Annotated in this window: 34 protein-coding genes and 1 pseudogene; 20 read left to right on the top strand and 15 right to left on the bottom strand. The window is 76.2% G+C overall.

Annotation, left to right across the window (positions count from 1 at the left end; translation table 11 throughout):
* Positions 1-113 precede the first annotated feature (113 nt).
* Positions 114-1,409 (bottom strand): serine--tRNA ligase, encoded by a 1,296-nt coding sequence (gene serS / locus BMY88_RS22350; protein WP_091949310.1) that lies wholly within the window; start codon positions 1,407-1,409, stop codon positions 114-116.
* 104 nt (positions 1,410-1,513) lie between these two features.
* Between serS and BMY88_RS22345 the strand changes: the two genes are divergently transcribed.
* From BMY88_RS22345 to BMY88_RS22335, 3 genes are all read left to right on the top strand, one after another.
* Positions 1,514-2,947 (top strand): GuaB1 family IMP dehydrogenase-related protein, encoded by a 1,434-nt coding sequence (locus BMY88_RS22345; protein WP_091949307.1) that lies wholly within the window; start codon positions 1,514-1,516, stop codon positions 2,945-2,947.
* Between the two features lie 7 nt (positions 2,948-2,954).
* Positions 2,955-3,302 (top strand): metallopeptidase family protein, encoded by a 348-nt coding sequence (locus BMY88_RS22340; RefSeq protein WP_091949304.1) that lies wholly within the window; start codon positions 2,955-2,957, stop codon positions 3,300-3,302.
* 127 nt (positions 3,303-3,429) lie between these two features.
* The gene (locus BMY88_RS22335) at positions 3,430-3,759 is read left to right on the top strand and encodes a GroES family chaperonin (RefSeq protein ID WP_244524868.1); all 330 of its coding nucleotides are present in this window, start codon (positions 3,430-3,432) and stop codon (positions 3,757-3,759) included.
* Between the two features lie 15 nt (positions 3,760-3,774).
* Here the strand turns inward: BMY88_RS22335 and BMY88_RS22330 are convergent, their stop codons facing one another.
* Complete coding sequence (locus BMY88_RS22330) at positions 3,775-4,263, bottom strand: MarR family winged helix-turn-helix transcriptional regulator (protein WP_091949301.1); 489 nt, start codon at positions 4,261-4,263, stop codon at positions 3,775-3,777.
* 81 nt (positions 4,264-4,344) lie between these two features.
* On the opposite strand from BMY88_RS22330, the gene BMY88_RS22325 reads away from it, so the two are divergent.
* Positions 4,345-6,474, top strand: a complete 2,130-nt coding sequence (locus BMY88_RS22325; protein WP_091949298.1) for an MMPL family transporter — start codon at positions 4,345-4,347, stop codon at positions 6,472-6,474.
* Between the two features lie 9 nt (positions 6,475-6,483).
* Here the strand turns inward: BMY88_RS22325 and pheA are convergent, their stop codons facing one another.
* Positions 6,484-7,458 carry a prephenate dehydratase gene (pheA, locus tag BMY88_RS22320; RefSeq protein ID WP_091949295.1) on the bottom strand — a complete coding sequence of 325 codons (975 nt, stop codon included), beginning with the start codon at positions 7,456-7,458 and terminating at the stop codon, positions 6,484-6,486.
* Between the two features lie 101 nt (positions 7,459-7,559).
* Between pheA and BMY88_RS22315 the strand changes: the two genes are divergently transcribed.
* Together BMY88_RS22315 and BMY88_RS22310 are read left to right on the top strand one after the other, a co-directional pair.
* On the top strand, positions 7,560-9,239 hold the full coding sequence (locus tag BMY88_RS22315; protein WP_091949292.1) for a GGDEF domain-containing protein: 1,680 nt from the start codon (positions 7,560-7,562) through the stop codon (positions 9,237-9,239).
* Between the two features lie 98 nt (positions 9,240-9,337).
* Positions 9,338-12,061, top strand: coding sequence for a diguanylate cyclase domain-containing protein (locus tag BMY88_RS22310; protein ID WP_244524867.1), 2,724 nt, complete (start codon positions 9,338-9,340; stop codon positions 12,059-12,061).
* On the opposite strand, the gene BMY88_RS22305 is transcribed toward BMY88_RS22310, so the two are convergent.
* The gene (locus tag BMY88_RS22305; RefSeq protein ID WP_342009684.1) at positions 12,050-13,141 is read right to left on the bottom strand and encodes an MFS transporter; all 1,092 of its coding nucleotides are present in this window, start codon (positions 13,139-13,141) and stop codon (positions 12,050-12,052) included. The two genes, BMY88_RS22310 and BMY88_RS22305, sit on opposite strands and share 12 nt — an antisense overlap.
* Positions 13,142-13,515: 374 nt before the next feature.
* On the opposite strand from BMY88_RS22305, the gene BMY88_RS22300 reads away from it, so the two are divergent.
* Together BMY88_RS22300 and BMY88_RS22295 are read left to right on the top strand one after the other, a co-directional pair.
* Positions 13,516-14,118 (top strand): TMEM165/GDT1 family protein, encoded by a 603-nt coding sequence (locus BMY88_RS22300; protein WP_244524866.1) that lies wholly within the window; start codon positions 13,516-13,518, stop codon positions 14,116-14,118.
* 115 nt (positions 14,119-14,233) lie between these two features.
* The gene (locus BMY88_RS22295; protein WP_091949283.1) at positions 14,234-14,980 is read left to right on the top strand and encodes a MerR family transcriptional regulator; all 747 of its coding nucleotides are present in this window, start codon (positions 14,234-14,236) and stop codon (positions 14,978-14,980) included.
* On the opposite strand, the gene BMY88_RS22290 is transcribed toward BMY88_RS22295, so the two are convergent.
* Complete coding sequence (locus tag BMY88_RS22290) at positions 14,967-15,761, bottom strand: methyltransferase domain-containing protein (protein WP_091949279.1); 795 nt, start codon at positions 15,759-15,761, stop codon at positions 14,967-14,969. The two genes, BMY88_RS22295 and BMY88_RS22290, sit on opposite strands and share 14 nt — an antisense overlap.
* Positions 15,762-15,925: 164 nt before the next feature.
* Positions 15,926-17,446, bottom strand: a complete 1,521-nt coding sequence (locus tag BMY88_RS22285) for a glycerol-3-phosphate dehydrogenase/oxidase (RefSeq protein WP_091949276.1) — start codon at positions 17,444-17,446, stop codon at positions 15,926-15,928.
* A 15-nt stretch (positions 17,447-17,461) separates the two neighbouring features.
* On the opposite strand from BMY88_RS22285, the gene BMY88_RS22280 reads away from it, so the two are divergent.
* Positions 17,462-19,168, top strand: coding sequence for an FAD-binding oxidoreductase (locus BMY88_RS22280; RefSeq protein ID WP_091949273.1), 1,707 nt, complete (start codon positions 17,462-17,464; stop codon positions 19,166-19,168).
* A 3-nt stretch (positions 19,169-19,171) separates the two neighbouring features.
* Here BMY88_RS22280 and BMY88_RS22275 read toward each other — a convergent pair whose 3' ends face one another.
* Positions 19,172-20,629, bottom strand: a complete 1,458-nt coding sequence (locus BMY88_RS22275; protein WP_091949270.1) for an FAD-binding oxidoreductase — start codon at positions 20,627-20,629, stop codon at positions 19,172-19,174.
* A gap of 182 nt (positions 20,630-20,811) precedes the next feature.
* On the opposite strand from BMY88_RS22275, the gene BMY88_RS22270 reads away from it, so the two are divergent.
* Complete coding sequence (locus BMY88_RS22270) at positions 20,812-24,213, top strand: ATP-binding protein (RefSeq protein WP_170861245.1); 3,402 nt, start codon at positions 20,812-20,814, stop codon at positions 24,211-24,213.
* On the opposite strand, the gene BMY88_RS22265 is transcribed toward BMY88_RS22270, so the two are convergent.
* Positions 24,210-24,476, bottom strand: coding sequence for a helix-turn-helix domain-containing protein (locus BMY88_RS22265; RefSeq protein ID WP_091949263.1), 267 nt, complete (start codon positions 24,474-24,476; stop codon positions 24,210-24,212). The genes BMY88_RS22270 and BMY88_RS22265 overlap by 4 nt on opposite strands.
* Positions 24,477-24,543: 67 nt before the next feature.
* Here BMY88_RS22265 and map point away from each other — a divergent pair, with 67 nt between their 5' ends.
* A complete protein-coding gene (gene map, locus BMY88_RS22260; RefSeq protein ID WP_091949260.1) occupies positions 24,544-25,329 on the top strand; it encodes a type I methionyl aminopeptidase in 786 nt (261 codons plus the stop codon).
* On the opposite strand, the gene BMY88_RS22255 is transcribed toward map, so the two are convergent.
* A complete protein-coding gene (locus tag BMY88_RS22255; RefSeq protein ID WP_091949257.1) occupies positions 25,326-26,093 on the bottom strand; it encodes an SDR family oxidoreductase in 768 nt (255 codons plus the stop codon). The two genes, map and BMY88_RS22255, sit on opposite strands and share 4 nt — an antisense overlap.
* 160 nt (positions 26,094-26,253) lie before the next feature.
* Between BMY88_RS22255 and BMY88_RS22250 the strand changes: the two genes are divergently transcribed.
* Both BMY88_RS22250 and BMY88_RS22245 read left to right on the top strand, forming a co-directional pair.
* A complete protein-coding gene (locus BMY88_RS22250; protein WP_091949253.1) occupies positions 26,254-27,456 on the top strand; it encodes an arginine deiminase in 1,203 nt (400 codons plus the stop codon).
* A 118-nt stretch (positions 27,457-27,574) separates the two neighbouring features.
* Positions 27,575-28,492: a hypothetical protein gene (locus BMY88_RS22245; RefSeq protein WP_091949250.1), complete on the top strand. Its 918-nt coding sequence runs from the start codon at positions 27,575-27,577 to the stop codon at positions 28,490-28,492.
* A 19-nt stretch (positions 28,493-28,511) separates the two neighbouring features.
* On the opposite strand, the gene BMY88_RS22240 is transcribed toward BMY88_RS22245, so the two are convergent.
* Together BMY88_RS22240 and BMY88_RS22235 are read right to left on the bottom strand one after the other, a co-directional pair.
* Positions 28,512-29,165 (bottom strand): hypothetical protein, encoded by a 654-nt coding sequence (locus BMY88_RS22240; protein ID WP_091949247.1) that lies wholly within the window; start codon positions 29,163-29,165, stop codon positions 28,512-28,514.
* Between the two features lie 124 nt (positions 29,166-29,289).
* Positions 29,290-30,231 (bottom strand): DUF5926 family protein, encoded by a 942-nt coding sequence (locus BMY88_RS22235; protein ID WP_091949244.1) that lies wholly within the window; start codon positions 30,229-30,231, stop codon positions 29,290-29,292.
* A 71-nt stretch (positions 30,232-30,302) separates the two neighbouring features.
* Between BMY88_RS22235 and BMY88_RS22230 the strand changes: the two genes are divergently transcribed.
* Both BMY88_RS22230 and BMY88_RS22225 read left to right on the top strand, forming a co-directional pair.
* On the top strand, positions 30,303-31,529 hold the full coding sequence (locus tag BMY88_RS22230; RefSeq protein WP_091949241.1) for a cytochrome P450: 1,227 nt from the start codon (positions 30,303-30,305) through the stop codon (positions 31,527-31,529).
* A gap of 290 nt (positions 31,530-31,819) precedes the next feature.
* Positions 31,820-33,436 carry a long-chain fatty acid--CoA ligase gene (locus BMY88_RS22225; RefSeq protein WP_091949238.1) on the top strand — a complete coding sequence of 539 codons (1,617 nt, stop codon included), beginning with the start codon at positions 31,820-31,822 and terminating at the stop codon, positions 33,434-33,436.
* Positions 33,437-33,479: 43 nt separating this feature from the next.
* On the opposite strand, the gene BMY88_RS22220 is transcribed toward BMY88_RS22225, so the two are convergent.
* Positions 33,480-33,788 carry a rhodanese-like domain-containing protein gene (locus tag BMY88_RS22220; RefSeq protein WP_244524865.1) on the bottom strand — a complete coding sequence of 103 codons (309 nt, stop codon included), beginning with the start codon at positions 33,786-33,788 and terminating at the stop codon, positions 33,480-33,482.
* Positions 33,789-33,867: 79 nt separating this feature from the next.
* Between BMY88_RS22220 and BMY88_RS22215 the strand changes: the two genes are divergently transcribed.
* Together BMY88_RS22215 and BMY88_RS22210 are read left to right on the top strand one after the other, a co-directional pair.
* Positions 33,868-34,380, top strand: a complete 513-nt coding sequence (locus BMY88_RS22215; RefSeq protein ID WP_091949231.1) for a PH domain-containing protein — start codon at positions 33,868-33,870, stop codon at positions 34,378-34,380.
* 2 nt (positions 34,381-34,382) lie between these two features.
* A complete protein-coding gene (locus BMY88_RS22210) occupies positions 34,383-35,897 on the top strand; it encodes a PH domain-containing protein (RefSeq protein ID WP_091949226.1) in 1,515 nt (504 codons plus the stop codon).
* Here BMY88_RS22210 and BMY88_RS22205 read toward each other — a convergent pair.
* Positions 35,860-37,479, bottom strand: coding sequence for a solute symporter family protein (locus BMY88_RS22205; protein ID WP_211435780.1), 1,620 nt, complete (start codon positions 37,477-37,479; stop codon positions 35,860-35,862). The genes BMY88_RS22210 and BMY88_RS22205 overlap by 38 nt on opposite strands.
* The gene (locus BMY88_RS22200) at positions 37,472-37,864 is read right to left on the bottom strand and encodes a DUF485 domain-containing protein (RefSeq protein WP_244524864.1); all 393 of its coding nucleotides are present in this window, start codon (positions 37,862-37,864) and stop codon (positions 37,472-37,474) included. The genes BMY88_RS22205 and BMY88_RS22200 overlap by 8 nt, the downstream gene beginning before the upstream one ends.
* A 185-nt stretch (positions 37,865-38,049) precedes the next feature.
* Here BMY88_RS22200 and BMY88_RS22195 point away from each other — a divergent pair, with 185 nt between their 5' ends.
* A complete protein-coding gene (locus BMY88_RS22195; protein WP_244524863.1) occupies positions 38,050-39,291 on the top strand; it encodes a Rieske 2Fe-2S domain-containing protein in 1,242 nt (413 codons plus the stop codon).
* Positions 39,292-39,303: 12 nt separating this feature from the next.
* On the opposite strand, the gene BMY88_RS24015 is transcribed toward BMY88_RS22195, so the two are convergent.
* Positions 39,304-39,444, bottom strand: a complete 141-nt coding sequence (locus tag BMY88_RS24015; RefSeq protein ID WP_170861244.1) for a hypothetical protein — start codon at positions 39,442-39,444, stop codon at positions 39,304-39,306.
* Positions 39,445-39,509: 65 nt separating this feature from the next.
* Between BMY88_RS24015 and BMY88_RS22190 the strand changes: the two genes are divergently transcribed.
* On the top strand, positions 39,510-40,715 hold the full coding sequence (locus BMY88_RS22190) for an MBL fold metallo-hydrolase (RefSeq protein ID WP_091949313.1): 1,206 nt from the start codon (positions 39,510-39,512) through the stop codon (positions 40,713-40,715).
* 129 nt (positions 40,716-40,844) lie between these two features.
* Positions 40,845-41,063 (top strand): annotated as a pseudogene (locus tag BMY88_RS22185) (leucine zipper domain-containing protein); the annotation flags it as partial.

Genomic DNA, 41,063 nt, shown 5'->3' with positions numbered 1-41,063 from the left:
GCCCTCGGTCCCGCGCACCTCGCGAGCTCGGTCACGGCTCTGCCCTCGGTCCCGCGCACCTCGCGAGCTCGGTCACGGCTCTGCCCTCGGTCCCGTGCACCTCGCGAGCTCGGTCACGGGACTGGCACCGGCGCGGCCAGCGCCATCCCCGGGGTGAGCACCTCGTGCCCGCCCAGCCAGGGGCGCAGGGCGGCGGGCACGTGCACCGAGCCGTCGGCGCGCTGGTGCACCTCGAGCAGGCAGGCGATGGTGCGGGCGATCGCGCAGAGGGTGCCGTTCAGGGTCGCCGCGGTCTGCGGCTTCCCGTCGGCGTCGCGGTAGCGGATGGACAGCCGGCGGGCCTGGAACGTGGTGCAGTCCGAGGTGCTCGTCAGCTCGCGGTAGGTGCCCTGGCTGGGGAACCAGGCCTCGATGTCGAACTTGCGGGCGGCGCTGGTGCCCAGGTCGCCGGCGGCGATGTCGACCACCCGGTAGGGCAGCTCCAGCGCCTGCAGGAACTCCTCCTCCCAGGCCAGGAGCCGGCGGTGCTCCGCGGCGGCCTCCTCGGGCCGGCAGAAGCTGAACATCTCGACCTTGTCGAACCAGTGCACGCGGATGATCCCGCGGGTGTCCTTGCCGTAGGAGCCGGCCTCGCGGCGGAAGCACGACGACCAGCCGGCGTACCGGCGGGGGCCGGCGGAGAGGTCCAGCACCTCGTTGCCGTGCATGCCGGCGAGCGCCACCTCCGAGGTGCCCACGAGGTAGAGGTCGTCGCGCTCGATCCGGTACACCTCCTCGTCGTGCTCGCCGAGGAAGCCGGTGCCCTCCATCGCCTCGGGCCGGACCAGCGCCGGGGCGACGACGGGGATGAACCCGGCCGCGACCGCCCGCGAGATGGCCAGCTGGGCGAGCGCGAACTCCAGCAGCGCGCCCGGACCGGTGAGGAAGTAGAAGCGGGCGCCGGAGACCTTGGCGCCGCGCTCCATGTCGATGGCGCCGAGGGCCTCGCCGATCTCCAGGTGGTCGCGCACCGCGAAGTCGTAGGTGGGCACCTCACCGACGGTCCGCAGCTCCACGGCGTCGTCCTCCCCGCCGGGCGGGACGTCGTCGTGCACCACGTTGGCGATCTTCAGGTGCGCCTCGCGCAGCGCGGCGTCGGCCGCCCGCTGCGCCTCCTCGGCCTCCTTGACCTGCGCGGCGAGGGCCTGGGCGCGCTCGAGCACCGCGGGGCGCTCCTCGGGGGTGGCCTTCCGGACCGCCTGCGACGCCGTCTTCTGGGCGGCGCGGAGGTCGTCGGCCCGCCGGACCGCCTCCCGGCGCGCGGCGTCGGCGGTGAGCAGGTCGTCGACGCGGGACTCGTCGGCTCCCCGGGCGCGCTGGCTGGCACGGACGACGTCGGGGTGTTCGCGCACGAGTCGCAGGTCGATCACCAGCCGAGCGTAACGAGGGGCTCCCCCGGAAGGCGCCGGTGACGGGAGACGCCTGCGAGGACCCGTCCTGGCCGCGGGGTCGGCCGGAGGCCGACAATGGACCCATGCGGTTCTTGAGCGGCGAGCGTCCGGCCACCGACCTCACCTACGCCGACGTCTTCATGGTGCCGAACTCGAGCACCGTGGGCTCCCGGCTCGAGGTGGACCTCACGACCCCGGACCGGGTGGGGACGACGATCCCGGTCGTCGTCGCCAACATGACGGCGATCTCCGGCCGGCGCATGGCCGAGACCACGGCCCGGCGCGGCGGGCTGGCCGTGATCCCGCAGGACATCCCGGTCGACGTCGTCGCCGAGGTCATCTCCTGGGTGAAGGCGCGCCACCCCGTCTACGACACCCCGATCACGCTGTCGCCCACCTCCACCGTCGGCGAGGCGCTGTCGCTGCTGACCAAGCGCGCGCACGGGATCGTCGTGGTGATCGAGGACGGCAGCCCCGTGGGCGTGGTCACCGACGGCGCGTGCCAGGGCGTGGACCGGTTCACCCAGCTGTCGGAGGTCATGGCGCGCGACCCGCTGACCATCCAGTCCGGTACCGACCTGCCGAAGATCTTCGACGTCCTCTCCGACGAGCGGGTCAGCGCCGCCCCCGTGGTCGAGGGCGACCGGCTGGTCGGCGTGATCACCCGCAAGGGCGCGCTGCGCTCGGCCCTGTACCAGCCGGCGGTCGGCCCCGGCGGGCACCTGCTCACCTCGGCCGCGGTCGGGATCAACGGTGACGTCGCCGGCAAGGCGGGCGCGCTGCTGGCCGCCGGCGTGGACGTGCTCGTCGTCGACACCGCGCACGGCCACCAGGAGAAGGCGGTCGAGGCGGTGCGCGCGGTCCGGTCGGTGGCCGGCGCGGTGCCGGTTGTCGCCGGGAACGTGGTCACCGCCGAGGGCACGCGGGACCTGGTCGAGGCCGGCGCCGACGTGGTCAAGGTCGGCGTCGGGCCCGGGGCCATGTGCACGACGCGGATGATGACCGGCGTCGGCCGGCCGCAGTTCTCCGCCGTCGAGGAGTGCGCCGCGGCCGCCCGCGCCCTGGGCAAGCACGTCTGGGCCGACGGCGGCGTCCGCCACCCCCGCGACGTCGCGCTGGCGCTGGCCGCCGGCGCCGCCAACGTCATGGTCGGCTCCTGGTTCGCCGGCACCTACGAGAGCGCCGGCGACATCCATGACGACGGCAGCGGCCGGCTCTACAAGGAGTCCTTCGGCATGGCCTCCGCGCGGGCGGTCAAGGCCCGGACGTCGACGCAGAGCGGCTTCGAGCGCGCCCGCGCCGGACTGTTCGAGGAGGGCATCAGCTCCTCGCGGATGTACCTGGACCCCGCGCGCCCCGGTGTGGAGGACCTGATCGACCAGATCGTCGCCGGCGTCCGCTCCTCCTGCACGTACGCGGGCGCCCGGACCGTGGACGAGCTGCACGACCGCGCGGTGCTGGGGGTGCAGAGCGCGGCCGGCTACGAGGAGGGGCGGCCCCTGCCCACCTCGTGGTGACGGCGGCGTGAAGGCGCTGCCGCTCGAGCAGTTCGAGGAGCTCGTCGCCGACGCCCTGGACGAGGTACCGGCCGGGCTCATGGCGCTGATGGACAACGTCGTCGTCCTCGTGGAGGACCGCAATCCCGAGGAGCCGGAGCTTCTCGGGCTCTACGAGGGCTTCGCGCTGACCGAGCGCGGCTGGCACTACGGCGGCGAACTGCCGGACCGGATCATGATCTACCGCGAGGCCATCTGCGACATCTGCGAGACCGAGGACGACGTGGTCGAGGAGGTCATGATCACCGTCGTCCACGAGATCGCGCACCACTTCGGCATCGAGGAGGAGCGCCTCCACGAGCTCGGCTGGGGCTAGTCCCCCCGCGCAATTCCGCACTTCTGCCCCGGGGCAATTCCGCACTTCTGCCCCGTGCAACTCCGCACTTCTGCACCGGGGCAACTCCGCGGAGGTGCCCCGGGAGGCCGCGCGTACCGTGACCGGCGTGGCGGAGATCAAGGGCAACGGGCTGCCGATCAAGATGCTGCACGACCGGGTGCTCGTGTCGCTGCGCCGGGAGGACGGCGAGCGCCGCTCCACCGGCGGCATCCTCATCCCCGCCACCGCCCAGGTCGCCAAGCGCCTGGTGTGGGGCGAGGCCCGCGGGGTCGGCGGCAGCGTCCGCCAGGTGAAGGTCGGCGACCAGGTGCTCTTCTCCCCCGAGGACCAGCACGAGGTCGAGGTGCACGGCGAGGAGCTGGTGATCCTGCGCGAGCGCGACGTGCACGCCGTCGCCGCCGAGCGGATCGAGGAGTCCACCGGCCTCTATCTCTGAGCCGGGTCCTGCTCCCTACCCCTGAGCCGGGTCCTGCTCCTCAGCCTCGACCCGCGCGTGCCGGGCCACCACCTCGGTCATCTCCCCCAGGAAGCGCGCGACGACGGCGATCTCCGCGTCCGTGTAGCCGGCCAGCGCGGCGATCATGTCCCGCGCCAGCCCGCCGAAGTGGTCCGCGCCGGCCGCCATGGCCTGCTGCGACATCTCCAGCGTCACCCGCCGGCGGTCCTCCGGATCGCGGACCCGGCGCACGTGGCCCACCCGCTCCAGCCGGTCCACCAGCGCCGTCACCGACGCCGACCGCAGCTCGACCGCCGAACCGAGCGCCCCGGCGGACAGGGCCTCCCCGCGGCGGGCGGCGTCCATGATCGCCACCAGCGCCCGGACATCGGTGCGGTTCAACCCGTGGGTGAGCGCGAACCGCTGGCTGACGGCGTCCAGCTCCACGTTCAGCCGGCGCAGCATCAGCGCGACCTCGCGGCGCGCCTCAGTCGGGTCGTCCATCCCGCCTCCCGCTTTGCCGCTGCATCCGAACCGACCTAATCTCTCGAAGGTCGAGAATATCGTCGTTCGAGGGAAATCGTCATGCCGCGCAGGACCTCCGTCGCCCGCTGGCTGCTGCCGGCCCTCGTGGTCCTCGCCTGGCTCGCGCTCTCCGCGCCGCTGGGCTCGTTCAGCGGGAAGCTCGGCGACGTCCAGACCAACGACTCCGCGGCCTTCCTGCCCGACAGCGCGGAGTCCACCCGGGTCTCCGAGCTCCTCCGCGAGTTCGACACCGAGCGTTCGCTGCCGGTGATCCTGCTGTGGGAGAGCGAGGAGGGGCCGCTCGACGCGGCCGCCCTCGCCGAGATCGAGGGCCGGGTCGCCGACGCCGTCGCGATCGCGGACGGCGCGGGCGCCCTGAACGGCGAGGCCTCGCCGGTCATCCCGTCCGACGACGGCGAGGCGGCCCAGGCCGTGCTGCCGTTCAGCCCGGATCTCGGTGACGCCCTCGCCGACGTCATCGACGACCTGCGCGCGCTGCCCGCGATCGACGGGACGACGGAGTACGTCACCGGCCCCGGGGCACTGTTCAACGACTTCGCCGCGGGCTTCTCCGGCATCGACGGCCTGCTGCTGCTCGCCGCGTTCGGCGTCGTCCTGGTGATCCTGCTCGTCGTCTACCGCAGCCCGCTCCTGCCGCTGCTGGTCATCCTCACCGCCGGGCTGGCGCTGGTGGCCGCGCTCGCGGTCGCCTACCTGCTGGCGAACCAGGGGTGGATCGAGGTGAACGGGCAGAGCCAGGGCATAGCCTCGATCCTGGTCGTCGGCGCGGCCACCGACTACGGCCTGCTGCTGGTGGCCCGCTACCGCGAGGAACTGCGCCGGGAGCAGTCGCCGGCGGCCGCGATGAAGGTGGCGCTGGGGCAGTCGTGGGAGCCGATCGCCGCCTCGGCCGCGACCGTCGTGCTCGGCGTCCTCTGCCTGCTCTTCTCCGACCTGGGCAGCAACCGGGGCCTCGGGCCGATCTCGGCGGTCGGCATCACCCTGGCCATGGTCGCCGCGCTGACCTTCCTGCCGGCGGTGCTGGTGCTGCTGGGCCGGGCGGCGTTCTGGCCGTTCCGGCCGGCGTACGGCAGCGAGCACCCGCACGGCCGCGGCTGGGAGCGGATCGCCGGCCTCGTCGGCCGCCGCCCGGGACGGGCCCTGCTGGGCAGCCTCGGCCTGCTCGTCGTCCTCGCCGCGTTCGTGCCCACCTTCGACGCCGAGGGCATCCCGCTGTCGGAGGCGGTGCGCGGCGGGTCGCCGTCCGGCGAGGGCCAGGTCGCGCTGGCCCGGCACTACGACGCGGGCTCGGCCACCCCGGCGACCATCGTCACCCCGGCCGACGGCTGGGAGGCCGTCGCCGAGGCCGCGGCCGGGGTGGACGGCGTCGCGGGCGTCGAGCCGTTCACCGGCTCCGGGGGCCCGCCGGATCCGCAGGCCGCGCCGGTGGAGGTCGACGGCCTGGTCCGGCTCGACGCCACCCTGGACGACGCCCCGGACAGCACCCGCGCGCAGGAGACCGTGGCCGACCTCCGGACCGCCGTCAGCGGGGTGGACGGCGAGGCGCTGGTCGGCGGCCCGACCGCGCAGGACCTCGACACCCAGGACACCGCCTCGCGGGACCTGGCGGTGATCGTGCCGCTGGTGCTGCTGGTCATCACCGTCGTGCTGGCGCTGCTGCTGCGCGCGCTCGTCGCGCCGGTGCTGCTCGTCGCGACGGTGGCCCTGAGCGTGCTGGCCACGGTCGGCGTCGCGGCGCTGGTCTTCGATCCGCTGTTCGGCTTCCCCAGCAGCGATCCGCAGGTGCTGCTCATCGGGTTCGTGTTCCTGGTGGCACTGGGGATCGACTACAACATCTTCCTCATGACCCGGGCCCGGGAGGAGTCGCTCCGGCACGGGACGAGGGAGGGCGTGCTGCGGGCCCTGGCCGTCACCGGCGGGGTGATCACGAGCGCGGGGCTGGTGTTGGCCGCCACCTTCGGCGCGCTCACCGTGCTGCCGCTGGTGATCCTCATCCAGCTCGGCTTCCTGGTCGGCTTCGGCGTCCTGCTGGACACGTTCGTCGTCCGCACCCTGCTGGTGCCCGCCGCGGTCCGGCTGATCGGCGACCGGATCTGGTGGCCCGGCCGGCTGGCCCGCGGCCCGGTCGAGCCCGTCACCGAGCCCGAACGCGAGATCGAACGCGTCTGAGCCGCGCCGCTACAGCCGCCCGGCGCGGACCCGCGACAGCCACTCGTCGGCGTCGGTGAACGCGGCGTCGGTGGCCTCCCCGGCCACCGGCCGGTTCTCCCGGTCGTCGGCGCGCGGATAGGAACCGAGGAAGCGGACGTCGTCGCAGACCCGGTGCAGCGCGGCCAGCGCCTCCCCGACCCGGGCGTCGGCGACGTGCCCCTCGCAGTCGAGGGAGAAGGAGTAGACCCAGCGCCGCTCGCGGGTGGGGCGGGACTCGATCCGGGTCAGGCTGATCCCGCGCGCCGCGAACTCGCGGAGGACCTCCAGCAGCGCGCCGGTGCGGTCCGCCACGACCGCCACCAGCGAGGTCTTGTCGTTGCCCGTCGGCTCCGGCAGCGGGCCGGGCGGCGCGACCAGCACGAACCGGGTGACCGCGCCGCGGTGGTCGGCGATGTCCTCGGCGAGCGCGGTGAGCCCGTAGCGCTGCGCGGCGATGGGGGCGCAGACGGCGGCGTCGTAGCGGCCCGCCGCGACCGCCTCCGCCGCGCCGGCCGTGGAGGTCTCCGTCTGCGGCGCGAGGGTGGGCAGGGTGGCCGCCAGCCAGCGGGCGGTCTGGGCCAGCGCGTGCGGGTGGCTGGCCACGGACCGGACGCCGGCCAGCGTCGTCCCGGGCCGGGCGGCCAGCACGAAGCTGGGCTCCAGGAAGACCTCGCGGGCGATCAGCAACGGATCGCCGTCGGCCAGCCCGTCCATCGTGGCGGGCACCGATCCCTCGATGCTGTTCTCGAAGGGCACCAGCGCCGCGTCGACCTCGCCGGCCCGGACGGCGGCGAGCGCGGCGGCCACGGTCGGCCGCGGGGAGCGCGGGGCGGCATCCCCGACTGCCCTGCTCAGTGCCGCCTCGGCGAAGGTACCCTCGGGGCCCAGGTAGGCGAACGTCGTCGGAGACGTGCTGGTGGGCTGCGTACCAGGAGGTACGGAGTCGAGCGGCGACGCGGGCATCCGACGAGGGTAGTGCGGGCGGGGTGCACGGAGCGTGCACCCCGGGGGAACCGCCTCGCCGCCGGCAGCAGCCGGCCCGCCGAAGCCGAGTGGAGGGTTGCGTGACCCCCGGCACCATCCGCGTCACGGAGCGTGATCTGGATGCTGCTCTCTGGCGTCTTCTCGCGGCCAGCGACCGCGTCGACCCCCCGGCGTTCGCCCGCGAGCACGACGACACCGCGGAGCTCTTCGCCGCCCCGACCGACCCCGCGTGGGTCGCCTGGCGGCACGCGTTCGACGCCCGCCGCGCGCTGATCGACGCCGACATCGACTCCGCCACGGCCGCCGTCGGGGCCGCGCGGACGGCACTCGGCGGCTGTCCGCCCACGGCGCTGACCGCCCTCACGCTCGCCTACCTCGCCCACGTGGAGGCGACCGCCGACCACGTGGACGCCGCGATGCTGCTGGCCGTCGACGCCAGCCTGCTGGCCGAGGCGTCGGGGGGTGCCTCCGGGGGCACCGGCGGCCCCGGGCCGGGCCGGGCCCACCACCAGGCGCACCTGTGGCTGTCGCTGACCCTCGGCGCCCTCGACCTCGAGGAACTGGCGGTGGCGCAGGCCCTGCAGGGGTCACGCATCGCCGCCGACCTGCCGGACCTCGCCGACCGGTGGCAGCTGCTGCTGCTGTGCGCGCAGCAGCACGTGGAGCTCGCCCAGACCCAGCGCCGGCGGGGACAGGACCGGCGCGCCGGCGAGCTTGCCGCCGTCGCGCTCGCCTGCGCCACCGAGGCCCGCTCGCTCGACCGGGAGCCGGAGCCCGCCGACGGCGACCTGCTCGACGTCGTCCAGGCGTGGGCGATGGCCTGCGCCGGGGACCGGGACGGGGCGCTGGGCCCCCTCCGCCGGGCGCACCGCCGGGTGCACCGGGACGGCGGCATCTGGCTGCGGGGCTACACCGACCTCGTGCTGGCGAGGCTGCTCGCCCGCCTCTCCGCCGACCGGGCCGGCGGCGGGCACGCCGAGGAGGCCACCGACCTGCTGGTCGACGCGGCCGGGGCCTTCGCCGCCGCGGGCGACCGGCGCCGCTACCGCCAGTGCCTGCTCGAGCTCGGCCAGGCCACCGCCGCCCAGGGCCGGCCCGCCGAGGCCCTGCACTGGCTCGAGGCCTACCGCGGCGAGGCCGGCCGGGCGCACGCGCGCAGCCGCGAGCTGTGGGCGGAGATGTTCGTGCGCCGCAGCCGACTGCGCGAGGCCGAGCGGCAGGCCGCCGTGCTGCGCACCTACGCCCTCGAGGACCCGCTCACCGGCCTCGGCAACCGGCGCAGCGCCGAACGCCGGCTGGGCAGCATGCCGCTGGGCGACGCGCCGCTGTCGCTCGCGGTCGTCGACGTCGACCGGTTCAAGGCCGTCAACGACGACACCTCCCACTCGCGCGGCGACGAGGTGCTCCGCCGGGTGGCGGACCTCCTGCGGGAGCACTGCCGCACCGGCGACGAGGTGTACCGCTGGGCCGGCGACGAGTTCCTCGTGGTGCTGCCCGAGGCCACCGCGAGCCAGGCGCTGCTGGCGATGGAGCGGTTGCGGGCCGCCGTGGCCGCCGCCGACTGGGGCGAGCTCCAGCTGCCCGAGCCGGTCACCGTCAGCATCGGCGTGGCCACCGCGCCGCCCCGCGACGCCGAGCAGACCGTGCCGGCGGGGTGGCGGTCGCTGTTCGACACCGCCGACCTCCACCTGTTCAGCGCCAAGCGGGGCGGGCGCAACCGGGTGCGCGCGCCGGGCACCACCGGCGGGGACAGCGAGTGACCGTCTCGCCACGTTGGGACTCCTGTGACGAAACGGACGACGGTCCGTCCCCGACCCGGCGCGCCTCCGGAGCGGTGCGTGACAGCGAGGACGGCGGCGTGCACAGTGCGCTCGTGCCTCCGGGAGCCCTGCACCACCGGGTGACCGCTGCCCTCTCCGACTGGCGCCTCGACGACGCCGAGGAGTTGCTGGCCGACATCGGGTGCGACGCCTCCCCCTACGCGGCCTGCGCGACCCCGCCCGACGGCGCCGACCCCACCGCGCTGGCGACCCTCGGCCGCGCCTGGGCCGACACGCTGCGGGCCGAGCTGCTCGTCCGCCGGCTGCGGATGGCCGGCTTCACCCTCGTCGGCGATCCCGTCGAGCCCCAGGCCGGGGAGGCCGCTCCCCCGCTGGACCTGCACGCCGGCCTGGCCGGCCTCGTCGACGGGGCCGGGCACGCGGGCGACGCACAGGCCGAGCCGGCCTCGCACGCCGCGCTGGCGATCGCGCTGGTCCGCTCGGCGAAGGCGGCCTTCGACGCCACGGACGACGACCTGCAGCGGGCCGCCGGCCTGGCCCGGCACGCGCGCATCGAGCTGCTCTCGCGGCGGATCGATGCGGCCATGGACGAGGCCGTCGAGGCGGCCAGCCTGCTGGACCCGGCGCTCCCGCCCACGGCCCTGCTGGTCGACACGCTGGCCACGCTGGCCGGGGTCCTCGCCGACCTGGAGCTCATGCCGCTCGCGCTGGACTACCAGCGCCGGGCACACGAGACGGCGCTGGCCGCCGTCGCCGAGCCCACCGCCGCCGGCCCGGCTCCCGCCCCGATCGACGACGACGCCCTGCTCGTCGCCCGCGCCGCGACCCGGCTGGGCGAGCTGTGCGCGGAGCTCGGCGAGGGGCTGCTGGACGACGGCGTGCCGGAGTCCGCGGCGCCGCACTTCGCCGAGGCGCGCCGCCTCGCCGAGGACGCGCTGGCCCTGCTGCCGCCCGAGGCGGCCGACGCGGTGGTCGCGGCGCAGGTGGTGCACGGCTGGGCGCTGGTCGGCCTCGGGGAGCACGCCGCCGCCGCGGGCCCGCTGCGCGCCGCCGTCCGGATCACCAGCGCGACCGGCGACCGCGCCCTGCTGGCCGCGGCCCTGCTGGCGCTGGGCCGCGCGCTGCGCCGCCAGGGCGACGGCGGGGGCGCCGACGAGCAGCTGGCCAAGGCGCTGGCGCTGGCCACCGAGCACGGCCTCCCCCGGCTGCGGCGGGCCGCGTTGCGCGAGCTGTGCACGCTGCACGCCGAGCTCGACGACGCCGGCCGGGCCCTGCCCTACCTGCAGGCCTACCTCGCCGACGAGCTCGACCGGGTCGACGAGCGGCGCACCCGCTGGGTGGAGCTGTTCGGCCGGCGCAAGAGCCTGCTGGAGACCGAGCGGGCGGCCGGTCAGCTCCGCCGGCAGGCCTACGAGGACCCGCTCACGCACCTGCCCAACCGCCGCTACGCGGAGGCGCGGCTCGACGGGCTGATCGCCGCCGGCGCGACCCCGGCCCTCGCCGTCGTCGACGTCGACCGCTTCAAGTCGATCAACGACGCCATCGGCCACCCCGGCGGCGACACCGTGCTCCGGGTGGTGGGCGACCTGCTCATCGAGGGCTGCCGCGACACCGACGAGGTCTGCCGGTGGGCCGGCGACGAGTTCGTCGTCCTGCTGCCCGACACCACGGCGGAACAGGCCGAGCGCGCGCTGGAGCGGATCCGCCGCGCCGTCGCCGCGCACGACTGGACGGCGCAGGGGCTCACCCGGCCCGTCACGATCAGCGTGGGCGTCGCCTCGGCCACCCGCGGCGACGACCGTCGCACCCTCTTCGCCGCCGCCGACGGCGTGCTCTACGACGCCAAGCGCAGCGGCCGCGACCGCGTGGTCAGCCTGCCGGCGGTCACCCAGCGGGCCGCCGGTCCCGCCGGTCCCGCCGGTCCCGCCGCGGAGCCCGGGGACGCCCCGCGGACCGCGGACCCGGCGCCGCCCGCCGCTGCCGCGCCGCCGGTCGCCGCCGCGCCGCCGGCCGATGCCGTGTCCCCTGCCGCTGCCGCGCCACCGGCCGGGGCGACAGGCGTCGCCGGCGGGTTCGCCGCGCTGCTGCTCGAGCCGACGGCGGCCGACGTCCCGCTGTCCCCGGCTCGAGCCGAGGACCCCGGCGTCCCGCTGCCGACCGAGTCCGCGCCGGCACCCGCGCGGCCTGCCGAGCCCGACGTCGTCTGGGCTCCCGGGCGCAGCACCGAGCAGGTGCTCGCCCTGGTCCGCCGGGCACGCGGGGAGCACCCGGACCGGCCCGCGGTCGTCGTCCGGGCCCCCGCCGAGACCCTGCTGGCGCTGGCCGCGGAGTTCGACGGGCAGACCACGGTGGACGCCACCGCCATGTCGGCCGCCGTCGGCGCGCTGCCCGAGCCGGAGGGGCAGGTCGTCGTCCTGTCCGCCGGTGGCGGTGACGGCACGGTGGCCGCCGAGGCCGCGTTCGCCGCCCGCGTCGCCGGGACCGACGTCGTCCGGCTCGCCGACCTCGGCGGCAGCCGGATGCACAGCGGCCTGCCCGACCCCTCGGTGCTCGCCGGGGCCGACTGTCTGGTCGTCGTCGCCGGGCTGGACGCCTCCCTGGCCGGGCTGGTGGCCGCGACGACCGACGTGCCGGTCGTCGCCGTCCCGACGTCGACCGGGCAGCCCGGGTCGTTCGGCGGCTTCGGCGCGCTGCTCACCATGCTCAACTCCTCCACGCCCGGCGTGGTGGTCAGCAACATCGACAACGGCCACGCCGCCGGGGTCTTCGCCGCCCGCATCGCGCGGAGATCACGCCGGTAGGCGGGCACTCATCGCCCGGGCCACCAGCGGGACGACGGCCAGCGCCAGCCCGGCGACCGCGAGCGCGCCGCCCATCGCCCACGCCGCGAACACCAGCAGCGACGCGAGCTCGATGCCCAGCCCTGCCACCGAGGTGAGGGTCGCCCGGTACCGGCCGGAGATCCGCTCCTGCAGGCGCGTCTCGGCCACGACCAGAACCGCGAGGTAGAGCCCGTACGAGCAGGCCAGGGCGACCACCGCCACGGGCCGCGCCCACAGCGCCGCGCCGGCCAGCAGCAGCGCCGAGGCCACCAGCAGTCCGAGCAGCACGACGCCCGGCAGCCGTGCGGCCCGGCCACCGAGCGCCGCGCCCAGTGCCCCGGTCAGCGACACCGCCAGCACGGCCACCGGCACCGCGGCCGCCGGCACCCCCCACTCGGCGGCCAGGACGGGCTGGTACTCCTCCAGCGCGTCGAGGCCGCCCAGCGCCGCCACGGCGACGACGACCAGGCGCAGCCCCGGCCGGCGCAGTGCCAGCCCCACGGCCCGCCCCAGCGGCGGCTCGTCCGCGCCGTCCGGCTCCGCCGCGCCGTCCGGCGCCGCCGCGCACACCGCGGGGGGCGCGTCCGGAAAGCGGAGCGCCAGCGCGGCGACGGCCAGGCAGACCACGACGCTGACCCAGCCCACCAGCTCGTACCCGCCGGCCGCGACCAGAACGGTGGCGAGGCCGGCGGTGGGCACCTGCACCAGGAGCTCGGCGGCCGTCGTCCAGCCGTGCACCCGGGCGTAGGCGCCGGATGCGCCGTGCCCCGCCAGCCCGTCGTACAGCACCGCCTCGACGGTGCCGGAGACGAGCGCCCCGGCGATGCCCCACACCACGAAGCCCACGGCGAACGAGGCGGCACCGGGCGCCGCCGTCCACAGCGCGAAGGCCGCGGCCTCGCCGACGCCGGACAGCACGAGCGCGCCCCGCCGGGACCAGCGGTCGGCGAGCACCCCGGCGGGGACCTCGGCCAGGAACGCGGTGACCGACCACAGCGCGAACAACCCCGAGACCTCGCCCTGCGACAGGCCGGTGTCCAGGAACAGCAGGGCGTACAGCGGGTACAGCGGGACCAGGCCCGCCAGCGCGGTCCAGCCGACGACGAGGCGGGCCAGCGGGCGGGCGGCGGCCGGCAGCGGGGCCGGCCGGGAGCGGTCGGTGCGTCAACGGAACGGCATGCGGGGACGGTAGCGCCGGCCACGGGCGGGGCGCACGCGGATTCCGGCACGGGTCCGGCTATCGTTTCCGCGCAGAAGGGGAGTAGCCCCCCGACCGCTGGTCGACATGCTGGCGCCACCGCGAGGTGGCTCCCGGTCAGCGGGCCCGCGCCCCGCGCGGGTGGGCGAGACCTTCGATCGGGCAGTGGTGTGCGCGCTGCCGGTCGGAGGCCCCCACCCCCGCCCGGCTGCGCCGAGCGGAAGAGAGAGTCCTCGTGCTGGTGCTGTCGGTCGTCGCGACCGCGTTCGTCCTCGTCCTGCCGGCGGAGCTGCCGGACAAGACCATGTTCGCCAGCCTCGTGCTGGCCACCCGGTTCGCTCCGGTGCCGGTGTTCGTCGGCGTCGGCCTGGCGTTCTTCGCCCAGGTGGCGATCGCCGTCACCGCGGGGAGCCTGCTCTCGCTGCTCCCGGAGGCGGTGGTGACCGGGGCCGTGGGCCTGCTGTTCCTGATCGGCGCGGCCCTGCTGTGGCGCAGCGCCGACAGCGGTCCCGAGGACGACGAGGTCGCCGCCGACGCGCGCGGGGGGACGTCGTTCGTGCGGGCGGCCGCGATCTCCTTCGGCGTGCTCTTCGCCGCCGAGTGGGGGGACCTGACCCAGCTGGCGACCGCCGGCCTGGCCGCCCGCTTCGACGAGCCCCTGTCGGTCTTCGTCGGAGCCTGGGCAGCACTGCTGGTCGTCTCCGGGCTCGCCGTGTTCCTCGGCAAGCACCTCGCGGCCCGGCTGCCGGTGCCGCTGATCCGCCGGGTGGCCGCCGTCCTGTTCCTGGTCTTCGCCGTCGTCGCGGCCGTCCAGACGGTGCGGGCGCTCGCCGGCTGAGTCCCGCCCCTGTGGAGGGCGCGAGTCCGTGCGGCTGCGCTCCTCCGTCACCGCACCCTTGACCCTGACGCGGCGTCAGGCTGTGCACTGGCGCCCGTCGGAGGGAGGAACCCGGGTGAACGTGGGAGAGGTCGCGGCGCTGGCCGGCGTCACCGTGCGCACGCTGCACCACTACGACCGGATCGGGCTGCTCTCGCCGTCCGGTCGCACCGCGTCGGGCTACCGGCGGTACTCGGCGGCAGACCTGGACCGGCTGCACCAAGTACTGGTCTACCGCGAGCTCGGGTTCACCCTCGAGGAGGTCGCGACGCTGCTGGCCGCCGACGACCCGGGCGAGCACTTCCGACGGCAGCACCGGCTGCTGCGCGAGCGGCTGGAGCGGACGCGGGCGATGGTCGCCGCCGTCGAGATGGAGATGGAGGCACGGCAGATGGGCATCAGGCTGACCCCCGAGGAGCGGTTCGAGGTCTTCGGCGAGCACGACCCGGAGCGGCACGAGGCCGAGGTGCGGGAGCGGTGGGGCGACACCGACGCCTACGCGCAGTCCGCGCGGCGGACCGCGGCCCACACGAAGGACGACTGGGTCCGGATCCGGGCCGAGGGCGAGGCGCTGACCCGCCGCATGGCCGACGCCCTGCAGGCGGGCGTGGCACCCGAGACGCCCCCGGCCATGGACCTCGCCGAGGAGCACCGGCAGCAGATCAGCCGGAACTTCTACGCCTGCAGCCCCGGGATGCACGCCGGCCTGGGCCGGATGTACGTCGAGGACGAGCGGTTCACCGCCACCTACGAGCAGGTCGCGCCGGGACTCGCCGAGTGGGTGAGCGCCGCCGTCCAGGCCAACGCCGTCAGACGCGGATGAGCAGTTCCCCGTGCATCATCCCGAGCCAGCCGTCGTCGGCCGCGGCCCACCGCAGCCAGGCGGCGGCGAGGTCGTCGAGCTCCTCCGGGGTGGCCAGCCCGTAGGCCAGGGCCTGATCGGCGAAGGCCGACGCCGTCGCCCGGCCCGCCCACGAGGTCCCCCACCACTCGCGCTCCTCCGGCGTGGCGTAGCACCAGGACGACGTGGTGGTGACGACGTCCCGCAGCCCCGCCGCGTGCGCCCAGGACAGCAGCCGCCGGCCGGCGTCGGGCTCGGCGTCGTTGGCCCGGGCGACGCCGTAGTAGACCTCCAGCCACCGGTCCAGACCCCGGTCGGCGGGGAACCAGGTGAAGGTCGCGTAGTCGACGTCGCGCACCGCGACCACGCCGCCGGGCCGGCACACCCGCGCCATCTCGCGCAGCGCCGCGACCGGGTCGTTCAGGTGCTGGAGCACCTGGTGGGCATGGACGACGTCGAAGGAGTCGTCGGCGGCCTCGAGCGCGTAGGTGTCGCCGACCGCGAACTCGACGGCGACACCCGCGCGCCCGGCCGCGGCCCGGGCCTCGTCCAGCGGGTCCGGGGAGACGTCCAGGCCCACGACCCGCCCGGGCGCCACCCGCCGGGCCAGGTCGACGGTGATGGTGCCGGGCCCGCAGCCCACGTCGAGCAGGTCCAGACCCGGGCGCAGGTGCGGCAGCAGGTGCGGCGCGGAGTTCTCCGCGGTCCGCCAGCGGTGCGACTGCAGGACCGGCTCGGCGTGCCCGTGGGTGTAGGTGTCCATGGCGAGATCATGGACCGCGGTGTCCATACAGTGGAACCGTCTTCCCATATGCTGAGACACGCACCGGAACCACCGCCGCGGCACTGCGGCCGGTGCCGCGCTGCAGCGCGGCACCGGGGACAGCACCGCGGCTCCCGCCGGAATCATGTCGCGCGGGGGTCCGCCTACTCGCCGAGGACCGCCTCGGCCGCGGCCACGGCGCGCTCGCGGTCGGCCGGGACCAGCCCGATCCGGGTGCGCCGGTCGAGCAGGTCGCCGACCGTGCGGGCGCCCTCCGCCCGCACCGCGAACCGCAGCTCGCCCACCGTCTCCGGGCGCCCCTCGACGAGCGGCTCGGCGCCCAGGGCCGCCACCGCGGGCGCCTCCGTCCCGTACCGGGCCACCAGCCGGCCGGGTGCGGCCACGCGGGCGAGCGCGGCCCGCGGGGCGGCCCCGACCAGCGGCAGCCGCGGGGTGACCGACCGCCGCGCGCCCCGCCCGAGCCGGGCGACCACCGCGTCCACCGACTGCTCGGCCATCGCGCGGTAGGTGGTCAGCTTCCCGCCGACGACGGTCAGCACCTCGCCGTCCCAGGAGAGCAGGTGCTTGCGGGAGAGGTCGGCGGTGGCGTCGCCGGGGCCGGTCCCGGCCGAGGCGGGCAGCACCAGCGGGCGGAGCCCGGCGTAGGAGCCGACGACGTCGTCGCGGGTCAGGGGCTCGGCCAGCACCCGGTTCACCGTCCCGAGCAGCTGCGCGACCTCGGCCTCCGAGGGCACCGGGTCCTCGTCGGGCACGGGCCCGGAGACCGGCTCGTCGGTCAGCCCCAGGTACACGAGCCCGCCGGGCTGGGGCAGCGCGAACACGTAGCGGGAGCGGGAGCCGGGCAGCGGCACGGTGAGCGCCGCCGTCGGATCGCCGAGGACGGACGCGCGCACGACCAGGTGCGAGCCGCGGGAGGGCACCAGCCGGACGCCGGGAGCCAGCCGCTGCGCCCACACGCCCGCGGCGTTCACCACCGCGCCCGCCCGCAGCGTGAACCCGGCGCCGTCGGAGGGGGTCACCGAGACCACGCCGCCGTCCACCCCCGTCACCGCCGCGCCGGTGACCACCCGCGCGCCCAGCGCGGCCGCCGTCCGCGCCAGGGCGACGACGAGCCGGGCGTCGTCGGCGAGCTGCCCGTCCCAGAAGACGACACCGCCCCGCCCCGGCCGCACCGCCGGCGTCGCCCGCGCGACCTCGGCCGCCGACACCCGCCGGGTGTTCGGCAGCGAGCCCCGGCCGCCCGGGACCGAGCGGCGCACCGCGTCCCCGAGCCGCCCGCCGGCACCGGCCAGGGCGGTCACGTCCCGCCCGGCGACGTCGGGCACGAGGAACGGCAGCGGCCGGACCAGGTGCGGCGCGGTCGCCCCCATGAGCACGGCGCGCTCGCGGGCGGACTCGCGGGCCAGGCCGATCTCCCCGTGGGCGAGGTAGCGCAGCCCGCCGTGCACCAGCTTCGACGACCAGCGGCTGGTGCCCGAGGCGAGGTCGGCGCGCTCGAACAGGGCCACCGACAGCCCCCGTGCCGCGGCGTCCACGGCCACGCCCGCACCCGTGACACCGCCACCGACGACGACCACGTCGACCGACCCGCCGGCGAGGACCTGCAGGTCAGCGGCGCGCCGGGCCGCGGTCAGCGCGCCGGGGAGGAGCGTCTCGCGGACCACCGGCAGACTGTAGCCGTGCCCGAGCAGCCGGAACTGACGATCCAGGGATGGGGGCCGGGCGGCTCCCGCGTGGCGCGGGTCGAGGAGGCCCCCGACGACGACGGCGACGGCTCGCTGGAGCTGCAGGCCGATCCCGACCTCTCCTCCGCCCTCCCCCGCGCCGCGCGCCGGCACCTCGCCCGCGAGCTCGGCTGGACCCCGCGGTCGACACCGGCGGTCCGGGTCGGCGACATCCGGCTCGCCCCCAGCCGCCTCCCCGAGGACGCCCGCGCCGCGATGGTCGCGCTGCTCGGCGAGGAGAACGTGGCCACCGACGACCTGTCCCGGCTGCGGCGCACCGGCGGCCGGAGCTACCTGGACCTGCTCCGCCGGCGGGAGGGCGACGCCTCCGACGCCCCCGACGCCGTCGTCACCCCCGGCGACACCGCCGAGACCGCCGCCCTGCTGGCGCTGTGCGCGGAGCGCGGCGTCGTCGTCGTCCCCTTCGGCGGGGGCACCAGCGTGGTCGGCGGCCTCTCGGGCATGGACGCCGACGACCGGCCGGCCGTGGCGCTGGACCTGCGCCGGATGTCGGGTCTGCACGACCTGGACCTGCCCTCCTCGCTGGTCACCGTCGGCCCCGGCATGCGCGGCCCGGCGCTGGAGGAGGCGCTGGCCCCCGAGGGGCTGACCCTCGGCCACCTGCCGCAGAGCTTCGAGTTCGCCACCCTCGGCGGGTACGCGGCCACCCGCTCCGCCGGGCAGGCCTCGACCGGGGTGGGCCGGTTCGACGACCTGGTCGCCGGGCTGACCCTGGCCACCCCGACCGGGGTGCTGGAGCTCGGGCACCCGCCGGCCTCGGCCGCCGGTCCCGACCTGCTGGGGCTGGCGCTCGGCTCGGAAGGTGCCCTGGGGGTCATCACCGAGCTCCGGCTGCGGGTGCGCCCGAAGCCGCGGACCACCGCCTACGAGGGGTGGTCGTTCCGCAGCTGGGCCGCCGGCCTGGCCGGGCTGCAGCGCCTGGCGCGGCACGACCTGCTGCCCGACGTCGTCCGGCTGTCGGACCCGGACGAGACCCGGGCGAACCTGCTCATGGCCGGCGGCCCGGGGGCCACGGCCCTGCGCGCGGTGCTGCGCGGCCGCGGGCACGGCGAGGGGTGCCTGCTCGTCGTCGGCTGGGAGGGGCTGCCGACGCTGGTGCGCGCCCGGCGGCGGGCCGCGGCATCGGTGCTGCGCGAGGGCGGCGCCGTGCGGGCCGGCCGGCGGGTGGGCGAGTCGTGGCGCCGGCACCGGTTCGAGGCGCCCTACCTGCGCGACCGGCTGCTGGACTCCGGGCTGCTGGTCGAGACCCTCGAGACCGCCGCGACCTGGTCGGCGCTGCCGGTGGTCTACGACGCCGTCCGCCGGGCGCTGGGCCGCTCGCTCACCCGGGCCGGCCGCCGTCCGCTGGTCCTCAGCCACGTCTCCCACGGCTACCCGACCGGCGCCTCGCTCTACGTCACCGTCCTCGCCGACCGGAACGACGACCTGCCGATCCAGCAGTGGCTGGCCGCCAAGCGGGAGGCCACCGACGCCCTCCTGGCCGCCGGCGGCACGCTCACCCACCACCACGCCGTCGGGGCCGACCACCGCCCCTGGCTGGAGCGGGAGATCGGCCCCCTGGGCGTCGAGGTGCTCCGCGCCGTCAAGCAGCGGCTGGACCCCACCGGCATCTGCAACCCGGGCGTGCTGCTCCCCGACTGACCATCAGCCGATCGCGTGGCCGGTCGTGAAGACGCCGGTCGGGTCCACCGCGCGCTTGACCGCCAGCAGCCGCGCGGCGTCGGCGGGCACGTAGGCGGCCAGCACCTCGTCGGGGCCCGACACGTCGCCCAGGAAGTTGAGCATGCAGCCGGGGGCCGCCCACGGCGCCAGCGCGCCGAGCACGCCCCGCCCGACCTGGGGGACGACGTCCGCGAGCTCGGGCACCATCGGGCCGATGACCAGCACGGACCAGGCGCCGGACCGGCCGGCCACGGCGTTGGGCACCGCCGCGGGCCGGGACAGCGCCCCGCCCAGCTGACGGATCTCGGCCATGATCAGCGGCAGCGGCGCCTCCGGGGCGACCGCGGCCAGGAACGCGTCGACGGTCTCCTCGGTCAGCTCTGCCAGCAGCATGCCCTTCTCCCAGGCCGGCATCGGGTCGCGCGGGTCCATGTGGATGGCGTCCAGCTCCGTGGCGAGCAGCGGCACGATCGCGCCCAGCACGATCCGGCCCGCCTCCTTCATCGGCGCGACCAGCCGCTCCCCCTCGGCGAGGTCGTCGCCGGAGTAGGCGTACCGCAGGTGGACGACGGTCTGCCCCTGCAGCGGCGGCGGCAGCTCCTCCAGCGGCGGCAGCCGGAGCACGGCGACGGAGGTGGCGACCTCCTCGGGCAGCGTCGGTGCCCACCGGCGGTAGGCGTGCAGCACGGCAGCGGCGTCCTCGGCGGCGAAGAAGATGCCGCCGCCGAGGACCGAGCGCACCGGGACCAGGTCGATCTCGATCGCGGTCACGACGCCGAGGGAGCCCTTGCCGCCGCGGACGGCCCAGAACAGCTCCGGGTCGCTGCTCGCGTCCACCCGGCGCAGCACGCCGTCGGCCGTGACCATCTCGACGGCGTGCACGTGGTCGGCGGCGAATCCGAAGCGGCGGCCGAGCGAGCCCATGCCCCCGCCGAGCGTGTAGCCGACCACGCCGACGTCGGAGGAGGACCCGCACAGCCCGGTCAGCCCGTGCTCGGCGGCGGCCTCGAGGACGGCGGCCCACCGGACGCCCGCCTGCACCCGCGCCGTCCGGCGCACCGGGTCGACGACGACGCCCTGCATGCGGCGGGTCGTGATCATCACCGCGCCGGCGGCGTTGCGGACCGGGCCGTGCCCGGTGGCCTGGACGGCGACCGGCAGGCCGTGCGCGACGGCGAACCGGACGGCGGCGGCGACGTCGGTCGCGCAGGTCGCGCCGACGGCGACGGCGGGGGTGTGCTGCACGGCGACGTTCCAGGCGGCGACCTCCGCGGCCAGCCCGTCGTCCCCGGCGGCGTAGACCGGGCCGTGCACCTGCGTGCGCAGCTCGTCGACGTCGGCGGCGGGCACCGCCGCGGCGGGCGCGGCCGGCGCCTCGTGCGCGGCCTGCTCGAGGGCGTGGTCGGCGAGCGGGGTCCGGGGGTCCTGTGTGATGCTCATGGGGGGCATTCCTCGCGGGAGCGGGTGACGGCGCCTCTGGTGGCGCTTCGGATGGCGCAGACCCTCGCGGGCGCGCCTTGCCCGGCGCTTGACCCCGACTTGCCCGTGACTTGGAAGCGACTGGCACCGATCACGCGCGGAACCCTCCCCAGGAGGGCCCGCACCTGCGAAGATCCCGCGTCGTGCAGTTCCGCGTCCTCGGGCCTCTCGAGGTCACGGCTCCCGACGGTCGCCCGCTCGACGTCGGCGGCGCCAAGCCGCGCGCACTCCTGACCCTGCTGCTCTCCGAGCCCGGCCGCGTCGTCGGGCTGGACCGGATCATCGCCACGCTCTGGGGGGACCAGCCGCCACCCACGGTGACGGGGACCCTGCAGGCCTACGTCTCGCACCTGCGCCGCGTGCTGGAACCCGACCGCGGTCCGCGCCGGCCGCCGGATGTGCTGCTCACCCGCCCGCCCGGCTACCTCATCCAGGTCGGCGTCGACCAGCTCGACAGCCTCCGGTTCGCCCGGCTCCTCGACGAGGGCGACCGGGCCGTCGAGTCCGGCGACCCGGTGCGGGGCGTGGGCCTCCTGGACCAGGCGCTCGACCTGTGGCGCGGGGAGCCGCTGACCGAGCTCGGCGACCAGCCGTCGGCGGCGACGGACCGCCTCCGGCTGACCGAGCTGTACGTGCGCGCCCGCGAGCGGCGCTGCGACGCGCTGCTGTCGGCCGGCCGCCCCGAGGACGCCGTCCCGGATCTGCAGCGGCTGGTGGCCGAGCACCCGCTGCGCGAGCGGCTGTGGGCCCGGCTGGTGACCGCCCTCTACGCCGCCGACCGCCAGGCCGACGCGCTCGACGCGCTGCGCCGCTGCGGCGACCTGCTGCGCGACGAGCTGGGCATCGACCCCGGCCCCGAGCTGCGCGACCTGGAGCAGGCCGTGCTGCGCCAGGACCCGAGGCTGACCGAACGCGTTCCGCGGCCGCAGCTCACCGTGATGGCGTCGCCCGCGCCGGCGGCGCCGCTGCCGCTGCCAGGCGCGGAGTCCCTGGTCGGCCGCACGATCGAGCTGGCCCAGCTGCGGGTGGCCCTCGACCTGGCCGCGGGGGGCCGCCCGGCCGTGGTGGTCGTGGGCGGCGAGGCGGGGATCGGCAAGACCCGGCTGGCCGAGGCCACCGCCGAGGTGGCCCGCGCGGCGGGCTGGGCGGTGGCCTGGAGCCGCTGCGCGGACGACGCGGGCGCCCCGGCGCTGTGGCCCTGGACCCAGGTGCTCGAGGCCCTGGGCCAGGAGCGGCTCAGCCCCATCGCGGAGTCCGACGCCGACGCGGCCCGGTTCCGGCTGTTCGAGGACCTGTCGGGCCGGCTGTCCGACGCCGCCGCCCGCCAGCCGCTGCTGGTGGTCCTCGACGACCTGCAGGGCGCGGACACCACGTCGGTCCAGCTGCTGTCGCTGGTGACCCGGCACCTGCCGCGGCTGCCGATGCTGGTGCTGGTCACGGTCCGCGACGTCGGGGAGGAGCTGCCGGCGGCGGTCGCCGACTGCCTGGCCCGTCTCGGGCGCGAGCCGGTGGCCAGCCGGCTCCGGCTGGAGGGCCTGGACTCCGCGGAGGTCGCCGCGCTGCTGGACGCCCAGCTCGGCTCGACCGGCGATCCGGCCCTGGCCACGGCGGTCCACGACCGGACGGCCGGCAACCCGTTCTTCGTCGTCGAGCTGACCCGCTGGATGGCGGGCGCGCAGGACCCCCGCCGGGTGCCGGTGCCGCCGTCGATCGGCGCGGTGCTGCAGAGCCGGCTGGACCGCCTGCCCCCCGGCACACGGTCGGTGCTGGAGCTGGCCGCCCTGGCCGGCCGGGAGGTGACCCTCGACCTGCTCGAGGGCGCCGGCACCCCCGCCGAGGAGGCCCTCGCCGCCCTGGACTCGGCGATGGCGCTGGGCCTGGTCGTGCAGGCGGAGGGGCCGTGGAGCTGGCGGTTCGCCCACGCCCTCGTGCAGGAGGTCCTGGCCGATGGCCTGGGCGTGCTGCAGCGGGCGCGGCTGCACGCGCGCCTGGGCGCCGCCCTCGAGCTGCGCCGCACGGGCGGCGCCGGCGAGGACACCCTGATCGAACGGCTGGCCCACCACTTCGTGCTGGCCGTGCCGGTCGCCGGGCCCGGCCCCGCCCGCCGGTACTCGACCGCCGCGGCCGAGGCGGCACGGGCCCGGCTGGCGCACGGCGAGGCCGCCGCCCACACCCGCCGCGCGCTGTCGCTGATCGACCCCGCCGAACCCGACGCCGCCCGCACCCGGCACGACCTGCTCACCGCGCTCGGCGACGACCTGCTGCGCAGCGGCGAGCGGACCGAGGCGCGGGAGGTCATCGCGCAGGCGATCGGCGTCGCGCGCGAGCTCGGCGACCGCCGCTGCCTGCTGGAGGCCGCCTCGGTGTGGGGCTCGCCCACGCTGTGGAACTGGCGGCCGCACGGCGTCGTCGACCACGAGATGGTCGCGCTGCTGGAGGACCTGCTGGAGCACCGGGAGGAGATGGGTGGGCCGGGGGCCGACACAGCCGACGACGTCGACCGCGACCGGCTGACCGCGCGGCTGCTCGGCACCCTGGGCGTGGAACTGGCCTTCAGCGAGGACCTGCAGCGCGGGCCCCGGTACGCCGAGCGCGCCGTCGAGCTGGCCCGGCGCGTGGGCGATCCGGAGCTGCTGGGCCGGGTGCTCAACAACTACTCGCTGGCGGTGTGGGGCCGGCCGGGCGCGGCCGAGCAGCGGCTGGCGGCCACCGACGAGGCGCTGGCGCTGGCCGGGCGCGGCCTCCCCCGCCGCACCGAGTTCCTCGCCCGCCTCCACCGCGCGGCGCTGCGGCTGCACCTGGCCGACCGGCGCGGATTCGACGACGACCTGGACGCCGCCCTCCGGCTTGCCATCTCGCTGTCCGGCCCCGAGGTCCGGCCGCACGTGCTCTGGCAGCAGGCCGGCGCGGCCTGGCTGCGCGGCGACGCCGCGCGCGCCGAGGAGCTGACCACCGAGGCCTACGAGCTGTACGCCAAGGTCACCCCGCACGCCCGGCACGCGTTCGCCGCCCACCAGTTCACCCTGCGCCGGGGCGACGGCCGGCTGCCCGAGGCGATCGACCTGCTCGTCGAGACCGGCGACGAGGGCAACCCGCTGCTCCAGCTCATGGCCGTGCTGGCCGCGGCGGAGTCCGGCGACCTCGCCGAGGCGCACCGGCTGCGCAAGCGGTGGGGCCGCACCCAGATCCGCGACTGGGCCAGCGACGTCGCGCTCCTGCTGGAGGCCGAGACCGCGCTCCTGCTGGGCGACGAGCCGGAGATCGAGATGGCGGTGGTGCAGTTGCTGCCGTTCCGCGGCCGGCAGGCGGTGCTGGGCACGCCCGCGCTCACCCTCGGCGCCTACGACGAGCTCCTCGGGCGGGTGGCCGAGCACCAGGGCGACACCGTGGCGGCCCGGGACTGGTGGGAGGCCGCCCGCCGGCAGGGCCGGGCGGTCGGGTCGCCGCACCAGGTCGCGCTGGCCGAGGAGCACCTGGCCCGGGTGCCGGAGTCCGCGGCCCGCCGCCCGGCGCGGCGTCGTCCGTCCGTGGACGCCGCGCCCTAGGAGGCCAGGCGCTCGCCGTCGGGCCGGTTGACCTCCGCCCAGAGCGCGTCCAGGGACAGGCCGAGGACGGCGGCGATCGACGCGATGGTCGGGAACGCCGGGGTGGCCACGCGACCGGACTCGATCTTCCGCAGCGTCTCCGGCGAGACCCCCGCGTCGAGCGCCGTGGCCAGCATCGAGCGCCCGTCCCGGGCGGACCGCAGGAGGGCGCCGAGGCGCTGCCCGCGCTCGACCTCGGCGGGCGTGAGCGGCAGCCGGACCATGATGCCGATTCTAGTACCGGGATACTCTTACCGGGATAGTTGTGGGACGAGCGGGGAGACTGCACCGATGATCGAGATCCTGGACGCGACGGAGCTGCCACGGGCCCGGGAGGCCGGGGCCCTGGTCGCCGGCATCCTGCAGGAGCTGCGGGGCCGGTGCGCGGTGGGCACGAACCTCCTGGAGATCGACCGGTGGACCCGGGAGATGATCACCGCGGCCGGCGGGGAGTCCTGCTACGTCGACTACGCGCCGTCCTTCGGTCGCGGGCCGTTCGGCCACTACATCTGCACGTCGGTGAACGACGCCGTGCTGCACGGGCTCCCGCACGACTACGCGCTGGCCGACGGCGACCTGCTCTCGCTCGACCTCGCCGTCTCGCTGCGCGGCGTGGTCGCGGACTCGGCGGTCAGCTTCGTCGTGGGCGCGGCGGCGTCCCCGGCCGACGCCGCGCTGATCACGGCCACCGAGCGCGCCCTGAGCGCCGGGATCGCCGCGGCCCGGCCCGGCGCGCGGATCGGGGACCTGTCCGCCGCCATCGGCGCGGTCCTGGCCGGTGCGGGGTACCGGGTCAACACCGACTTCGGCGGCCACGGCGTCGGGTCGACGATGCACCAGGATCCGCACGTGCCGAACGCCGGTCGACCGGGCCGGGGCTACACGCTCCGCCCGGGGCTGCTGCTGGCCCTGGAGCCGTGGGTCATGGCCGACACCGCCGAACTGGTCACCGACGCCGACGGCTGGACGCTGCGGAGCGCGACCGGCTGCCGGACCGCGCACAGCGAGCACACGATCGCGATCACCCCCGAGGGCGCCGAGATCCTGACCCTGCCGGCGCGGGAGCTCGTGCCCTAGAGCGTCGTCGCGCGGCCGCCGTCGACCGGGATGACGGCGCCGGTCACGTACGCGCCGGCCCGGCTGGCGAGGTAGACGACGACGCCGGCCATGTCGTCGGGCCGGCCGATCCGCCGCAGCGGCGCCGACGCCGCGATCTCGTCCCCGAACGCCTCCAAGGTCGCGGCCATCATCTTCGACTCGAACGGACCCGGGGCCACCGCGTTGACCGTGATCGCCCGCGGCCCCAGCTCCTTGGCCAGCACCCGGGTCAGGTGGTGCACGCCGGCCTTGCTCGCCGAGTAGGAGTACGTCGGCAGCTGCGGGGCGTGCAGGCCGTCGATGCTGCCGACGTTCACCACGCGCGCCGGGTCGTCGGGGGTGGCCGCGGCCTCCAGCAGGGGGAGGAAGGCGCGGGTCAGGAAGAACGGCGCCTTGAGGTTGAGGTCGAGCACCTTGTCCCAGGCAGCTGCCGGGAACTCGTCCAGCGGCGCCCCCCAGGTGGCGCCGGCGTTGTTGACCAGCACATGCACCCGCTCCTCGCGCCGGCCGACCTCCTCGGCGAGCCGCACGCACTCGGCCTCGGTGGAGACGTCGGCGGGGATCGAGGCGACCCGTCCGAACTGCCCGAGCTCGGCGACGGCGGCCTCGCCGGCCTCGGCCTTGCGGGAGCTGACGTAGACCGACGCCCCGGCCTGCAGCAGGCCGCGGGCCATCATCAGGCCGATGCCGCGGGTGCCGCCGGTGACGACGGCGACCTTCCCGGTCAGGTCGAACAGGTCCACGCCGCACCTCCGGTCCCTCGGGGACCGCGCTGTCCCCCGACGGCGGACGCTACCGAGCGCGCGGCGCGGCCGATGTGCCAGCCTCGGTCGGGTGTCGAAGGACCCCGCCGCCCCCCACCCCTCGCCCGCTGGTGGTGGGCCCCTCCGGCGGGGCCCCGGCGTGGCCAGCGAGGTCGGCCGGCTGCGCACCGTCCTGCTGCACCGGCCCGGCGCCGAGCTCCGCCGGCTCACCCCGCGCAACAACGACGAGCTGCTGTTCGACGGCCTGCCGTGGGTGGCGCGGGCGCAGGAGGAGCACGACGCCTTCGCCGCCGAGCTCGCCGCCCGCGGGGTCGACGTGCTGTACGTCGACCGGCTGCTCGCCGAGGTGCTGGAGCTCCCCGGGGCCCGCGCGGAGCTCGTGGAGGCGGCGGTCGACGACCCGCGGCTGGGCGCCACCCTGCGCCGGGTCGCGGCCGCCCACCTGGGCGACCTGCCACCCGCCGAGCTGGCCGCGACGCTGATCGCCGGCCTCGCGCACGACGAGCTGCCCGGGGCCCGCGGCCTGGGCTGGGAGCTCATGGCGCGCGGGGGGTTCGTCGTCCCACCGCTGCCCAACCTCCTGTTCACCCGCGACTCGTCGGTGTGGGTGGGCGACCAGGTGGCGGTGACCTCGCTGGCCATGCCGGCCCGCCGGCGGGAGACGACGATCACCGGCGCCCTCTACGCCCACCATCCGCGGTTCGCCGGCGTCGGCCGGCTCTACGACCCGGCCCTGGAGCACCTGGAGGGCGGCGACGTCCTGCTGCTGGCGCCCGGGGTGGTGGCGGTCGGCGTCGGCGAGCGGACGACGGCGGGCGGCGCCGAGCGGCTGGCCCGGCGGGTGTTCGCCCGCGGCCTGGCGCACACCGTGCTCGCCGTCCCGATCGCGCAGCAGCGGGCGACCATGCACCTGGACACCATCGCCACGATGGTCGACGTCGACGCCATGGTCGTGTACCCCGCGGTGGCCGACTCGCTGCTCGCCTGGACGGTCACCGCCGGGGCGGGCGAGCCGGCCGACGGGGACGGCGCCGACCTGGTCGTCCGGGGCCCCGGGCCGTTCCTCGCCGCGGCCGCCGCCGCCATGGGCATCGAGCGGCTGCGGGTGATCGACACCGGGCTGGACCCGGTGACGGCGGAGCGGGAGCAGTGGGACGACGGCAACAACACCCTCGCGCTGGCCCCGCGGCTGGCCGTGGCCTACGAGCGCAACACCGTCACCAACGCCGCGCTCGAGGCGGCCGGCATCGAGGTGGTCCGGATCGCCGGCGCCGAGCTGGGCAGCGGCCGCGGCGGCCCGCGGTGCATGTCGTGCCCGGTCCTGCGCGATCCGGTGACGTGAAGCGGACCGGCCCGTCACGGTAGGTGGCGGCGCGCAGCTCGTCCGGCGGAGCGCGTGACCTCCCTCCCCGCCGCTCGTAGGACAGCGCGCCAACCGGTGCCGACTCCTCGGGGGAACCGTGACCCGCACGACCCGCGTGCTGCTCGCCCTGCTGACGGCGCTGGGCGCGCTGCTGCTCCTCCCGGGAACGGCGTCGGCCACGCCGTCCCCGGACCCGGCCCGGGGACTGCAGGAGTGCGTCGGCTCCCTGCTCGCGCTGACCCCTGGGGCGTGCGCCGAGCTGCTCGCCCCGGGCGGAGCTCCCGGATCGGCCCCGGCTCCCCCGCCCGCCGCGGACGCCGGAGCGGGCACGGACGCCGAGCCGCCGGCGACGTCGCCCGGGGGCGCCCCGGCGACCGGTGCCGGCGAGCCGGGCACCGAGCCTCCCGGCGCGGTGGCGCTGCCCGGACTCCCCGGCACCGACGCGGTCGTGGGCCCGATCGGGGACGGGTGCGCGGCGCTGGCCGGGGTGCTCGGCGTCGGCGGCGGCTGCCCGGCGCTGACGGTCCTGCTGGACTGCGTGACCGACCCGACCGGCCCCGCCTGCGCGGAGCTGCCCGGGCTCACCTGCGAGACCGTGCTGGACCTGCTGCCGGCCGACGTCCCCTTCGACTGCAGCGGACTGCCGGGACTCGAGCTCCCAGCGGGCTTCTGCCTGCCGCTGGGCGAGGTCGTGCACCTGCTCGAGGGCATCGGCCTGGGCGTGGTGCTCGACCGGCTGCCCCAGCCGCTGGTCGACCTCGTCGACGCGCTGATCTGCCCGGAGGCGGCACCGGCGCCGGCACCCGCGCCGCAGCCCCAGCACCCGCAGCCGGTGCAGCCCGTGGCGCAGCCGGAGCAGCACCAGCCGGTCGTCGTCCCGGTCGTGAGCGGCGGCGGCCCCGGCGGCGGGCAGCTCGCCTACACCGGCATGGACCCGAAGCCCTACCTCGCCGGCGGTGTCGTGGCCCTCGGGCTCGGCACCGGGCTCACGCTGCTGGGCCGCCGCCGGGCCTGACGCCGCCGCCCGTCGAGGGTCAGCGGATGGCCAGCACCGCGCCCGCCGCGATCGCGCCCAGCACGGCCAGCCGCACCAGCCAACGCCCGAGCGCCGGCCAGCGCCCGGGCAGCGGCGGCCGGTAGGCCCGTCCCGGGAGCGGTGCGCCGAGCACGGGCCGCAGCCACCGCAGGGTGGTGGCCGCGTTCTCCCGCTCCGACCGCACCATGGCGGTGTAGGAGCCGATCAGCAGCCACAGCAGGTAGACCAGCAGGAACGGCAGCAGGACGACGGCGATGACCGCGCTGACCGGGTCGTCGCCGAGCGTCCAGGAGTCCGACCCGCCGCCCTCGTGGCGGGCTGTCGACCGACCGGTCAGCCGGAACAACCGGTCGCCGTGCCACAGGTGCAGCCCGCGGCCGCCCCGCGACGGCGCGGCGCCGTGGAACTCGGCCAGGGCCCCCTCGGCGACCACGCGCTCCCCGCCGAACCGCGGCGTCCGCACGATCTGCAGCCGGCCGCCGCCGATCCGCACGACCACCCGGCGGCGGCCGATGCCCAGCGGGGTGAACCGCCGCACCCACCGCAGCGGCGGCGAGGCCGCCTCCGGCCCGTCGTAGGGCGGCAGCGCCTCCCGGAGACGCTTCTCGAGGCGGCGCTGCGCGCGCGGGGACAGCTCCTGCTGCTGGGACACGGCGGCAGAAGCTATGCCAGGAAGCGCGGCCGCGGTGGGCTCGGGGCCACGCGAGTCCTGCGAACTCGTGGCGATCAGCGCGCGATGGCCACGAGTTCGCAGGACTCGGTGGGGAGCGCCCCCGTCAGCGCAGGGTGATCTGGCGGGAGATCAGGCCGGCGCGGGCCCGGCGCTCGTCGGAGGTCAGCGGGTCGGTGACCGTCAGGGCCTGCTCCAGGCGGGCCTGGAAGTCGGTGGCAGCGTCGGTCCAGTCGTCGGCGAGGGTGTCGGCCGGCAGGTCCCACACCGGGACGACGAGGCCGTGCGCCCTGAACGCCCCGGCGTAGCGGGTGCCCTCGCCGAGCAGGATCTGCTCCGACGCCGAGAGCCGGGCCAGCGCGTCGAGCAGCTTCTCCTCCGGCTCCGGGCGGACCCAGCGCAGGTGCGCCCGCTCGTCGCTGGGCCGGACCCAGTAGGCCGCGCCGAGCCCGGGCAGGCGCACCGTGGGCAGCACCGCCTGGTTGGCCTGCTCCAGCCCGGCCTTCGCCGCCGGCGAGGGGTCGGTGCCCTCCAGCCAGAAGGCGAAGTCCTCGTGCACGGTGACGTCCAGCGGCGCGGAGAGGTCGAGCAGCTCCTGCAGCCGCGGCCCCGCAGAGCCCGCGGCGCCGATCGGGCCCGGCTCGACCGGCGCGCCGGTCGGGGCCTCGAGGGCGGCGGCCAGGGCGGTGCCCAGATCGCGGCTGACGTCGTCGGAGGAGGCCGGGAGCTGGACGCCCAGCATGATCTCGCCGTTGGCCCGGACCAGGGCCGGCGCCCCGCCCGGCAGGACGCTGGCCAGCGTCACGTCGCGGCCGTCCGTCGTCTTCAGCGGGGCCGTCGCGGCCGGCACCAGCTCGCGCAGCGCCACCCAGTCGGGCTCGCCCGGCAGGCCCTCGAACGGCCGGGTCACCGGCGGGGCGTAGCCCGAGCCGTGGCAGTGCTTGTAGCGGCGGCCCGAGCCGCACGGGCACGGCGCCTTGGGGTTGACGGCGCCCCCCTCGGCGGCGGGAGCGGAACTGGGCTTGCGGCGGGTCGCGGAGCGGGCCATGCCTCCAGGCTAGGCGGCGCCCCGACGGCGGTGAGCCGGCACACCCGGCGACCCCTCCTACGCTCGACGGCGTGACCAGCACCGCCCCGCCGCCGATCGACCTGGCCGACCCCGCCGTCGTCGCCGATCCCTATCCCGCCTTCGCCCGGGCCCGCGCGCAGGCGCCGGTGCAGTGGCACGACGGCCTGGGGCTGTGGCTGGCCTTCACCCACGCCGAGGCCGGCGCCGTCCTGCGCGACCGGCGGCTGGGCCGCATCTGGCGGGACCGGGAGCCCGCGGAGCGGTTCGGGTCGTTCAACCTGATCCACCGCAACGCGATCCTGGAGATGGAGCCGCCGGACCACACCCGGCTGCGCCGGCTGATCAGCACCGCCTTCGCCCGCGGCCACGTCGAGCGGCTGCGGCCGTGGGTGCAGGAGCTGGCCCGGGAGCTGGTCGACGGCCTGGTCGTGCGCTCGGCCGGCCGCGAGCCCGTCGACGTCCTGGCCGGCATGGCCGAGGAGCTGCCGGTCGCCGTGATCGCCGAGCTGCTCGGCGTGCCGCACGCCGACCGGCCGCTGCTGCGCCCGTGGTCCAACGCGATCGTGAAGATGTACGAGTACGGCCGGACGACGGCGGTCGAGGACGCCGCCGAGCGGGCCGCCGCCGAGTTCGTCGCCTACCTGCGCGGACTGGTCGCCGACCGCCGCCGCGCACCCGGCGAGGACCTCGTCAGCCACCTGGTCTCGGTGCGCGACGACTCCGTGACCGCCCCCGCCCAAGCCCAGCTCACCGAGGACGAGCTGGTCACCACCTGCATCCTGCTGCTCAACGCCGGCCACGAGGCGACGGTGAACGTCTCCGGCAACGGGCTGCTGGCCCTGCTGGAGCACCCCGACCAGCTGGCCCGGCTGCGCGCCGATCCCGATCTCCTGCCGACGGCGATCGAGGAGCTCATGCGCTTCGACTCGCCGCTGCAGCTGTTCGAGCGCACCGCGACCGAGGATGTCGAGCTCGGCGGCGCGACCGTCGCCCGGGGGCAGAAGGTCGCCGCGCTGCTCGGCAGCGCCAACCGCGACCCCGCCGTCTTCGCCGATCCGGACGCCCTGGACCTCGGCCGCTCGCCCAATCCGCAGATCTCCTTCGGCGCCGGCGTGCACTTCTGCATCGGGGCGCCGCTGGCCCGCGTGGAGCTGCAGGCCACCTTCGGCGCGCTGCTGGAGCGGACCTCGCGGCTGGAGCTGGGCCGCCCGCCCCGCCGCCGTCCGGAGTTCGTGATCCGCGGCCTCGCCGAGCTCCCCGTCGTCCTCACGCCCTGACCGGTGCGCTGATCGCGGACCCCACGCTGCGGCCGCCGTCCTCACCGCCGTACCTGAGGACGGCGACCTCGCCGCGATGATCGTGATCATCGCCGATGCCGTTCCCGCGACCGTTGCCGGACCGAGACCGGCCCTACTGGGGTGGACGGGCCCTGCCGATGCGTCGGGCGGGGTGCGCCCCACCCGGCGTACGACGCGCTGATGGTGCTGGTCGACCAGGTCTCGGCGCTCGGCGGCTGATCGGGGCACTTCCGGTAGAAGGTGAGCCGCGCCACTGGCACGATCGCGCCATGCGTGGCCTGATGCAGGACTACCCCCTCACCATCGACGCGATCTTCCGGCACGTGGAGCAGCACTACGGCGACGGGACGATCGTCACCGGCAGCCCGACCGGGCCGGTGCGCTCGACCTACGCCGAGTGGGCGGTGCGCACCCGCAAGCTCGGCGGGGTCCTGGACACCCTCGGCATCAGCGCCGACGGGCGGGTCGGCACCTTCGGCTGGAACAGCCAGCGGCACCTGGAGCTCTACTTCGCCGCGCCGTCCACCGGCCGGGTGCTGCACACCCTCAACATCCGGCTGTTCCCCGAGCAGCTCACCTACATCGCCAACCACGCCGAGGACGAGGTCGTCTTCGTCGACCGCACCGTGCTGCCGCTGTTCTGGAAGCTGGTCGACACCATGACGACGGTGCGCCACGTCGTGGTGATGGACGACGGCGGCGACAACGAGATCCCCGACGACCCCCGGGTGCTGGACTACGAGACGCTGCTGGCGCAGGCGCAGCCGGTCGACTTCGGCGTCACGGACGAGAACCTCGCCGCCTCGATGTGCTACACGTCGGGAACTACTGGCAACCCGAAGGGCGTCGTCTACACGCACCGCTCGACGTTCCTGCACACGATGGCCGTGATCGCGCCGAACGTGTTCGGGCTCGGCGTCCGCGACGTCGCGATGCCGGTCGTGCCGATGTTCCACGCCAATGCCTGGGGCATCGCCCAGGCCGCCCCGGCGGCCGGCGCCTCGCTGGTCATGCCCGGCCCGATGATGGCGCCCGAGGCGCTGGCCCAGCTCATCGTCGACGAGGGCGTCACCTTCACCGCCGGCGTCCCGACGATCTGGCAGGGCGTGCTGCCCCACCTGGCCGGCAAGCCGCACACGCTGCGCGAGATCGGTTGCGGCGGCTCCGCGGTGCCCAAGGCGCTGAGCGAGGCCTACCGCGAGCAGGTCGGGCTGCCGATCCTGCAGGCGTGGGGCATGACCGAGACCCACCCGGTCGCCTCGTCGGCGGCGCTGCCGCTGGCCTACCTGGACGCCGACGACGACACCAAGGCCGACCGCCGGGCCCGCGCCGGCACCCCGCTGTTCGGCGTCGAGGCGCGGATCGTCGACGCCGAGACCCTCGAGCCGCAGCCCTGGGACGACACGGCCACCGGCGAGCTCCAGGTCCGCGGGCCCTGGTGCGCGCAGGACTACTACAACCCCGACGCCGGAGTGGAGCTCACCACCCGCGACGGCTGGATGAAGACCGGCGACGTCGCCGCCATGGACGAGCACGGCTCCATCCGGATCGCCGACCGCACCAAGGACCTGATCAAGTCCGGCGGCGAGTGGATCAGCTCGGTCGACCTCGAGAACGCGATCATGAGCCACCCGAAGGTCAAGGAGGCCGCGGTCGTCGGCATCCCGCACCCGAAGTGGGACGAGCGCCCGCTGGCGTGCGTCGTCCTCAAGGACGGCGAGACGGCGACCGAGGCGGACATCCTCGACCACATCCGGCCGCTCGTGGCCAAGTGGTGGATGCCCGACGCGGTGGAGTTCATCGACGAGGTGCCCAAGACCAGCGTCGGCAAGTTCTCGAAGAAGGACCTGCGCTCGAGGTTCGCCGAGTACGAGCTCAGATCCTGACCGGAGTGCGGGAGCGCAGGTTTCCTACGCTCCCGCACTCCGCTCAGACGACATAAGGGGGTTGGCCGGTCTCGCTGACCATGGGCCGGCCGGCGGCCTCCCAGTCGCCCATCCCGCCCGCGACGTTGACCGAGTCGACGCCGTTCTGGTTCAGCCACGCGGCCACCCGCGCCGAGCGGCCGCCGACGCGGCACACGACGTAGAGCGGATCGGCCTCCGGGATGTCTGCCAGCCGCGCCGGCACGTCGCCCATGGGGATGTGCGTGGCGCCCTCGACGTGGCCGTGCACCCACTCGTCGTCCTCACGCACGTCGAGGAGGACGGCGTCGGCGGGGAGCTCGGCGACGGACACGGTCGGAACCTGCTGCGGCATCACGCCCCCCATGGTTCCACGGCGGCGCCCCCGGCCCCGGCTGGGAGGATGGCGGGCGATGACCGCCGCCAGCAGCGCCCCGGCCCGATCCCCGGCCTGGCCGCTGCCCCGCTCGGCCGTCTGGCTGTGGGCCACCCAGGGCCTGCTCGGCACGCTGGTCTGGGGAGCCGTGCTGACCGCCGCGCTGCTGTTCCTGCCCACCGACGACGCCCCGCTGTCGGCGCTGCCCTGGGCCGGGCCGCTGCTGCTCGGCCTGTACGCGGTGGGCTCGATCGCCGTGCAGCCGGTGATCCGGCACCGCGTGCACCGCTGGGAGGTCACCGACGAGGCGGTCTACGCGCTGACCGGATGGCTCACCCGCACCTGGACGCTCGTGCCGATCGCCCGCATCCAGACCGTCGACGTCACCCGCGGCGTCCTGCAGCAGCTCTACGGGCTGGCCTCGGTGGCCGTGCTGACCGCCTCCTCGAAGGGCACCGTGCAGGTGCCGCACCTGCCGGCCGACGTCGCCGAGCGGGTCGCCGCCGACCTGGCGCGGCGCGCCGAGCAGGTCCGCGACGAGGCGACCTGACCGTGAGCGGTCCCGCCCTCGCCGCGGCGCCCCGGCGCACCTCGGCGCGGATCGTGCTGGTGCACACCGTCACCTTCCGGCAGGCCCGGCAGGTGCTGGGGATCGCGCTGCCGGTCGGGGCGGCCATCGGCTTCGACGGCGGGGCGACGGCGGTGGCGCTCCTCGCCGTCGCCGCCACGCTCGCGTCGCTGGCCTTCGCCGCCGTCTCGTGGTGGCGCTTCACCTATACCGACGGGCCGGCGTCGGTCGTCGTCACCCGGGGGCTGCTGGCCCGCTCGACGCGCACCGTCCCGCGGGACCGGATCCGCGGGGTGGAGGTGGAGCAGCCGCTGCTGCACCGGCTGCTCGGGATGGTGCGGGTGCGCATCGATGCCGCCGCCGGGGCGGCCACCGGCGAGGACGAGGAGGTCGTGCTGGACGGCGTCGGCCGCGCCGAGGGCGACCGCCTGCGCGCCGGCCTGCTCGTCCGGCGGTCCGCCGCCGGGCCCACCCCGGAGCCCCCGGCACCGCCGGCCGAGGAGGTGCTGGCCCGCTTCGACCGCCGCTGGCTGCTCTACGCGCCCCTGGTCGGCGGCTACCTCGCGGTGCCCCTCGCCGCTCTGGGGGCCCTGCTGCGGCTGGTGGACGAGATCCCGCGCGGCCTGCGACCGGAGGTGGACGGGCCCGAGGTCACCGGCCCGGCGGGGGCGGCCGTCGCGATCGCGGTCGCCGCGGTACTGCTCGCCCTCGGCTCGGTGGTGGGCGCGGCGCTCGTCAACTGGGGGTTCCGCCTGGTGCGGCGCGGCGGCTCGCTGGTCGCCGTCCGCGGGCTGGTCACGCGGCGGCACACCGAGCTGGAGGTCGACCGGGTCCGCGGGGTCACCGTGGCCGCGGGGCTGGGGATGCGGTGGGTGCGGGCAGCGCGGGTCAACGCCCTGGTCACGGGGCTGGGCGCCGCGCAGCGCCGGGGGCAGCTGCTGCCGCTCGGCCCCCGGGTCCTGGCCGAGGAGCTGGCCGCCCGGCTGGTCGACGACCCGGGCCCGCTGCGGCGGCATCCGCCGGCCGCGCGCCGGCGGCGGCTCGCGCGGGCGGTCGCTCCCGGGCTGGCCGTCGCCGGCGCCGGGGCCGTCGCCGCCGTGCTCGCCGGTGGGCCGGCCGGGTGGTGGCCGCTGTTCGTCGCCGGCCTCGTGCTCGCCGGCCTCGGGGTGCCGGTCGCCCTCGGGCGTTACGCCGCCCTCGGGCACGCCGCCGGGCCGCGCTCCTTCGCGGTCCGCAGCGGGTGGCTCGTGCAGGAGCGGGCGGTGCTCCAGCGGCGGGCCGTGGTCGGCTGGCGGGTCCGGCAGTCCCCCTTCCAGCGGCGCGCCGGCCTGGCCACGGTCGTCGCCTGCGTCGGCGCCGGCAGCGGCGGCTACGCGGCGGTGGACGTCGCCGCGGCCGACGTCGTCCCGTTCGCCCGGGCGGCGTCCGGGGCCTGGGCCGGCGCGCTGGAGCCGGAGCGCCTCAGTGGGGGACGGCCTTCTCCGCCCCGATCCCGGTGAGCGACCGCACCTCGAGCTCGGCGTACTTGTCGCTGTCCGGCGTCTCCTTGGAGAGCACGGTGCCCAGCCAGCCGAGGAAGAACGACAGCGGGATGGAGACGATCCCCGGGTTCTTCAGCGGGAACCAGGAGAAGTCCACGTCGGGGAACAGCGCGTCCGGGGCCCCGGACACCACCGGCGAGAAGAGGATCAGGCCGACGCAGGCGATCAGGCCGCCGTAGATCGACCAGAGCGCGCCCTGCGTCGTGAACCTCTTCCAGAACAGCGTGTAGAGGATCGTCGGCAGGTTCGCCGAGGCGGCGACCGCGAACGCCAGCGCCACCAGGAAGGCGATGTTCAGCCCGGCCTGCAGCGCCAGGATGCCGAGGCCGATCGCGATGGCGCCGATCACGACGGCGGTGATCCGGGCGACCCGCACCTCGCCGTTGGGGGGCACGTCGCCCTTCTTGATCACCGACGCGTAGACGTCGTGCGCGAACGACGCCGACGCGGTGATGGTCAGGCCGGCGACGACGGCGAGGATCGTGGCGAACGCGACGCCGGCGATGATCCCCAGCAGCACGGTGCCGCCGAGCTCGAAGGCCAGCAGGGGAGCCGCGGAGTTGACCGCCCCCGGCGCGTTGGCGATCTCGTTCGGGCCGACCAGCGCACCGGCGCCGTAGCCGATGATCAGGCTGAAGAGGTAGAAGATCCCGATCAGCCAGATGGCCCACACGACCGAGCGGCGGGCGTCCTTCGCCGTCGGCACCGTGTAGAAGCGCATGAGCACGTGCGGCAGGCCCGCCGTCCCCAGCACCAGGGCCAGCCCGAGCGACACGAAGTCCAGCTGGCTGGTCGACGTCGCCCCGTACTGGGCGCCGGGTGCCAGCACGTCCACGCCCTCGCCGGCGTTGCCCGCGGCGTCGCCGAGCAGCGTCGACAGGTTGAAGCCGACCTCCGTCAGCACCCACAGGGTCATGACGAGCGCGCCGGCGATGAGCAGCGACGCCTTGATGATCTGCACGTAGGTCGTGCCACGCATGCCGCCCACGAGCACGTAGATGATCATGAGCGCGCCGACGAGGACGACCACGAGCGCCTGCGCCGCCTCCCCCTCGATGCCGAGCAGCAGCGTGACCAGGCCCCCGGCGCCGCTCATCTGCGCCACCAGGTAGAAGAGGCAGACCGCGAGCGTGGAGAGCGCCGCCGCCATCCGCACCGGCCGCTGCCGCATCCGGAAGGCCAGGACGTCGGCCATGGTGAAGCGGGCGGTGTTGCGCAGCAGCTCGGCGACCAGCAGCAGGGCGACCAGCCAGGCGACGAGGAAGCCGATGGAGTACAGGAAGCCGTCGTAGCCGTACAGCGCGATCGCCCCGGCGATGCCGAGGAACGACGCCGCGGAGAGATAGTCACCGGCGATCGCCAGGCCGTTCTGGGTGCCGCTGATGTTGCGGCCGGCGGCGTAGTAGTCGGCGGCGGTCTTGTTGTTGTGGCTGGCCCGGAAGGTGATGACCAGCGTGATGAGCACGAAGACGCCGAAGATCGCGATGTTGACGGCGGGCTCGCCCACCGTCTCGTCGGCCGCGAGCAAGGTCTCAGGCACGGGTGGCCCCCTCCGGGTCGCCGCCGGCCGGGGTCTTCCGGGCGTACTCGTGGTGCTCGAGCCGGTCGCGCATCTCGTCGGCGATCGGGTCGGTGTTGCGCCCGGCGTGCCGCACGTACAGCTGGGTGATGAGGAACGTCGTCACGAACTGCCCCAGCCCCAGGAGGATGCCGACGTTGACGTTGCCGAAGACCTCCTTCGCCATGAACTCGTCGGCGTAGGTGGAGAGCAGGACGTAGAGCAGGTACCAGGTGAAGAACGCCACCGTCATGGGGAACGCGAAGCGGCGGAAGCGCCGGCGCAGCTCGGTGAACTCCGGCGAGTCCTGCGCCTGCCGGTACTCCTCGGGGGTGAGCAGCCGGCGTTCGTCCATGGGTGATGTCACTGCGCGCCTCCTGGACCAGGGACTACAGGTGTGATCGAGCACACAGTAAGGAGGGATGTGCTGCTCGGCATCCGCTGAGACCGATCTGACGCAGAGACGTCCGGCGGGCGTAACCCCGTGGGAACGCGGTGGCGCTGCAATGGGTCATGGCCGAGGTCCAGAGGACAACGACCGGGTGGTTCCCCGTGGCGCGCGCCACCGCGGTGGGGACGACGCCCGTGCCGGTGGGCGCCGGTGGCCGCGCCTACGTGCTGGTCCGGCTGCGCCCGGGCGGCGAGGTCAGCGCCTTCCCGGCCCGCTGCCCCCACCGGCTGGTGCCGCTGACCGCCGCGACGACCGTCGACGGAACCCTGCAGTGCCCGTACCACGGGTGGCGGTTCGACGGCGACGGCCGCTGCGTGGACGTCCCGTCGCTGGGGCCGGCCGGCAGCCCGCCGCCGCGCGCGGACCTGACGCCGCCCTGGGCGGTGGAGGAGCGCCACGGTTGGGTCTGGCTGGCCCCGGAGCGCACCGCCGTCGCGCTGCCCCCGCGGCCGGTCTCCCCGCCGGAGCCGGAGCCCGTGCCAGCGCCGGCCGACCTCGGCGGGCCGCTGCTGGACAACCTGCACCCGGGGCTGCGGCACGCCTGGCACCCGGTGGCGCTCTCCCGGGAGCTGCGGCCCGGCGGCTGGCTCATGGTCCGGCTGCTCGGGCGGACGTGGGTGCTTCGCCGCACGGCCGGGTCGGTGGCGGTGGAGCCCCCGGCGGGCGGCGTCCGGGAGCGCGGGGGCGTGGTGGAGCTCGCCCCGGCCGAGCCCGCGGGGTCCGCCGACGCGCCCCTCGACCTGCCCGAGGTCGGGGACCGGCGCTTCGTGGGCGACTGGCTGGCGCCCGAGCGCGCCGCCGTCCCGGCCGGACCGCTGCTGGACACCTTCCTCGACGCCGCGCACGTCCCCGTCGTCCACGGTGTGGGCCGGTTGACGGCCGATCCCGAGGTGCCCGCCGTCGACGTGGTCGAGGAGCCGGGCGGGTTCACCGCCGTGCAGGACCTCGACGCCTCGCCCCACCCGCCGCCCGCCGGTCCGTCCCGCGTGGCCACCTCCGTGTACCGGGTGCCGTTCCGCGTGCGGCTGCGCGTGGACTGCCCGCGGACCGGGGCCGTCCGCACGCTGGTGCACCTCCTGCAGCCGGAGGACGCCGACTCCACCCGCGTCTACACCCGGGTGCTGCTGTCGGCGGGGCCCGGGCGACCGCTGCCCGGGCCGGACGCGCTCGCCGCGGCCGTGGGCGACGTGCGCGGGGCGCTGGCCGAGGACCTGGAGCTGCACGCCCAGCTCGGCCTCCCCGGCCTGCCGCTGCGGCCGCGCGAGGAACTGCACGTGCCGGCCGACGCGTGCGGGGTGGCGCTGCGGCGGGCGCTGGCCGACCTGGTCGCCGGCCGCGGCTGAGCGGTGCCGGACTCACTCCGCCGGCAGCGGCTCCCCGCACTCCGGGCAGCGGGCGGGGCGCGGCTCGCCCTCGACCAGCCGACCGCACCCGGGGCACACCCGGTGCAGCCAGCAAGCGGGGTCGCCGCCCGGGTCGTCGTCCTCGGCGCGCATCCCCCCAGCATGGGCGCTCGACGGCGCCGGCGGCACTCCGGCGGCCCGGCTGGGATGCTCGGGTGATGCCCCTGCCTCGCGGACTGGTCGCCGCCGCCCTGCTCTCCGCACCGGTCGCCTGGGTGACCCGCGCGGCCTGGGGCCTGCCGGTCGCCCTCGGCGCGAGCCGCCGGGCGCTGCGCCCGCACGTCGCCGGATCACCGCACTTCTCCGAGGGCCGGTTCTGGAACACGCTGGCCACGCCGTCGCTGCCCGGCTCCGAGGACCGCCGCACGCTGCTGCGGCAGATGCGGGCGGGCCGGCTGAACGGGGTCCCCGGCCGGCCGGTGCCGCTGGCGCCGTCGCGGCTCCCGGCCGACGCCGCGGAGCTCGCCGTCACCTGGTTCGGGCACTCGAGCGCGCTGCTGGAGGTGGACGGGCACCGGGTGCTGGTCGACCCCGTGTGGGGGCAGCGGGTCTCGCCGTCCCCGCTGGTCGGACCCGAGCGGCTGCACCCCGCGCCGACCCCGCTGGGCGACCTGCCGGCCGTCGACGCGGTGCTGATCAGCCACGACCACTACGACCACCTGGACCTGCCGACCGTGCGGGAGTTGCTGGAGCGGCAGAGCGCGCCGTTCGTCGTCCCGCTGGGCATCGGCGCCCACCTGCGCCGCTGGGACGTGCCGGAGGACCGGATCGTCGAGCTGGACTGGGACGGCGAGGTGCAGATCGCCGGCCTCACGCTCGTCTGCACCGAGGCGCGCCACTTCTCCGGCCGGTTCCTCACCCGCGACACGACGCTGTGGTCGTCGTGGGTGGTCGCCGGCCCGCGGCACCGGGTCTTCTTCGGCGGCGACACCGGCTACACGCCGGCCTTCGCCGCGATCGGCGCCCGGCTCGGCCCGTTCGACCTGACCCTGCTGCCGGTCGGCGCCTACAACGACGCCTGGAAGTACATCCACATGACGCCCGAGGAGGCGGTCCGCGCGCACGGCGACCTCGGCGGCGGGCTGCTCGTGCCGGTGCACTGGGCGACGTTCAACCTCGGCTTCCACCGCTGGGCCGAGCCGGTCCAGCGGCTGTGCACGGCGGCGCTGCGGTCCGGCGTCCGCGTCGCCGTCCCGCGGCCGGGGGAGCGCATCGACGTCCTGGCGCCGGTGCCGGCGGCCGACTGGTGGACGGCGGTCGGGTCGCGCGCGGACGAGCCCGGAGGCGGCGACGACGCCGGCGTGGAGTCCTCGGTGGTCGCGCGCGCGGCGACCTGGCTGACCAGCCGCCGCGTCACCCGCTGACCGGAGTGCGAGAGCCGAGGTTTCCTGCGTGTTGAGTCCGAGGACATCTGTCAGTCCTGAAGTCTCATGACATGTGTCGCTTGATCATCACAACGCCGATGAGGTGGTGTGGGGAAGCGAGCGCCAGTCATGAAGCTGCTGGATGCGACGTTGCAGGTCGGCGTGCCGATCGAGAACGTCGCGGAGTGGTGCCGGGTCAACGGGGTCGAGCCGCGGACGTTCTACCGGCATCGGGCGCGGGTGGCCGCCGAGGGCGTGTGGACGGAGCGCTCTCGGCGGCCGCACGTCTCGCCGTCGGCGACACCGGAGTGGCTGGTCGAGCGGATCGTCGCGTTACGCGAGCAGCTG

Origin of the sequence: Trujillonella endophytica, from assembly GCF_900110555.1 — a bacterium.
Lineage (GTDB): Bacteria > Actinomycetota > Actinomycetes > Mycobacteriales > Geodermatophilaceae > Trujillonella > Trujillonella endophytica.
The sequence above is the reverse complement of the archived record's forward strand: the minus strand, read 5'-3'. Positions and strand labels throughout refer to the sequence as shown.

Coding starts and splice junctions, on each gene's coding strand:
- BMY88_RS22345 (WP_091949307.1), top strand. CDS start 1,514: ATGCGGTTCTTGAGCGGCGAGCGTCCGGCCACCGACCTCACCTACGCC.
- BMY88_RS22330 (WP_091949301.1), bottom strand. CDS start 4,263: ATGGACGACCCGACTGAGGCGCGCCGCGAGGTCGCGCTGATGCTGCGC.
- BMY88_RS22325 (WP_091949298.1), top strand. CDS start 4,345: ATGCCGCGCAGGACCTCCGTCGCCCGCTGGCTGCTGCCGGCCCTCGTG.
- pheA (WP_091949295.1), bottom strand. CDS start 7,458: ATGCCCGCGTCGCCGCTCGACTCCGTACCTCCTGGTACGCAGCCCACC.
- BMY88_RS22290 (WP_091949279.1), bottom strand. CDS start 15,761: ATGGACACCTACACCCACGGGCACGCCGAGCCGGTCCTGCAGTCGCAC.
- BMY88_RS22275 (WP_091949270.1), bottom strand. CDS start 20,629: ATGAGCATCACACAGGACCCCCGGACCCCGCTCGCCGACCACGCCCTC.
- BMY88_RS22265 (WP_091949263.1), bottom strand. CDS start 24,476: ATGGTCCGGCTGCCGCTCACGCCCGCCGAGGTCGAGCGCGGGCAGCGC.
- map (WP_091949260.1), top strand. CDS start 24,544: ATGATCGAGATCCTGGACGCGACGGAGCTGCCACGGGCCCGGGAGGCC.
- BMY88_RS22235 (WP_091949244.1), bottom strand. CDS start 30,231: ATGGCCCGCTCCGCGACCCGCCGCAAGCCCAGTTCCGCTCCCGCCGCC.
- BMY88_RS22225 (WP_091949238.1), top strand. CDS start 31,820: ATGCGTGGCCTGATGCAGGACTACCCCCTCACCATCGACGCGATCTTC.
- BMY88_RS22215 (WP_091949231.1), top strand. CDS start 33,868: ATGACCGCCGCCAGCAGCGCCCCGGCCCGATCCCCGGCCTGGCCGCTG.
- BMY88_RS24015 (WP_170861244.1), bottom strand. CDS start 39,444: ATGCGCGCCGAGGACGACGACCCGGGCGGCGACCCCGCTTGCTGGCTG.
- BMY88_RS22190 (WP_091949313.1), top strand. CDS start 39,510: ATGCCCCTGCCTCGCGGACTGGTCGCCGCCGCCCTGCTCTCCGCACCG.